The following is a 51,276-nucleotide window of genomic DNA, read 5'->3' as shown; positions in this document are numbered from 1 at the left end:
CAGCACTATAAGGATAATTCAATTGTTTATCCTTTTTTCGCATTCCCATCTCTCAGTCCCGACATGTATCAACAGAGCGCGACGCGAGCGTATCAGAGTGGGGACGTAGCTTTGTCTCCCGAGTGGATTAGCAACCGTAGATTTGCTCCCGCTAATGATCCATTCTCTACCGCAGGCGTACTTCGAGATGTAATACAGGACATTGATCGTCTGGATAGTGACGCTAACGTATATTTGGCGCCGCTTTCGACAAAGGTGCAAGTGCTAGGATTTTCGCTGTATTGGTGGCTTGAGGGCCGGCATAGAGGAAGAGTGAGCGTGCTTCTTCCTGAGTGCATCAGATATTCTAGGGAGACAAGTCTGGGATTGAAGCGCCTTTGGAGTTTCACGATTGAAACGTAGTGCTCAATAATTCAAGCATTCTACGATCGACTATACAATGATTAATAATGAACTCGAACTCGTCGCACTGATTGGAAACGCAGGTACGGCTCAGATAGCTCATGATTTATTCGCGCTATTCGAGCCGAAACTGAAATCTTGGTATTTTATTCGCGCTTCTGACAAAGGCCCGTCGCCGGGCCTCTCAGTGAATAGAACGTTTGGGCATGGCGCTGCGGTGAAAACCTTGTTCGCTTCGGAAAAAGTGATTGTCTTGGACTCCCAAACGCTTGCAGACATGTCGCGGGGCCAAGCGACGTTTCCGATAGACTATTCTATTTCTCTTGATACGCAGGCGCTGAGTTACCTTGAACCTTATCTTTTGGGCAACACTGCAAAATTGCCGAAGGATTTTTCGGAGGTGTTTGCGTTCATTTCGCAACCCAATGTCAATGTTGATCCAATGCCGTACATGCTCGAGAACATGCAGAATGTAACGGACGAAAAAAAGGCGTCAAGAATTTATAAAAAGCTGTACGCATATGAAGTGTTCCGTACGATTGATATTCCTAACTTCGATGCGACGGGGGAAATTAGATCAACTGAACCGAGCAATGTTATAACGACTCGCGCCGAAGTGCTGATGAAGGACATGCGCCGGGATGCAGTCAATAAAAAGGCGGTCAACGTGATAAGGTATCGATTTCGATTGATACATATCATTCTTTTGAAGATCGCCTGCATCCAGCTGTCTAGCGGGGCTTCCGTTATTGAGAAGCTGCATGAACTGCTGACGTTTATGGATCAACGAATATGTACAATCTTTGCGCGCGAAGCTCTTTTAGCTCGCGCATATTTTGAGCGAGGCCAAAAGCTAACTTTCTTCGGAAAAATACATAAAAAGGGAGAAGGCTCAGCCGGTATCGGCGCCGCTGAGGATTTGTTGAATACCTTGCGGGGAATGGCTTGGGATTTACTGCACATTCGCCATCTTGAAGAGGCATTTACAATGAGACCTGAGAAATCTGCTCGCTATTATTTCCCGTCTTTCTTAACGTTCGATAAACGTTTGTCGGAGATAATCGATCTTTGTCCTCTTCGATGTATCGCATACAAGCGGGGATCGGCGCGCCCGATGCCTTTTTTCACTAAGGATTGGGTACGCGAGATGTCCGGCGACCCCGCTGCCGATGCGGAAATAGTTAGGCGATTTTATTCTACGAGCGCCGTCGCGAGTCGCGATAGGAGGCGATCGCGTGCCGATGGGCTGTTTGCGACTCTAGAGGCTGAGTTGGAGAGCGAATTACTCTTGGTTGCAGGCATAGGTGCAGGCACTAGATCCTCGTGAGGTTGATGACTTTGCGTGATAAAGAACTTACGCAATTCTCGGATTCTAGATTTTCGAGAGCACTTCGGTCGATACTAGTTGGGTGAAATAGTCTGACTCGTTCTCCATCCTTCGACGGAAATGCTCATTTCCGAGCTCACAATTCATCTTATAGCGCGCTTTCGTTTTTCCCGAGTAAAAACCCGCCGCCTCTTGAGGCACAACAGTTCCAATGATGCTAAGCGGCATTCCTCTGGGCGCTAGGCGCACTGCTCTTTGAGCATCCGCATCGGACATCGAGAACAACATGCCCCAGTCGCCTACCGTGAAGGCAAAATTTGTTGCATTGACGTTGAGCGCCTTAGACGCTTTCAAAGCCCAATCGTGGATCGGCAGTTGATCGAGGTCGAGCAGTATGCCTTGCTGATCGGAAGTAAGCAGTTGCAGGCCCTCCGACAAGCCGTCGCTCAGATCAACTGCCGACGTAACGGCGCAGGAACCGAAAATGAACTTTGCCTCGTCCCAAGCACATTCCGGATGCGATAGGCACCTTTCGTAACCTGAATTTTTCGTAACGAGTCCAGCCTTCATCAGTAGATAGGCACCCGCGAATCCACCGAGACGCCCAGCTAAAACAATTGAGTCACCAACATTCGCCGATCTCCGGCTAACGACTTTTTTCTTGTTTATTACGCCGATGGCGGTGCCCACAACGTTGGCTTCATTTCCCTCTTTTGTGTCGCCTCCTACAAACGCTACGCCTTTGCTGTCGCATGCTTCGGCAGCGCCGAGAATAATTGAACGAACGCGCTCCGGATCCCAGTCCCCTGGAACGGTGACGGACAACATAAACGCTGTCGGAAGCGCGCCTACCGCCAGAATATCGCTCAGATTCGCGGTCACTGCGAGACGACCCCACGTATCAAAGCCCGCCCAACCCATATACGCAGCTATGGGCCTTGCAGCACGATCAATCTTGAATGCGACTGAAATCTCTGGTAAGCCGATGTCGATGACGCTTGCATCGTTGCCAAATCCATTGATGAAGGTGTCAGCTCGTTTTAGGGACGGGATGAGGCTTCGAAGGAAGCTTTTCTCTCCGATGTCGTTCATTTGCATTCAGCACCTCCGAGAAGCGCTCTCATTTGCATATAGGCGTTGCGTGCTTGGGAGACCGACATTGGCATCGGCGTGTCGGATCGGTCACTTGAGCTGAAGTTTCGCTCCCGGAAGACGTTGATCATTCGATCATTGGGTGCATCTTGAACAAGCAGCGTTACTACTTCGGACGTTGCGGGTCCGGCACGATGTAGCTGTCGGTAGTCTTGAAAATAGGTTGTGAGCGGACCCATTTCGGTTCGGCTCTGCAGGCTGAGAGTGGCGTAGCTGTTGGCGAAGCCTTCTGGGTGGCAGCTTTCTCCGCGAGCGGAAAATTCTTTATGAATGAACGCTTCCCCCAAGCCGTTATGCTCGAAACACTCGTTTATTAGGCTGCCGTACAGCACCTTCGAAGCGAAGGATGCGACATGATCATGAACGTCATCCTTAACCTCCCCTTTTTTCCAAAAATGGAGGCGTATTCGCCGTGGGAAGGTGCCATCAATGTTCGCAACGACGAATTTATAGAAGCCCAGTTGATGAATATATCCATTCGCTCGCTCTGTACTCCCCAGAATTTGATCGCCAAGATAGGCCAGCGTGTTTTCGCAGGTTGCGTATCGCTCAACTACATCGAGGAGCTTTTCGGCGATCAAAGGTGAGTCTTTGGAGTCTGTGAGTACAGAAATTAGCTCTTTCATTGAACACCTATTTTTCGCTCAGTCGATAGTGATGAAAAGCCATTGGCGAAAATCTTGTTTTCTAGGTGCTCGATAACGTCACTATTTCTCTCCCTTGTATGAAGATCATTTTTGAGCTCTGCAACCGTTAACCAGGCGAATCTGTCGCCGGCTATATCAAATTCCTTATGACATATTTTATCGGTTAGCGACTCCGATGTGATCTGTGCAAAATAGAAGTCAAAATAGTAAGTGGTAAACTTGTTGTTTTTATAAGACTGCTTGGAATTAATCATGTCTTCATTCATGGGGGTCAAAAGCAAGTCGGCGGCTTCCGCAGATAATTTTTGACCCAAAGCTTGATGCAATTCTTGATTGGTATTAACGTTACCTGACTGGCTTTTCCCGAAATTAGGAAGTAGCCAACACTCCCAGTTTACAGAGTGCTGGACAAGTACCCGTTTCGCGCCGTCTTGTCCGATGGCCACGAATAGAAAGACGAAGCGACGATCTTGCGTCGTAAGTGACTGAGAAGTTATTCTTCTCAAGAACTCTTCAAATGATGGCTGCCTGAAAATTTTCAAGGTGACAATAGCAGACCAAAGCAGTAAGCAAGAGAACGTGCTTATGACAATAAAATTCCAAAGGGCTTTATCGATTCCCCATTTTGTGTTGATATCGGAAACGAGTAGCGTGAGACCGATGGTTACCAAAACACTGACTTGAGAGAGCAAGATTCCAATTAATGAAGCTCTGTTATCGAAATGCGGACGAAGCATGCCATCTAAGTGGAGGCGGTCGAAGAGTAGCTTTTCAGGCGGAATAGATGGCGGTTGATTCCACCCTACCGACATACTGATCTTTAATTTTAGGAAATTGAATTCCAATTTTATCCTCGTCTAAGACGTCGTTGCATACTGCGCCGCTGATACCCCGAAAAGAAACGCTGGCAGGACAGAAACTCCTCGCGCAGGTCAGGGCGAAGAAGCTCGCCCGACTGCTCTGGCTTGCTGCGCGTATCGTCCGCCCACCCGCTCGCCGACGTCATTGGGTGAAGCGTTCCCGGGGGTTATGAACCCTAGGGGCCCGGTTGCCGCGAGTACGATCACGGTAGATACGTTACAACAATGTGGAGTGTATCGCGACGCCAGCGGCTAGGAGGGCGCAGCGTGGCCGCAAGAGGCTGCGGCGTCGCTCGCTGTTTCGGCGCGTGGACACGAGCGCTGATTGGACGCGCGCGTTATCCCAGTTTCGCTAACAAACTCTCAGGCTTCAGGTGCGTATACCTCTTTAGCATCTGCATGCTTCGATGGCCAGTGATCGAGGCCACTTCCATTGGGTGCAGGCCCTTCTCAAAAAGTCTGGACGCAGCTTCGTGGCGTAGATCGTGCCATCGAAGGGTGCTTAGCTCGGGATCTTCGACGCTCGCCGTCTTGATTACCCGCTTCCAAACGCAGATAACCGCGTTGATGCTACTCCCAAAGACCGGGCCGTTCAGACTCGCAAAACTAACGTTGGGCGGACCATGCCGTGAGCGAGCCAGCCGGACGTCTGCTCCTTCCGCAATTGCGGCGAGTGTTCGGAACACGTTAATAGCTCGGCTGGAAAGCGGTATTACCGCCGGAACGCCCTTATTATCGGCTCCGCGGGCGTCAGGCGGAAACTTGATCATGCGGTTCTCGGCGTTAAGCCATTCCCAGCGTATGCTGAACAAGGCTCCTTGGCGCAAACTCGTCTCGATTGCCAGCTCAAAGGCGGGTGCGGCCCATAGATTGCTGCTGCTGGAGAGCAGTGCGTGGAGCTTTTCAAATTCACCTGGCCGGAGCCGTCGGTCACGCGCTTGGCTTCCTGCTGGCTTTCGAATATTGCCCAAGGGGTTTGACAGGCCCTCCATCCCCCACTCCTTCCGTGCAATTTCGAACAGATGACTGATAATCTGCAATTCAAGCCTGATGGTGTTTTCCGCTCGACCTGCTGAGCGACGGTCGTCGCGGTATTTGGCGAAGTCGGTTCCTCGAAGGCTGGCGAGCGTCCGGTAGGCCAAATCGTGACGAATCCACCGATCGATGCGTCGGTTCTCCTGATACGGATGCCGCTTTTCGGGGACGATGTCGCGTCGGTACCGCTCCAGCGCCTCTCGCAACGTTGTGCGCTCGGATTCGGAACTGTCGAGGTACGCTCTGGAGTCCATTTCCCCTTCGACACGGCGTGCCCACTGTTGCGCTTGCTGCTTTGTGTCGAACGTGTGGTAAACGGGTTTGTACCCGCGCCGACGGATCTCGGCGCGCCAGTAGGCGCCGCGCTGACTGATGTACGCCATCTTCAAGCTCCAGAAAACATTTATGAAATGCTTGGTCTGGATTCTCGGATTCCGGCGGATTTCCGGCAAAGGCAAGTTTTTGACACTTGCCCGCCCGCCCTACAGACGAAAAAAAAGCACCGCGATCGCTCGCAAGTGCTTGATTTCCTACTGCTAAATTCGGTGGTGGGGCGTGACAGATTCGAACTGTCGACCTACGGATTAAGAGTCCGCTGCTCTACCAGCTGAGCTAACGCCCCAAACAGAAGCGAAATTATGCCGAAACTTTCCGAGATTGCCAAGCCCCTTTAGCAGATTTCTTATAAAAATCTGGGCTTGGTACGTCCGGCACGTGCGCTGCCTGCCGTCAGGCACCAGAAAGGCGCGCAGTTCCCCGTCCCGGTATCATGTCGCGGATCACCTGCCGCTCGAAGCCTCGCGCGGCTTTCGACCGGGAACCACCATGGATGACAAAGAGATTAACGAGCTGCTCGACCGCATCCTCGCCCCGTGGGTCCGCGCGCTCACGCTGACCCCGGTCAAGGTCGACGAAGAAAGTGCGACACTGCGCCTGCCGTTCTCCGGCGGACTGCGTCATTCCGGCGGCGTGATCTGCGGACAGGTCTTTATGGCGGCCGCCGACACGGCGATGATCGTCGCGATTTCGGCCGCGCTCGGCGGCTTCAAGCCGATGAGCACCGTCTCGCTCAACATCAGTTTCATGCGCGCGGTCCGCAACGGCGACGTGCTGATCACCGCGCGCGTGCTGCGCATGGGCCGCAATCTGGTGTTCGGCGAAGTCGAGTTATTCGACGATGCCGGCAACATGGCCGTCCATGCCACCACCACCTACGCGCTGTTCGACTGAAACCTGAAACGGGTTCGCAAGCCGCATTAGAGGAAAAAGCCAAGATGTTCGATCAGGTCGTATTCGCCGGCGGCGGCAATCGCTGCTGGTGGCAGGCGGGATTCTGGGACGTGGTGCAGCCGGAGCTGGATATCCGTCCGCGCGTCATCACCAGCATTTCGGCTGGCGCCGCGACCGCGTGCATGCTCTACACGCGTGATTCCGACTGGGTCATGCGTTACTACGAAGACGCGCTGCGCCACAACACCCGCAACGCATACTGGGGCAATCTTCTGCGTGGCGAATCGGTGTTTCCGCATTACCGGATCTACCGGCAGGCGCTGCTCGACATTTACGGTGAGAAGTTCTCCACGCTCGCGAACGCGCCCGAAATCCGCATTGGCGTGTCGCACCTGCCGCGCTGGCTCGGCGCGCGAAGCGCCGTCGCAGCAGGGCTGATTGCGTACAACATCGAGAAATATGTGCGCAAGACGCTGCATCCGACGCTCGGTCAGACGCTCGGCTTCCACCCGGAATTCGTGCGCGCGCAGGATTGTGCGACGGTCGAAGATCTCGCCGATCTGATTCTGCAATCGTCGAGTACGCCGCCGTTCACGCCGGTCTTGCGGCGCAACGGCCGGCCGGTGCTCGACGGCGGAATGGTCGACAACGTGCCGGTCGGCGCGCTCGACGCCGATGCCCCCGGAAACGTGCTGGTGATGGTTACGCGGCTTTATCCCCGGCCGCAAATGTTCGTCGTGCCGCACGGCGTGCAGCAACGGCTCTATGTGCAGCCGTCGCGCAAGGTGCCGATTTCGAGTTGGGACTACACGAGCCCGTCGCAGATGGTGCACGCGTACAACCTCGGCCGCGCCGACGGCGAGGTCTTTCTCGAGCGCGTGCGCGATCTGCTGGAGGCCGGCGCGCACGAGGCGTGCTGAGATGAGTGGCAGCGGCGGCGCGGTACCTGGAAGCGGGAGTGACCTGCAGGCTACGCGCCAACGAGATTGGCGCGCAGCTTAAAGCCAGAATGTACCGCGAGGGATTGACGCCGAAAATTACCGCCGACGCCCGCCTTGCAACGCCTCCGGATTCGCCACGCTGGACGTATCGCCGGCGTCGAAAGCCAGAATGTTCTGGAATGCCGCGGTGAAATACAGCTCGTAGCTCTCGCGCTCCACGTAGCCGATGTGCGGCGTGCAGATCACGTTCTCCATGCGCAGCAGGCTGTAGCCCTGCAGAATCGGCTCGCTTTCGTAGACATCGATCGCGACCATCCCCGGACGGTTATGCGACAGCGCGTTCACCAGCGCGTTTTCGTCGAGCAGTTCGGCCCGGCTCGTGTTCACAAGCAACGCGGTCGGCTTCATCCGCATCAGGTCTTCCTGTTTGACGATGCCGCGCGTGTCGTCATGCAGACGCAGGTGCAACGACAGCACATCGCTTTGCTCGAACAGTGCCTCGCGGCTCTCGGCCACGCCATATCCATCCGCGAGCGCCGCTTCGCGCGAATGCTCGCGGCCCCAGATCAGCACATTCATGCCGAACGCCTTGCCGTATCCGGCCAGCAGCCGGCCGATCTTGCCGTAACCCCAAATCCCCAGTGTCTGGCCGCGCAACACCTGGCCCAGGCCGAAGTTCGGCGGCAGCGCCGACGTCTTCAAACCGGACTGCTGCCAGGCCCCTTGCTTAAGGTTTGCTACGTATTGCGGAATCCGCCGTTGAGCCGCCATGATGAGGGCCCAGGTCAGTTCGGCGGGTGCGATCGGCGAGCCGCTGCCTTCCAGCACGGCGATGCCGCGCTCGGTACAGGCTGCCAGATCGATATGGCTGGAGACTTTGCCGGTTTGGCTGATCATGCGCAAACGCGGCAACTTATCGAGCAGTTGCGAGTTGATGCGGGTACGTTCGCGAATCAGGACTAAGGCGTCGACTTCGGAAAGCCGGCTCGCCAGTTGGCCGAGACCGCGGACCGTGTTGTTGAAAACCTTGACCTCATGGTCGGCCAGCAGTTGAAAGCAGTCGAGCTTGCGGACGGCGTCCTGGTAATCGTCGAGGATGGCAATCTTCATGGTATGTGTCTTGCGGCGCACCATAGCGGTGCGAAACGGAGTGTTATGCTGACTGTCCCACCATGTGACCTAGGTCACATGCCGGTCTGGCTGAATGCCTTACCGTAGAAGCTGCCGCGTAGAACGGCAGCGCCACGGCAAGGCCGATTGACATCGTTTTTAACAGTTTGTTGCGTGTTGAGGCAAGTCGCTTTACAGACGGTTGCAGACGACCGCCTGCAAGGCCGTTCGGACGCCTCCGCGCAACAGGCCGTGTAGCCCACGATGACCTGCACAATTGCGCGTCGGCTGGCAGGAAAGTCGATGCGATGAATTGAACGCCTCTCGCATGCAGCATCGCTGGGCTTGTACCGTTTTTCTATTGCTTTCAAAACGGAGACAAGTCGATGAATCATCCCTCATTCGAAGGACAGCCCACAATCGAGGCGTCCGCAGGGGCGCCCGCCTGGGTCAAGCACCGAAAACTGATCGACTGGGTCCAGCGCGTTGCCGCCGTGACCAAGCCCGCTCGAATCGTCTGGTGCGACGGCTCACAGGAGGAGTACGACCGCCTATGTGCCCAGATGGTCGAAGCCGGCACCCTCAAGCAACTCAATCCCGCCAAACGTCCCAATTCCTATCTGGCATGGTCCGATCCGTCGGACGTGGCGCGTGTCGAAGACCGCACGTTCATCTGCTCTAAGCACCGCGAAGATGCCGGTCCCACCAACAACTGGATCGAACCGGCTGAGATGCGCTCGACGCTCGACGGCCTGTTCGACGGCGCCATGCGCGGCCGCACGATGTACGTGGTGCCTTTCTCGATGGGGCCGCTCGGTTCGCCGATCGCGCACATCGGCGTCGAATTGAGCGATAGCCCCTACGTCGTGACCAACATGCGCATCATGACGCGTATGGGCCGCAAGGTGTACGACGTGCTGGGCGAAGACGGCGAGTTCGTGCCGTGTGTGCATTCGGTCGGCGCGCCGCTCGCGGCGGGCGCGAAAGACGTGCCGTGGCCGTGCAACGACACCAAATACATTGTCCATTTCCCCGAATCGCGCGAAATCTGGAGCTATGGCTCGGGCTACGGTGGCAATGCGCTGCTGGGCAAGAAATGCTTCGCGCTGCGCATCGCGTCCACGATGGGCCGCGACGAAGGCTGGCTCGCCGAACACATGCTGGTTCTTGGTGTGACGTCGCCGGAAGGGCGCAAGCATCACGTCGCGGCGGCGTTTCCGTCGGCTTGCGGCAAGACCAATTTCGCGATGCTGATTCCGCCAGAAGGCCTGAACGGCTGGCAAATCTCCACGATCGGCGACGATATTGCGTGGATCAAACCGGGTACGGACGGCCGTCTGTACGCGATCAACCCTGAGGCGGGGTATTTCGGCGTCGCGCCGGGCACGAGCGAAAAAACCAACTTCAACGCGATGGCCACGCTGAAGGAAAACGTCATCTTCACCAACGTCGCGCTGACGGACGACGGCGACGTCTGGTGGGAGGGCATGACCGACGAGCCGCCCGCGCACCTGATCGACTGGCAGGGCAAGGACTGGACGCCCGCGACCGCGAAGGAGAGCGGGCGTAAGGCTGCGCACCCGAACGCGCGCTTCACGGCGCCGGCTTCGCAATGTCCGTCGATCGATGCCGACTGGGAGAACCCGGCAGGCGTCGCGATCGACGCATTCATTTTCGGCGGCCGCCGTTCCACCACCGTGCCGCTCGTCACTGAAGCGCGCAACTGGGTCGAAGGCGTCTACATGGCGGCGACCATGGGCTCGGAAACGACCGCGGCGGCGGCGGGGCAGCAGGGCGTGGTGCGCCGCGACCCGTTCGCAATGCTGCCGTTCTGCGGCTACAACATGAGCGACTACTTCGGGCACTGGCTGAAAACCGGCGAGCGTCTCGAGAAGCTGAACGCGACGCTGCCGAAGATCTTCTGCGTCAACTGGTTTCGCAAAAGCGCGGACGGCAAGTTCGTCTGGCCGGGCTTTGGCGAGAACATGCGCGTGTTGAGCTGGATGGTCGGACGCATCGAAGGCAAGGCACAAGGTGAAGAACACACGTTCGGCATCTCGCCGCACTATGAAGACATCGACTGGAGCGGTCTGGATTTCAGCCGCGAGCAATTCCAGCAGGTGATTTCCGTCGACGACGCGGCGTGGCGCGACGAACTCGCGCTACATACCCAATTGTTTGACACATTGCAGCAAGGTCTGCCGCCGGCCTTGACGCAGACTAAACTCACGCTCGAAGGAAAACTCGCTGCCTGATTAGGTGAGTATTCACTTCGCATGGAAGCCGCCTTCGGGCGGTTTTTCTTTTCCAGTCCGACCCCGCATTACGATTTTTTCCGATTCCGCAATGCCGGGGCAACCTTTGCATCTGTTCGAACAAAAAAGACAGTGCAAGCTGCAGTGCAGCAGATTGTTGCTCATGTCAGAACAATCGAGGTTCATGCCCCACATTTGGGCGCACAGTGGCACAAATATCGACAATATTTCCGCTTTGGCGGGCAACTTCTGCACGATTTCGCGAGTCGTAGGAGAATTCCAAGTTCGCTTCACTGGTTTTCACTAATTGTCAGGAAGCTGTAACACGGCAGGAGTTGTCCCATGGATCATTTGCAGTCGATGCGAGTTTTCGTCAAAGTGGCGGATCTCGGCAGTTTTGCCCGCGCTGCGAGCGCGATGGATATTTCCAACGCAGTGGCCACCCGTCACGTTGCCGATCTCGAAGGCCGTCTTGGTACGCGGCTGCTTAATCGCACAACCCGCAGCTTGTCCCTGACCGAATCCGGCCAGGTTTATCTTGAGCGCGCGCGCCAGATTCTCGACGAACTGGAAGACGTCGAGCAGATGGTGGTCGCGCGGAATCACGAACCCGTCGGCACGTTGCGAATAGTCGCACCGGTCGTGTTCGGGTTGCATAACCTTGCGCCGGTACTGCAGACGTACGCAGAGCGCTATCCGAAAGTTATTCCCGATGTCACGCTGGTCGACCGTCAAGTTGATCTGGTCGAAGAAGGTTTCGACGTGGGCGTGGTGGTCACACGGCAAATGCGCAGCGCGAGCATTGTCACGCGGCGTTTGACCACCGGTTGCATGACGGTGTGCGCAACGCCCGCGTATCTGGAAAAGCACGGCATACCCACCCGCCCCGAGCATCTGCTCGAGCATCCGTGCCTGAGCTTGCCGTCCGAGTATTGGGGCGACGAGCGTGTATTCACGGGCTCGGAAGGTGAAGTGCGTGTGCGTCCGTCCAACGTGATCGTGGCCAACAACACGGAAATGCTGCGGCAGTTCGCGCTGCTCGGCATGGGCATCGCGATTTTGCCGAGCTATCTGATCGGCCGCGATATGACGCGCGGCAGGCTCGTGCGTTTGCTTGGCGATTTCCGTTTGCCACAGGTCGAGATCAACATTGCGTATCCGAGCCGCCGTCACTTGCCGGCAAAGGTACGTACGTTCATCGATCATCTGGTTGAGCATTTCAGCCAGACGCCGAACAGTCTGCTCGGCGAGCAGTGGATCAAGGACGGCCTTGAGAGGCCTGTCACGTCCGCCGCGCTCGATGCAGCGAGCCACATGCCGCCGGAAGCGTTCGATGGCGCTGAGCCGCTGTCACGGCTGCTGGATAGCGAGTTGTCGCCGGTGCCGAAGACGTTGGCAAAGGCGACGAATCGTCCACGGCCCACCGCGCTGTCGCCCCTGTAACGATTCGGGCGATGGTGTCGGCAGCGCTTGAGATAAGCGCGGTCTGGCTGACAAATAAAAAGGCGCAGTCACTTTCGTGACTGCGCCTTTTTTCTGGCAAGTTCGACGCTGGCCGGAAGCTGAATGCCCTTCCGGCCCACGCGCCCGACTTACGAGCCTGTCTTGCGCGCGACCGTTTTCTTGGCCGGCGCCTTCTTGGCAGCGGCGGTCTTCTTCGCAGCCGCAGTCTTCGTAGCGGGTGCTTTCTTGGCCGCGACCTTCTTGGCGGGCGCCGCCTTCACGGCGACCGGTGCATCTTCGTCGTCATCCGACTCAGGCACTGCCTTGGCGGCTGCCTTAGCTGCCGCGGTCTTCGCAGCCGTCTTGGCGGACGGCTCTTTCTTCTCGAATTCGAAGCCGATCTTGCCGTCGTTCTGCTTGACGAGGAACGCCTTGAAGTTGCGGCCGGTACGCGACGACTTGAAGTTTGTCAGCAGGTCGGTGCGTCCTTCCTCGAGCAATTTCCCCATCTGCTCACGCGCGATTTCCTGCTGCAGAATCACCTTGCCCGAGCGGAAGTCGCAAGTCTTCGGATTCGCGACCGAGTTCTCGCAGACATAGCTCATGCCGTGCTCGAACACGCGGCCCTTGCACTTCGGGCACGCGCCGACCGACTGCTGGTCGGAGAAGTCAGGCGGTTCGCCGTCTTCGCCGCCCGAGTCCTGACCGAAGTCGAATTCGAGCTTGTAGTTCTTGATCTCGTCGTCGAGCGAGAGCTTCAGGATCGCCGAGAACGGGCGCCCCATCTTGCTCCGGAAACCCGAGAGCGGCCCGATCGTCTTGTTCTGCAACAACTCTTCAACTTCCGGGATTTCGAACTGACGTCCGCCCGGAATCTTCGAGATTGAAAACTCGCACTTCGAGCACGCGAAGCGACGGTAGTTTTCCTTCACCTGACCGCCGCAATTCGGACACGGCGTCTGCAACGTCGCGTAATCACCCGGGATCGTATCGGAATCGTACTCTTTCGCGCGCTTGACGATGGTCTGCGTCATGCGGGCGATTTCCTGCATGAACGCGTCGCGCGGCAAGTTGCCCCGCTCCATCTGCGAAAGTTTGTATTCCCACTCGCCGGTCAATTCCGGTGCGGTCAATTCCTTGACGCCGAGGCCGCGCAGCAGCGTCATCAGCTGGAAAGCCTTGGCAGTCGGAATCAGATCGCGGCCTTCGCGGATCAGATACTTTTCGCCCAACAGCCCTTCGATGATGGCGGCGCGCGTGGCTGGCGTGCCGAGCCCCTTGGCCGCCATGGCTTCGCGCAGTTCGTCGTCTTCGACCAGCTTACCCGCGCCTTCCATGGCCGACAGCAAGGTCGCTTCGTTGTAGCGTGCGGGCGGTTTCGTCACCAGTTGCTGGGCGGCGATCTTGTCCGTCTTGACCTTCTCGTCCTTCTGCACCGGCACGAGGTTCGCGTCTTCGCCGCTGATTTCGCGGCCATAGACCTGCAACCAGCCCGGTTCGACCAGCACCTTGCCTTCAGTCTTGAAGTGATGACCGACCACTTCCGTGATCCGCGTCGTCACCCGGTATTCGGCGGCCGGGAAGAACACCGACAGGAAGCGCTTCACGACCAGGTCGTAGAGCTTCTGTTCCGGCTCGGAAAGATTCTTCGGCGCTTGTGCCGTCGGGATGATTGCGAAGTGGTCGCTGATCTTCGAGTTATCGAAGATGCGCTTGTTCGGCTTCACCCAGCCCTTGTCCAACACCTGCTTGGCATACGGGAGATAGTTGTTGCTCTCCTTGAGCATGCCCAGCGTTTCCTTGACCGTATCCATATAGTCTTCCGGCAACGCGCGCGCGTCGGTCCGGGGATAGGTCAGCACCTTGTGCTTTTCGTACAGCGCCTGAGCAAGGCCCAGCGTGTTCTTGGCCGAGAAGCCGAAGCGGCCGTTGGCTTCACGCTGCAAGCTGGTCAGGTCGAACAGCGCCGGCGACAGTTGCGTGGACGGCTTCGATTCTTCCGTCACCGTGCCGATCTGGCCACGGCAGGCAGCGACGATCGTCTCAGCCGCGGGCAGCGCCCACAGACGCGAATCGCGTTTTTCAGGATCGAATTCGTCGCGCTTGAATTTCGGATCGAACCAGCGGCCTTCGTAGAAGCCGCCCGCACAGACGAAGTCTGCCTTCACTTCCCAGTAATCGCGTGGCACGAAACGGCGAATCTTTTCTTCGCGCTCGACGACGATCGATAGCGTCGGCGTCTGCACCCGCCCGACCGTGGTCAGGAAGAAGCCGCCGCCCTTGCTGTTGAACGCGGTCATGGCGCGCGTGCCGTTGATGCCGACCAGCCAGTCCGCTTCCGAGCGGCAGCGTGCCGCATCGGCGAGCGGCTGCATCTCCTCGTCGCTACGCAGACGGGCAAAACCGTCGCGTATCGAACCGGCTGTCATCGACTGAAGCCACAGGCGCTGCACAGGTTGCTTGGCTTTCGCGTGCTGCGCGATCAGGCGGAAAATCAGCTCACCCTCGCGCCCCGCGTCACATGCGTTAATCAGGCGGTCGATGTCTTTACGCTTGAGCAGCTTGGTCAGCACCTTCAGGCGCGACTCGCTCTTGGCGATCGGATTCAGATCGAAATGCGGCGGAATGACGGGCAGGTTGGCGAAACTCCACTTGCCGCGTTTAACTTCATAGTCTTCGGGCGCGGCGATTTCCAGCAAGTGGCCGACTGCCGAGGAAAGGACGTAGTCGTCGCTTTCGTAGTATTCGTCATGCTTGGTAAAACCGCCCAAAGCGCGCGCGATGTCGTTCGCGACGGAAGGCTTTTCGGCGATGATCAGTGCTTTGGACATGACTCGATGTGAGGTTGGTAGATCCGGGTTGATGGCCTTGAGTGCGCTTAATTAGCGCGACCCTCGTTTGCGACCTTTGCGACCCAATAACGACCGCTTTATAGCACACGGCGCAAGAGCGGCGTGTCAAGTGCCATAAAAAGCGCGCCATGATAATTGCGCGCTCAGTATTTGAGCAAGCTGCGGAAAACGCAGCGTGTACCGCTTGCAACGCCCGTGCAGCAAGGTTCGGCGGCGGGTGGCCACATTCATGCGACGGCCAGCGCGGGCCGCAGTTTGGGCGCGCCGCTGACGCCGGGCACAGCCGTCAGATCAGACAACATCCGTTCCACAATCGCCGCCTGTGGCAAAACCGTGCCAAAGAAACGTGTCGTTACCGAGTCTTCGATCAGGATGGTCGGGAAATTCTCGACATCCAGATCGTCGAAGCGGTCCGCATGGGTTTCGATGTCGATCCATGCGAAACAGATCTCCGGATGCTTGTCCGCCAGCCGGTCGAAGGCATCCCGATACTCACGGCAGGTCCCGCACCACTCCGCGCACAGGCAGGCAACGAACAGCGTGTCAGGTTCGTTGACGCGCTCGGCAATCCGGTCTTGGTCGGTGTCGAGGTTCAGCGCGGGCATGGTGGTTCCTTGCGTACTTTTATGAGGTGCTTTGGCGCGAATGTAGCATGGCCGATCCCGAATCGTGGTCAACCCTGGTCAAGGCGGGGTCAGCCGTGGGTCGCTCGCGTGAAGCGGCCGCCGGGCAGCGCGGTCACCTGGCCGGCGAGTTCGAGCTGCAGCAGCGTGGTTTGTAATGCCGCGTCTCCCATCTCGGTGCGGGTGGCAAGAATTTCAAGCGTGGCGGGGGCGTGGCCGAGTGCGTCGAGGAGTTGCAGCGCTTCGGCGCTCATGGCCGGCGGGGCAGTGGGTGAGGCGGCCGCAGTTGCCACGGGCTTGGCGAAGCCCAGTTCCTCCAGCACCTCATCGGGCGTTTCCACCAGCTTGGCGCCCTGCTTGATGATTCGATGACAACCGCGCGATAGCGGCGCGTGGATCGAACCGGGCAACGCAAAGATATCGCGCCCCATTTCATTGGCGAGCCGAGCCGTAATCAGCGAACCCGAGCGCATGGCGGCCTCGACGATCACAACGCCGCTGACGAGGCCCGCGATCAGGCGGTTAACGTTGCGGAAAATTGGCGGCGCGCGCCGGGGTGCCGAGCGGCCACTCCGAAAGGATCGCGCCTTGCGCCGCAATCTGCCGCGCCAGCGCGTGATGCGCGGCCGGATACACGATGTCCGCACCGGTGCCGATGACGGCCACCGTGCCGCCAACGCCCTCCAGTCCGCCGCGATGCGCGGCACCGTCGATACCTAGCGCCAAGCCCGACACGATCGTGACGGCGGCTTGCGAAAGCTCACGCGCGAAGCGCTCCGCGTCTTCAACACCTTGCGGTGTCGCGCTGCGGCTGCCCACCAGAGCGATCGCCCTCGTGTGCACCAGATCCAGCCGGCCCTTTATATATAGTAGCGGCGGCGGATCGGGCATAGTGAGCAGCGTGGGCGGGTAGGCAGGATCGTCGAGTGTCACCACGTGGTTGCCGGGCAGCTCGCGCCATGCAATTACCGCGTCGAGTTGCGTGTCGAAGTCTGGAATGGGCGGCGTCAGCACAGCGCGCGCCGCAGCCTCGCCGGCGATCTCGGTTAGCACCTCGTGCGATTGATTGAAAATCGCTTCCGGCAGTCCAAAAGCGCCCAGCAATAAACGCAGGGCAGCGGGTTTCAGCCCCGGCGCCAGCGAGAGCCGCAGCCAGGCGGCGAGTTCAATATCGGTTGCGGGCAAGGTACGTATTGACAGTCGATCCTCTTACAGGGCCAGCGGGCAGGCGGGCGCCATGCTAAAATTTTCATCATCCGAAATAACTGCAGCGCCGCGCCCACCCGCGCGGGCTCGTCGTTTAGCGCACGTGGCGCGTTGAATCGAACCGGTTCGACAGCCTCTATCCTCTGCGTAACGCGATGCGCCCACAACCTGGCCGAATGGCCAACGCTAGCCTTCCACCGGTCAGCGGCGCCGAAAAAACACACTCAAGATCATGGCTTTACTGAATATTCTTAATTACCCCGACAAGCGGCTGCACAAGATTGCGAAGCCGGTTGAAGTGGTCAACGACCGTATCCGCCGGCTCGTCGCCGACATGGCCGAAACGATGTACGCCGCGCCCGGCGTCGGCCTCGCCGCGACCCAGGTGGACGTGCATGAACGCGTGATCGTGATCGATGTGTCGGAAACACACGACGAACTGCTCGCGCTGATCAACCCGGAAATCATCTGGTCGAGCGAAGAGAAAGAGGTGTCGGAAGAGGGCTGCCTCTCGGTGCCGGGCATTTACGACAACGTCGAGCGCGCCGAGAAAGTGCGCGTGCGGGCGCTGGACGAGAAGGGCGAAACCTTCGAGCTGGATTGCGAAGGCTTGCTCGCGGTTTGTGTTCAGCATGAAATGGATCACCTGATGGGCCGCGTGTTCGTCGAGTACCTGTCGTCGCTGAAGCAGACGCGCATCAAGAGCAAGATGAAGAAGCTCGCCCACGCGATGTAATGCGCGTCCACCTCGCCTACCGCACCCCTTCATGAGTCATTCGTTGCGCGTCATCTTTGCCGGTACGCCGGAGTTCGCCGCGGCCGCGCTGGCCGCAATCCACAGCGCCGGGTTTCCGGTGCCGCTCGTGCTGACCCAGCCCGACCGGCCCGCAGGACGCGGGATGAAATTGCAGGCGAGTCCGGTGAAGCGCTACGCGCAGGAACATGGGCTCGCCGTGGCGCAGCCGCCTTCGCTGCGTCGCGCGGGCAAATATCCGGCCGAAGCCGTCGCCGCGATCGATCAGTTGCACGCTACGCCCCACGACGTGATGGTGGTGGCTGCCTATGGCCTGATCCTGCCGCAGGAAGTGCTCGATATCCCGCCGTTGGGCTGCATCAACATTCACGCGTCGTTGTTGCCGCGCTGGCGCGGCGCCGCGCCGATCCACCGCGCGATCGAGGCGGGAGATGCTGAAACCGGCATCACGCTGATGCAGATGGATGTCGGTCTCGACACCGGCGCAATGCTCTCCGAAGCACGCACGCCGATTTCGAACGACGACACCACGGCCATCCTCCACGATCGTCTCGCAGAAGATGGCGCGAGGCTGATCGTCGAAGCGCTGATCGAACTCGAGCGCAGCGGCAAGCTGGCGGCAACGCCGCAGCCCGCGGACGGCGTGACCTACGCGGAAAAGATCGGCAAGCATGAGGCCGCGCTCGACTGGCGTAAGCCGGCCGCGGTCCTTGCGCGCCAGGTGCGCGCGTTCGACCCATTCCCCGGCGGCGTGGGAACGCTGGAAGACGGCACGTCGATCAAGATCTGGGCAGCGGTTCCGGTCGAGGCTCAAGGCGACAAAGCGCCCGGCACGATCTCCGATGTCTCTCCCGAAGGCGTCGTGGTTGCTTGTGGCGAAGGCGCGCTGCGTCTCACGCAACTGCAGAAACCCGGCGGCAAGCGCTTGCCAGTGCGTGAGTTCCTGGCCGGCGCAACGCTGGCCGCGGGTCAGCGTTTCCAGCTTCCCGAAGCAAAATAACCGTTTTGCGCATACCTTGACCATCGTCCGTTTGGCCGATGGTCAAGCCCCCGCTCCAAAGCCCGCGGCGCGTTAGAATCCTCTATGCAACGGCCCGCGTTTCGAGGATCCCCATGTTTGGCATCACCCAATTCGAGTTTTTCGTCGTCGCAGTCTTTCTGCTGAACGTGACGCCCGGTCCCGATACGGCTTACATCATCGGGCGCAGCGTCGCTCAAGGGCGTGGCGCAGGTCTGATGTCGGCGCTCGGCATCTGCACCGGTTGCTGCGTTCATTCGCTCGCTTGTGCGTTCGGCTTGACGGCATTGCTGGCCGCTTCGGCCACTGCGTTCACGGTCATCAAGTTCGTCGGCGCTATTTATCTGATCTATCTTGGCGTGCGTCTGATTTTCGCCAAGCCGGCGGCAGACCAGGCCGCGGGCGAAGCGCGCGCGGCCGGTGCGCCGAAATCGCTGCGTCAGTTGTTCCTGCAAGGCTTCTGGACCAATGTGCTGAACCCCAAGGTCGTGCTGTTTTTCGTGTCGTTTTTTCCGCAATTCGTCACAACAGGCAGTGACCATAAGGTGCTGGCGTTCCTCACGCTCGGCGTGGTGTTCGTCGTGATGAGCCTGATCTGGAGCTGTTTTATCGCATGGATTGCCGGTAGTGTGACCCGCCGTTTCTCCGGCAAGCCGTTGGTGAAACGATGGCTGGATCGCGGCGTCGGCAGCGCATTCGTCGGCTTGGGCCTCAAGCTCGCCACCGCATCAAGATGATTGAATTTTCCTCACGCGCCCATATCTAACAAAAAGCTTACAATTAGCCGCCGCGATCATGCGGCGCAGATATGAACCCGCGTTAGGGCAAGGAGTTGCAGACATGTTCAATTGGGTCAAAACCGCGATGTTGATGGCCGCGATCACGGCCCTTTTCATCGTGATCGGCGGGATGATCGGCGGATCGCGCGGCATGATGATCGCGCTCGTGATCGCCCTGGGGATGAATTTCTTTTCGTACTGGTTCTCGGACAAGATGGTCCTGCGCATGTACAACGCGCAGGAAGTCGACGAAAACAGTGCGCCGCAGTTCTACCGCATGGTGCGCGAGCTCGCCACGCGCGCCAATCTGCCGATGCCGCGCGTCTATCTGATCGACGAAGACGCGCCGAACGCGTTCGCCACCGGCCGCAATCCGGAGCATGCGGCTGTCGCCGCCACCACCGGCATCTTGCGCGTGCTGTCCGAGCGCGAAATGCGCGGCGTGATGGCGCACGAACTGGCGCACGTGAAGCACCGCGACATCCTGATCTCCACGGTGTCGGCGACCATGGCCGGCGCTATTTCCGCGCTGGCGAACTTCGCGATGTTCTTCGGCAGCCGCGACGAGAACGGCCGCCCGACGAACCCGATCGCGGGCATCGCTGTTGCGTTGCTCGCGCCGATCGCCGGTGCGCTGATTCAGATGGCGATCTCGCGTGCGCGTGAATTCGAAGCGGACCGCGGCGGCGCGCAGATTTCCGGCGACCCGCAGGCGCTCGCCTCGGCGCTCGACAAGATCCATCGCTACGCGAGCGGGATTCCATTCCCCACAGCCGAGCAGCATCCGGCTACCGCGCAGATGATGATCATGAATCCGCTGGCCGGCGGCGGCATCGCGAATCTGTTCTCCACGCACCCGGCCACCGAGGAGCGCATCGCGCGTTTGATGGAGATGGCGCGTACGGGGCGCTTCGAATAACAGGCGTACTGACGGCGTGACGAAAGGCGAGTCTGCGGGCTCGCCTTTTTTGTTCACGCCCCACGCGTTTGCCCCGCGTTGCGGGTCCTTGCCCATTGCTCGTGCCCCGGCTGCAGGGACTACGGCCGTTGGCTCTCATCCGCCCTCGGCGGCCCGCGCCCCGCGCCACGCTACAATGTGTGCTGTTTGCGTCGCGCGTACCGCACGGCCTGCCTTTGCCTCTTTCATGACTCCAAAGCCTTCTTCGCGTTCTGCTTCCCCGTCGGCGCGTCCGCGCGAATCCCGTTTGTCGATGCTGCACCTCGCGCCCGAATCGCTCGGTTTCGTGCTCGACTGCGCGGGCCAGGCCGTGGGTGCCGTGCGCCTCGGCGCGGCTTTGCCAGCCGCGCTGCAATCCGTATTCGTCTCCGCGCCTGAGGGCAGTGTCGCCGCTGCGCGCGGCGCAGTGCAGGACATCGCGTACCGCACCATGCGGCGTCTGGCGACCGTCGAGTGGCTGATCGCGAAGCTGGTGAAGAAGGCGCCGCCGCCGCACGTCGGTCATGTGCTCGCCTGTGCGCTCGCCTTGCTCGTCGACGATGAAGCAAACGCCGCCTACGCGCCGTTCACGGTGGTCGATCAGGCGGTGAGCGCCATCGCCGCGCGTCGTGAATTCGCGTTCGCAAAAGGCCTCGTCAACGCCGTGCTGCGCAATTTCCTGCGCGAGCGCGAGACGCTGTTGAGCGCCGCGCAGGCCGACGAAGTCGCGCGCTGGAACTACCCGATGTGGTGGATCGATGCGGTCAAAGCCGCGTGGCCCGATGCATGGCAAGCGGTGCTCGCTGCCGGCAATACGCAAGGTCCGCTGACGTTGCGCGTGAACGCGCGCCGCTCGACGGTCGATGCCTATCTGCAAGTGCTGCACGACCATCACATCCCCGCGAGCAGAGCCGGCGAGTACGCCGTCAAGCTCGCCACGCCGATGCCGGTCGATCGCATCCCCGGCTTCAACGACGGCGTGGTGTCCGTGCAGGACGCCGGCGCGCAGCTCGCCGCGCAACTGCTCGGCGCGCGTGACGGCATGCGCGTGCTTGACGCGTGCGCGGCGCCTGGCGGTAAAACCGGCCATCTGCTCGAACTCGCCAACCTGCAGTTGGTGGCGCTCGAAAGCGATGCGTCGCGCGCGCGTCGCATCGGTGAAAACTTGCAGCGGCTCAAGCTCGACGCGGAAGTGCGGATCGGCGACGCGGGTGCACCCGCAAAATGGCACGACGACATCGACCAGCTGTTCGATCGCATTCTGGCCGACGTGCCGTGTTCGGCCTCGGGCATCGTACGGCGTCATCCCGATATTCGCTGGTTGCGCCGCGCGTCCGATATCCCCGCGCTGGTCGCCGAGCAGCGTCGCATTCTCGACGCGCTATGGCCGCTCGTGAAACCAGGCGGCGAGTTGCTCTACGTTACGTGTTCGATCTTTCCCGAAGAAGGCGAGTTGCAGGCAAAGTGGTTTGGAGACAAGTACCAGGATGCGGTACGATTGGACGCGCCGGGGCAACTTTTACCCTCAGTTGCCTGCGCGCCCGCCGACACATCGGCCGGGTCCCATGCCGGACACGTCGCTGAAGATAGCGCCGGCTCGAACTCAGACCACGACGGATTTTTCTACGCGCGCTTTCAGAAACGGTGACCATCAAACGCTTCTTCCCGCTTCGGCTCGCTGCCGTGCTCTGGATCGTGCTGGCCATATGGCTTGCCGCACCGGGCGCGGCGTATGCCGATACGATCGCGGTGCAGCGCGCCTCGCTGCAATCGGACAACACCGGCTGGAACCTTGACGCGCGTTTCGACTTCGATCTGAACAGCAATCTCGAAGACGCCGTCAACAAAGGTATTCCGCTGTACTTCACGACGGACTTCGAACTGAGCCGGCCGCGCTGGTACTGGTTCGACGAACAGCCGGTGAGCGTGTCGCAGAGCATCCGCCTGTCGTTCCAGCCGCTCACGCGTGAGTATCGTGTGTCGAGCGTGTCGTCCGGTGGGTTGCAGCTTGGCTTCACGACGCTGAAAGATGCGCTCGCGGTGATCAAGCACATCACGTCGTGGCATGTGATAGACCGCACGCAGGTGCATGTCGGGGAGACGTACAACGCGTCGGTGCGCATGCAACTCGACATCGCGCTGATGCCCAAGCCGTTCCAGATCGACGCGGTGAACAACCGCGACTGGAGCCTTTCGTCGGATTGGAAGCGCTTTACCTTCACGGTGACCGAACGTGCTAAATAGAGTGCGCCGAGCCACCAGCGTCAGCAGCATCGTCGTGCGCGTGCTGGTGACCACGGTCGCCGTGACGGCCGTGCTGCTGCTCGTGCTGCTTGCAGCGGCGAGCGCGAATACCGAATTTTTCGACCGCTATTACCAGTGGCTGTACGCGGCCAACCTTGTGGTCGCTATGATCTTTTTGCTGGTGGTGGCGACGCTCGTCATCATCATCATTGCGCGGCTTAAGAAAGGTAAGTTCGGCACGCGGCTGTTAGCGAAACTCGCGTTCTTCATGGCGTTGGTCGGCGTGGTGCCGGGCGGCATCATTTACGTCGTCTCGTACCAGTTCGTGTCGCGCAGTATCGAGTCGTGGTTCGACGTGAACGTTGAAACCGCGTTGACCTCGGGCCTGAATCTCGGCCGCGGCATGCTCGACGCGTCGCTGTCCGATCTGCAGACCAAGGGCCGCCTGATGTCCGAGCAGCTGGCGAGCGCGGATGCCGCCGGCACGACGCTCACGCTCCTGCGCTTGCGCGATCAGTTCGGCGTGCAGGACGCGACGATCGTCGAGCCCACGCGCAGCATGTCGGGCGCGACGCCGGACATGCACGTGGTCGCGCAGGCGTCTGGGAATTACGCGACGCTCGTGTCGAATGACTTGCCCACGCCGTTGATGATCGATCAGGCGCGTGGCCGCGGCTATGCGGCGATCGAAGGTGAAGTCGACGGCGATCCGAACGCGCATGGCGGCAAGGGCGCGCTGCGGCTGCGCGTCGTGCAGCGCATTCCCGATTCGAACGCGTCGCTGCTGCAGCCCACCGAACGTTTTCTGCAACTCACGCAGCCGGTGTCGCCTACGCTCGCGCGCAATGCCGATGCGGTGCAGCGCGCGTATCGCGAGTATCAGGAGAAGGCGCTGGGCCGCACCGGCTTGCGCAAGATGTACATCGGCACGCTGACGCTGGCGCTGTTCCTTGCCACGTTCATCGCGATGATGTTGGCGCTCGCGCTCGGCAATCAGTTGGCGCGGCCATTGTTCCTGCTCGCGCAGGGCACCAAGGAAGTGACCGAGGGCGACTACACGCCAAAACGCGAAATCAAGTCGCGCGACGAACTGGGCTTCCTCACGCAGTCGTTTAACGCGATGACGCGACAGTTGTCCGAAGCGCGCGCGGCAGTCGAGAACAACCGCATTGCGCTCGAGCATTCGAAGGCCTATCTGGAAAGTATTCTCGCGAACCTGACCGCCGGCGTGTTCGTATTCGACCGGCAGTTCCGCCTCACCACCGCGAACCGCGGCGCTGAGCGCATTTTCCGTCAGCAGTTCCAGGAAGTGCTGGGTTCGGCGCTTGAGCAGATCGGCGTGTTGAGCGAATTCGGCGGGATGGTGCGCAAGGCCTTTGCCGATCGCGAGGCCGCGAGCGGCGACGGTCACGACGATCGCGGCCACTGGCAGCAGCAGTTCTCGGTGCAAGTGCCGGGCGAAACCGAGCCGCTCACCTTGCTCGTGCGCGGCGCGCGTCTGGTGTCCGCCACCGACCGCGATGCGGAAGACATGCAGACTTCCGGCTACGTCGTCGTATTCGACGATATTTCGGACGTGATTTCCGCACAGCGTTCGATCGCCTGGGGTGAAGTGGCGCGGCGTCTCGCGCACGAGATCAAGAACCCGCTCACGCCGATTCAACTGTCCGCCGAGCGTTTGCAGATGAAGCTTGCCGACAAGCTGTCGCCGTCGGATGCCGACGTGCTGAAGCGCGGCGCGACTACCATCGTCAATCAGGTCGCGGCGATGAAGCAGATGGTCGACAATTTCCGCGACTATGCGCGTACGCCGCCGGCGGTGCTCGCGCATCTGCAACTGAACGAACTGGTCAGCGAGGTGCTGACGCTGTACGGTATCGAAGAAGGCAAGGGCGCGATTCAGGTGGAACTCGCGGACTTGCCGGCGATTCGCGGTGACGCGACGCAATTGCGTCAGGTGATTCACAACCTGCTGCAGAATGCGCAGGATGCCGTAGCCGACGTCGAACAGCCGCGTGTGTTGCTCGAGACGAGGACAGTAGAATACGGAGACCCCGACGCGGAAGGCAAAGTACGTGTCGCGGTGCGTCTGACCGTGTCGGATAACGGACCGGGCTTCCCCGCGCGTATCCTCACACGTGCATTCGAACCTTATGTGACGACCAAGGCCAAAGGTACAGGTCTCGGTCTCGCGATGGTCAAGAAGATCGTCGACGAACACGGTGCGCGCATCGACATTCGCAACCGCATGAAAGCGGGCGATGTGATCGAAGGCGCGCAGATTTCGATCCTCTTCCTTCAATTGGCAGACGATGCCGCGGCACCTGGAGCAGGGCTGCGGCCGGCGCATGGCAATGCGTCGCAGGGAACGACAAAAGCAACAGTGCAGACAAGGGCAGCGTAAATGGCAACCATCCTGGTGGTAGATGATGAAATGGGCATCCGGGAATTGCTCTCGGAGATCCTGAGCGACGAGGGGCATGTCGTGGAGGCCGCGGAAAACGCGCAGGAAGCGCGCGAATTCCGCTTGCGCCAGGCGCCGGACCTGGTGCTGCTCGACATCTGGATGCCCGATACCGACGGCGTGACCTTGCTGAAGGAGTGGGCGGCGCAAGGGCAGCTCACCATGCCGGTGATCATGATGTCCGGTCACGCAACCATCGATACGGCGGTCGAAGCGACCAAGATCGGCGCACTCAACTTCCTCGAGAAGCCGATTGCCTTGCAGAAGCTGTTGAAGGCCGTCGAGCAGGGCCTCGCCCGCGGCAATGCGGCAGGTGCGCCGGGCGGCGCGGTCGCCAAGCCGGCGTTGCCGGTCAGCGCTTCGGCTGTGGCATCGGCGGCTGCATTGCCGATGCTGTCGACGGATGGCATCGGCAGCGGCGCGTTGGCCGCGCAAACGGCGTCGATTTCGTTCGACATCCCGTTGCGCGATGCGCGCGACGCGTTCGAGCGCGCTTACTTCGAATATCACCTTGCGCGCGAGAACGGCAGCATGACGCGCGTTGCGGAAAAGACCGGCCTCGAGCGCACGCACTTGTATCGCAAGCTCAAGCAGCTCGGTGTCGATCTCGGCAAGAACAAAGGGGAGTGAACGGCCCCGCAATGCGTGCCGGTGCGGGCCCCGCAGATTTTTTCGAGAAGGGGCTTGCCGTGGTGCTGACCCTTTGATATCATTTCGTTCTTCGTTGGCCCGGTAGCTCAGTTGGTAGAGCAGCGGATTGAAAATCCGCGTGTCGATGGTTCGATTCCGTCCCAGGCCACCAGGATTCAGCCCCAGGAAATCGCAAGATTCCTGGGGCTTTTCCTTTTTGCCGTCTTCATTGATGGCAGGGCGTGCTCGGCGGCATTGGGCATCGCGTGATAAAATCGCGCCAGTTCAAGGACTTGCATGCGAGCGCGCGGTCGGCGTTCCACTGGCGCGTCATCGCTCCAAACACGTCTTTTCGTATCCTGAAGCTGGGCCTTTTGCGCACGATGCGGCAACACGGCAAGGCCGCAACAGGTGCCGAACCCTTCGCCCGACGATTAACGGTATAAGCGCCCAGCGACTCTGCATGCGGAAGGCGCGGCCTATACTGCTTTGGGCCGGCAGCAATGCTGGCACGCGTCGCGCCGCGTTGCTTGCATGGCGCACCTCGCGCAGCGCGACGTGACACTCATCATTCACGGAGTTTCACGGTGACCCGCAAAGACGCTAAACGTAGCGCTCTGGTGCTGTTTTCCGGCGGCCAGGATTCCGCCACGTGCCTCGCCTGGGCGCTCGAACGTTATGAAACGGTTGAGACGCTGGGCTTCGACTACGGCCAGCGGCACCGAGTCGAACTCGAATGCCGCGAAGGGTTTCGCAACGCAGTGACGCGGGCATTTCCGGCTTGGGCCGACCGCCTCGGCGAAGATCACATGATCGATCTCGCCGTGCTCGGCTCGATCAGCGATACCGCGATGACACGCGAAATCGAGATTCATGCCACGGCGAACGGTTTGCCGAATACGTTTGTACCGGGCCGCAATCTGATGTTCATGACGATCGCTGCGGCCATCGCCTATCGGCGCGGATTGCAGGTGTTGGTCGGCGGGATGTGCGAGACGGACTTTTCGGGCTACCCCGATTGCCGCGACGACACGATGAAGGCATTGCAGGTCGCGTTGAACCTCGGTATGGACACGCGCTTCCTGCTCGAAACGCCGCTTATGTGGCTCGACAAGGCCGACACATGGCGTCTCGCGCACGAGCTGGGCGGTGACGAACTGGTCGAACTGGTGCGCGTCGAAACGCACACCTGCTATGTTGGCGAGCGTGCCGAACTGCATTCATGGGGTTTCGGCTGCGGCGAATGCCCGGCGTGCCGTTTGCGCAAGCGGGGTTATGAAGCGTATCTGGCTGGCGAGAAGGTGACCGAGCCGGTTTGACGGTCTCACGATAGTTTTACGCTGGCGCTCCGTGCGAACGGGCGCAGCGCAGGCAATATTTTTCAGGAACTCAAGGCAGAAAGCAGCATGACTTACGCGGTCAAGGAAATCTTCTACACATTGCAGGGCGAGGGCGCGAATGCCGGGCGTCCGGCCGTGTTCTGCCGGTTCGCCGGCTGCAATCTGTGGTCGGGCCGCGAAGAAGATCGTGCGGATGCCGTATGCCGTTTCTGCGATACGGATTTCGTCGGGACTGACGGCGAGAACGGCGGCAAGTACCGCACGGCGGAAGAACTGGTGCAGATGATCGCGTCGCAATGGCCGGAAGGCGAGGGCGAGCGCTTCGTGGTGTGCACGGGCGGTGAACCGATGCTGCAGATCGACCAGCCGTTTGTCGACGCGCTGCATGCTGCCGGTTTCGAAATCGCTATCGAAACCAACGGCTCGCTGCCGGTGCTCGAGACGATCGACTGGATCTGCGTCAGCCCGAAGGCCGACGCGCCGCTCGTCGTCACCAAGGGCAACGAACTGAAGGTCGTGATTCCGCAGGACAACCAGCGTTTGTCCGAGTATGCGAAGCTCGACTTCGAGTATTTCCTCGTCCAGCCGATGGACGGCCCGTCGCGCGACCTCAACACGAAGCTCGCGATCGACTGGTGCAAACGCCATCCGCAATGGCGCCTGTCGATGCAGACCCACAAGTATCTGAACATTCCCTGATTTGCCGTGCTGACGATTACACGAAAACTCGAATTCGACGCGGGCCACCGCATCCCCGATCACCGCAGCCAGTGCCGTAATCTGCACGGCCATCGCTATGTGCTCGAAATCACGCTGCAAGGCGACCTGGTCGACACGGAAGGCGCGCCGGATCGCGGCATGGTGATGGACTTTGCCGACGTGAAGTCGCTCGCGGTCGAGCATCTGGTCGACAAGTGGGACCATGCGTTCCTCGTCTACGAAGGCGATACGCAGGTGCGCGGCTTTCTGGAAACCATGGCCGGGCACAAGACGGTCGTGCTCGATCGTATCCCGACGGTTGAAAATCTCGCCGCCGTTGCGTTCGACATCCTCGCGAACGTCTACGACGCGCATTACGGCGTGAATCTGCGTTTGCACAAGGTGCGTCTGTTCGAGACGCCGAACTGCTGGGCCGACGTAGTCCGCGACTAAACCCCGGGCCGCACGACTCGATCCCGCGGCCCAACCCCCGCGTTATTGTCACGGTATGATCGCTCCGATAACCACACGGAGCGAGACATGCCGGTCACCGCATTGCGTTGCAGCAGGCATCCAGGCCGCCACGGCCCTGGCGGTGGGTTGTTCTGCCACGCCAGTGTGCTCAACCGTGTTTCACGCGATGTATCCCATCGCCAGGGAGCGCGGCCATGAGCACCTTCACGAATCCCCTCAAACAACGTCTGAAAGAAGCCGATCCGCTGTTTGGCCTATGGCTTTCGCTCGGCAGCGATGCTGCAGCCGAGGCGCTCGCGCATGCCGGTTTCGACTGGCTGCTGATCGACATGGAGCATGCGCCGAACGATAGCGGCGACGTCACGTCGCAATTGCGCGCGATTGCCGCCGCGCATTTGCCGAGCGAGCCAGTTGTGCGCGTGCCTGCCAGCGAGCCTTGGCTCATCAAGCGCGTGCTGGACGCCGGTGCCCGCACGCTGATGTTCCCGAATATCGAAACGGCGGAAGAGGCGGCACATGCCGTGCGTCTGACGCAGTATCCGACCGCCGAAGCGCTCGACGGCCGGCGCGGTGTCGCCGGCGCGGTGCGGGCGGCTGCGTACGGCATGCGGCGCGACTACGTGCAGACCGCCAACGCGCAGATCGCGACTATCGTGCAGATCGAGTCGGCGCGCGGCTTGCAGGAGGTGGAGAAGATCGCGGCGACGCCGGGCGTCGATTGCCTGTTCGTCGGACCGGCCGACTTGGCCGCGAGCCTCGGTCACCTCGGCGATTCGAAGCATGCCGACGTGCAGGCGGCGATGGCGCGGATTGTCAGCGCCGCCGACAAGGCCGGTATCGCCACCGGAATTTTTGCTATGGATGCCGCGAGCGCAAAGCAGTCTCGCGATGCCGGTTTTCGTTTTATCGCCCTGGCCGCCGACGTCATGTGGATGTTGCGCGCGACCCGCCAGGCGTTGCAGGAGGTGAGGACATGAAGGGGATGGTGCAGTGCGTCGCGGTGCGTGTGGCGGTAGCAGCGGCGTTGATGGCGAATGTGACGGCGTATGCGCAGGACAGTCGCGTCGCGAAGTCGAACGATCCGGAGACGCAAACCGCAGTCGCCGATTACAACGCCGGCAATCTGGGCGCGGCGCTTGCCGAGTTCCATAAAGCGGCCGAGCGCGGCAGCCGGCTTGCCGAGTTCAACTACGCGATGATGCTGCTCAACGGTGAGGGCACCCCAGCCAATGTCGACGAAGGCAAGAAGTGGCTGCGCAAAGCCGCCGACGCCAACATGTCGCACGCGCAGTACGTGTACGGCAAGATGTACGACGATGGCGAGTTCGTGGGACGTGATCCGGTCGAGGCGCATCGGTGGTTCCTGAGGGCCGCGCAGCAGGGGCACGTGCAGGCGGAACTCGCGCTGGCCAACCAGTTCCTCGATGGCCGCGGCACGGCGCGTGATAACAAGCAGGCTTTCGTCTGGTACAAGAAGGCGGCGCAAGGCGGCGACATGACGGCGCAGTACGTGACCGGCTCGTTCTACGAGCGCGGTGGCGACGGCGTGGACAAGAACCTGAACGTGGCGCGCGCGTACTACGCGGCAGCGGCGGTACAGGGCGATCCGGCGGCGAAACTCAAGTATCAGCAACTGAGCGCGCAATTGCGGGACCAGAAGGAAGTGAAGCCGCAGTAAATGACACCGCAGTCAATGAAAAAGGGGCGCTCCTGACGGTGCACCCCTTTTGTTCACCCGGCCTGCTTTCTGCGGCCTGCTTTGACCTAGCGTTATTCGGCTTCGCGTCCGTCGGCTCCCCTGCTTTCGGCTCCGCGGTCTGGGCCCTGAGCCCTGCGCCGCGCTAACTCTGCATCAATCGCTTCTGCCGCGCGACGTTCATGATGAGGCCGATCGCAACCCCCAACGTCGTCAGTGCGGTGCCGCCGTAACTCATGAATGGCAGCGGCACGCCCACCACCGGCAAGATCCCGCTCACCATGCCGATATTGACGAACGCGTAGGTGAAGAACGCCATCGTCAGCGATCCGGCCAGCAGCCGCCCAAACAGCGTCGCGCCATTCGCCGCGATAAACAGCCCGCGCGCGATCAGCAGCATATAAAGCGTGAGCAGCACGATCCCGCCCGCCAGCCCGAACTCCTCGGAAAAGACCGCGAAGATGAAGTCGGTGTGCTTCTCAGGGATGAACTCCAGATGGGCCTGGGTACCCTTGAGCCAGCCCTTGCCGAGCGGGCCGCCCGAGCCGATTGCAATCACGGCCTGAATCGTGTGGAAACCCTTGCCGAGCGGATCTGACGTCGGATCGAGCAGCGTACAGATACGGTGCTTCTGATAATCGTGCATCAGCGGCCACTGCACTTCCGGCTGACAGATCTTGTCCTGGAACACCGCGATCGAAGCGACCGCGATTACACCCGCAATCAGCACCGGCACGATCAGCTTGAAACTGAGCCCCGCGAAATAAATCACGAAGAAGCCGGCCGCGAATACCAGCACCGCGGTGCCAAGGTCAGGCTGCTTGGCGATCAACCCGACCGGAACAATCAGAATCAGAAAGCCGACCAGAAAGTCGTACCAGCGCATGACGCCTTCGCGGCGCTGGTAGTACCAGGCGAGCATCAGCGGTGTGGCGATCTTCAGAATCTCGGACGGCTGGATCACCACGCCGACATTGATCCAGCGCTTCGCCCCCTTACGCGTGAGGCCGAACATCGCCACGGCAACCAGTAACGCGATCCCGAATGTATAGAGCGGGACCGCGAAGCGCATCAGCGTGGTGGATGGCACATTGGCCAGTGCCCACATCAGCACGAACGTCAGCATGATGTTGCGCAACTGGTCTTCCACCCGGCCGGGCATGTCCAGCGTCGCGCTGTATAGCGTGACGATGCCGACGCACAGCAGCAGAAACACGATCAGGGCGAGCGGCCGGTCGAAGCCCAGGAACATCCGCTTGATGCGGTCGAGCCAGGCGCGCTTGTCGAATTGCATGCCTTTCTCCTTAGTCGTCGATGCCGCCGGAAACCGGCTGGCGTGGCGACGTAGGCTGAATGCTGTCATCCCGCGACGGAGCGGCGGCGGTCGGTGCCGGCTCGCTGCTCGGGCGGGGTTTGTGCGGGACGCCGGATTTACGCGGCGCCGGGTTCTTTGCGGTGGCCGACGCGGATGCGGCGACGGCCGCCGACGCGCCGGAAGCGGAAGCAGCAGTTGCAGCCGTAGGTGCCGATGCAGCGGCCGCAGCGGATGCAGCCGCAGCAGCCGCCTCTGCCGCCGAAGCCGCGCCCGGCATCGGCAGTGCCGTGAAGCCCGCCGCGACCTTGACCGGCTGCGCCGTGTCTTGTGGCGCCGGTGCGCCACCCACTTCAGGCGCGGACGCATCCTGGGTCGCCGAGGCCGCTGCCGCGACAGCCGCTGCTTCAGCGCCGGGCTTGTTCTTCCCGACCAGGTAGTAGTCGAGCACACGCCGCGCGATCGGGCCGGCCGCTTCCGCGCCCCAGCCGCCGTTTTCGACGATCAGTGCAACCGCGATCTTGGGCTGTTCGGCAGGCGCGAACGCGATGAACAGTGCGTGGTCGCGCAGATGTTCGGCGATCGCGTGGCCTTTGTAGTTCGCGCCTTGCAACGAATACACCTGGGCCGTGCCGGTCTTGGCGGCCGCTTGATACTGTGCCCCAATGAACACCTTCGACGCCGTACCATTGGTCACGACGCCTTCCATCGCGCGCTTGATGATGTCGATGTCCGATTGCTTCACGGCGATCCTGTCGCTCGGATCGCGCACGACCGGACGCGTCTCTTTCGTGATCGGGTTTTCGATGTCGCGCACGAGGTGCGGCTTCATCACGATACCGTTGTTGGCGAGCGTGGCGGTGGCGTGGGCGAGTTGAAGAATGGTGAACGAGTTGTAGCCCTGGCCGATGCCCAGACTGATCGTTTCGCCTTCATACCAGCGCTGCTGCTCGGGCTTGCGGTACGCCTTACGCTTCCAGTCCGTCGACGGCAGGATGCCGCGCGCCTCGCCTGAAATGTCGATGCCGGTGATCTGGCCGAAGCCCCACGGCTTCATGAAACCGGCGATCGCGTTGACGCCGAGATCGTGCGCGAGCATGTAGAAATACGTGTCGTTCGAGACTACGATCGCGCGGTTCATGTCGATCCAGCCCTGGCCGGAGCGCACGTCGTTGCGGAAGGTGTGGCCGCCGAAGGTGTACGAGCCCGGATCCTGGAAGCCCCAGCCCGGCGTGCGCTTATGCAGCGTCAGCGCGGCGAGCGCCATGAACGGCTTATAGGTCGAGCCCGGCGGATAGGTGCCGTGCAGCGGACGATTCAGGAGCGGATGGTCGGGCGAGTTGTTGAGCTCGTCCCAGGTCTGCTGATCGATGCCGTCGACAAACGAATTCGGATCGAAGCTCGGCGCCGACACGAACGCGAGCACGTCGCCGGTTGCCGGTTCGATCGCGACCAGTGCGCCGCGGCGGCCCGCGAAGGCCTGCTCGGCGACCTGCTGCAGGCCGATGTCGATCGACAGTTCGAGGTTATTGCCAGGCGTTGCCTGGGTGCGCGACAGCGTGCGCACGGGCCGGCCGCCCGCAGTCACTTCGACTTCCTCAAAACCGGTCTGGCCGTGCAGTTCCGTCTCGTAGCTCTGCTCGACGCCGATCTTGCCGATGTAGTCGGTGCCCTTGTAGTTGTTGGCGTCGAGGCGCGGATCGTAGTGGTCCGGATCGCTGTCGTTCTGATCGCTGGCGTCGTCGATGCGGTCCTGATCGCGCTGCGAAATCCGGCCGATATAGCCGATCACGTGCGCTGCGGTCGGTCCGAGCGGGTACTGGCGGAACAGGCGCGCGCGCACCTCCACGCCCGGGAAGCGGAAGCGTTGTGCGGTGAAGCGCGCGACTTCGTCGTCGGTGAGGCGGGTGCGGATCGGCAGGCTCTCGAAGTTTTTCGAGTCTTCCTGCAGCTTCTTGAAGCGGCGCCGGTCGCGTGCGTCGATCGAAATCACGGTCGACAGATTGTCGATCACGTTTTCGAGCGTGTCGTTCAGCTTCGACGGCGTGATTTCGAGCGTGTATGCCGAGTAGTTCTTGGCCAGCACCACGCCGTTACGGTCGGTGATGATGCCGCGGTTCGGCACGATCGGTGCGACCGAGATGCGGTTTTCATCGGCTTGCAGCGAGTACTTGCTGTAGTGCCAGACCTGCAGGACCAGGAAGCGGAAGCCGATCAGCCCGAAGCAGACGAACACGAACACGCCCGCCGCCGCGACGCGCAGGCGGAACTTCGAGAGCTGTTGCTGAGTGTCCTTGAATTCGGTCATGCGATTCTGCAAAAGGCCGCGTGACGGCCATCATGAGTGTGCGCCCAAACCGGCCGGAGCCGGGAGGCATGAACAGCGATGCGCATCGAGCGGGCCAAGTGGCTGGGTTCCATCGGAACGGCCGGCGGGCTCGAAGCGTGTTTAAATCGGCCGCGTGTCGTCCGGATCAGCCGGGCGGCGCTGTGGCATCAGCAGCAGCACGCTGGCGACTGGCCACAGGGCGGCTTCGACGAAGCCGTCGATCAGGTAACCCCAGCCCGGAAACGCCGCGCCCGTCAGCAAACGGATCACGAACGGCACCAGTTGCGCGACGACCAGCAGTGGCATGACAGCAAAAGTCTGCACACCTAGCGACATCCACAGCACCCGGCGATGGATCGTAATCGCGCCATACGACAACAACGTATACGCCAGCGCGTGCTCACCGAGCAGGCTGGCGTTGTGCACGTCCATCAGCAAACCAAGGAAGAACGCGATGCCCATGCCGACCTTGCGCGGCTGGTGTACGTTCCAGAACAGCAGCACGAGCGCCACGAAGTCCGGCACGCCGGCAAGGCGCCCCCACGGCATCAGGTTCAGCAGGAACGCCGCGGCGAGACTAAACGCGATGAAGTAGGGATTGACCGGCTGCAGGATGTATTGCGGACGGTTCATGGCTGGGCCCCCGGCGTGGCTTGCGGTTTCGCGCCCTTGTCAGCGGCCGGTTTCTTCTCGGCGGTGGTCTTCTTCTCCGCCGCGGCGGCCTTGGCCGGCGCTTTCTCGACGGGCTTGGCGGCGGGCTTTTCAGCAGGCTTCGCGGGGGATTTATCCGGCGCAGGCTTGCTGTCCGTGGGTTTGCCGCCCTTCTTCGCTTTCGCGTCCTTGGCGGTCGTGGCCGCGTCGGGCTCTTCCGCCGGACGCGGCGGCACATTGTTCAGATAGTGCAGCACCAGTAGCTGACGCGCGCCACGCACGGGAGCCACCGGCAAGCAGATCACGCGCGCGAACGCCGTATCGGCCTGTTTGTCGACCCGCACGACCTTGGCGACCGGCAGCCCCGGCGGATACACGCCGTCGAGTCCGCTGGTGACGAGTTCGTCGCCGGTTTGCACGTCGGCGCTGATCGGCACGAAGCGCAGATCGAGCGTGTCGCCCTTCGGCGTGCCGTAAATCACACTGCGCAAGCCGGTGCGCACGATCTGCACGGGCACCGCCTGGTCCTTGTCGGTGAGCAGCGTCACTTCGGCTTGCAGCGGAAATACGCGCGTGACCTGACCGATCACGCCATCTTCATTGACGACCGGCGAGCCGTCCTGGACGCCCTGCTGCGCGCCCCGGCCGATCACGACCTTTTGCGTGAATGGATCGCGCGTGTCGTACTGGATTTCAGCAGGAAGCGATTGCGTGGTCGAGCGCTGCGAGAGTTGCAGCAGCGCGCGCAAATGGGCGTTTTCGGCGGCCAGTTCGGCGGCCGTATTGGCTTGCTGCGAGAGCTGAAGATCTTTGGTGCGCAGCTTGTCGTTCTCCTGGCGCAACGTAGCGCTGGTCACGGCCAGGTCGGCAGCGCCCATGAAGATGTCGCGCGGCACGAGGGCGGCGCGTTGCAACGGATAAAGACCCGCGCCGAGCACGCCGCGAACGATTTCGAGCGTTTTGAAGCGTGCATCGGAGATCAGCAGGGCGAGCGCCAGCACGACGAAAAACATCAGCCGTGCGAGGGCGGACGGGCCTTGCTTGAACAGGGGCGGCGGACTGTATTCCATGGTCGGCGCCGGGGGCGTGAGCGGTTGGGTGAGACGGCGGCGCGCGAGAGACGCGCGTTCAGCGCGCGGAGGCTGGCAGGCCCAGCCAACGGCAAACCGGCCCGCAAGGGGCCGATTGCCTGATCCGCGCTACTGACATGGAGACGGGCTCGCTTACTCGTACGAGAAGATGCTGCCCAGCTTGTCCATGCGTTCGAGCGCCATGCCCGAGCCGCGCACAACGCAGGTCAGCGGGTCTTCGGCGACGAGCACCGGCAGTCCGGTTTCTTCGGCGAGCAGGCGGTCGAGATCGCGCAGCAGTGCGCCACCGCCCGTAAGCATCATGCCGCGCTCGGCGATGTCTGCGCCCAGTTCCGGCGGCGTTTGTTCGAGCGCGATCTTCACCGACGACACGATCTGGTTCAGCGGATCGGTGAGGGCTTCGAGGATTTCGTTGCTGGAGATCGTGAAGCTGCGCGGAATGCCTTCCGACAGATTGCGCCCCTTCACTTCCATTTCCTTGACTTCGGAACCCGGGAACGCGGAGCCGATTTCTTTCTTGATGGCTTCGGCCGTTTGTTCGCCGATCAGCATGCCGTAGTTGCGGCGGATGTAGTTGACGATGGCTTCGTCGAACTTGTCGCCGCCTACGCGCACCGAACCCTTGTACACGATGCCGCCGAGCGAGATCACGCCGACTTCGGTCGTGCCGCCGCCGATGTCGACGACCATCGAACCGGTTGCTTCCGACACCGGCAGGCCTGCGCCGATTGCCGCTGCCATGGGTTCTTCAATGAGGTACACCTGCGAAGCGCCCGCACCGTGTGCGGCTTCCTTGATGGCACGACGCTCGACCTGGGTCGAGCCGCACGGCACGCAGATGATGATGCGCGGCGACGGCGAGAACATACGCGATTCGTGAGCAGTTTTGATGAACTGCTTGATCATCTGTTCGGTAACGGTGAAGTCGGCGATCACGCCGTCTTTCATCGGGCGGATCGCCTCGATGTTGCCCGGCACCTTACCAAGCATCTGCTTGGCTTCCTTGCCGACTGCCTGAATGGTTTTCTTACCGTTGGGGCCGCCTTCCTGGCGGATCGAGACCACCGACGGTTCGTCAAGAACGATACCCTTGCCACGCATGTAAATGAGCGTGTTGGCAGTGCCAAGGTCAATCGCCAGGTCGTTGGAGAAGTAGCTGCGCAGAAAACCGAACATTCAAAATCCTGTCTCGCTTGGGGCCGGCCCTCGCAACGGTTGCGCAGGGCGGCAGCGGAAAAAATAACAGCTTCAACCGGGCGGACGCGGCGCCACAGGAACTTGAAGCTGCGAGGGAGTCTACCGGAGGCCGGTGCAAGGCCAAGTCAGAAAAATCCGAACTATCTTTGGGAATTGTTCAGAAAGGCCTTGGTAAGTCGGTCCGGGTTTGGGTCGAACGCGTAATGATACCTTATAATTTTGGATGTTTTGAAGGAAACGGACGGCACTTTTTGCCGCCGCTGGCCCCTTTTTCGAGGTCTTCCTCCAGTGTCGTAACCCGCTGTCGCAGCATCGTTTTTCCCACGCTGCGGCGGTCCACCACATTTTCCGGTGACTGCATGGCTCTGACCCTGACCGATGTTAAACGCATCGCGCACCTCGCGCGGCTCGAACTGGCTGACGCCGACGCTGAGCACACGCTTGCCCAGCTCAATGATTTCTTCGGCCTCGTCGAGCAGATGCAGGCGGTCGATACCACCGGCATCGCCCCGCTGGCCCACCCGATCGAGCAGATCGAAGACGTCGCGCTGCGCCTGCGCGACGACGCGGTGACCGAAACGGTCGACCGTGAAGCTTTCCAGCGCCCGGCGCCGGCTGTGCAAGACGGCCTGTACCTCGTGCCGAAGGTGATCGAGTAAGACCCGCGAATCAAGCCCAGGATAAAACGCAATGCATGAAAAAAGCTTGACCGAACTGCGCGCCGCACTGGCGGCCAAGGAATGCTCCGCCGTCGAACTGGCGCAGCTCTATCTGAAGCGGATCGACGCGGCCAATAGCCTGAACGCCTTCATTCAGGTCGACGCCGACCTGACGCTCGCGCAGGCGAAAGCAGCCGACGCGCTGCTTCACACCGGCCACGCCGGCCCGCTGGTCGGCCTGCCGATCGCGCACAAGGACGTGTTCGTCACCAAGGGCTGGCGCTCCACGGCCGGCTCGAAGATGCTGTCGAACTACGAAAGTCCGTTCGACGCAACCGTGGTCGCGCGTCTGCAGAACGCCGGCATGGTCTGCGTGGGCAAGACCAACATGGACGAGTTCGCGATGGGCTCGTCCAACGAGAATTCGTACTTTGGTCCCGTGCAGAATCCGTGGGATCGTAAGGCTGTGCCCGGTGGTTCGTCGGGTGGCTCGGCTGCGGCTGTGGCGGCGCGTCTCGCGCCCGCTGCCACCGGCACCGATACCGGCGGCTCGATCCGTCAGCCGGCCTCGTTCTCCGGCATCACCGGCATCAAGCCGACGTACGGCCGCGTCTCGCGTTACGGAATGATCGCGTTCGCGTCGTCGCTGGATCAGGGCGGCCCGATGGCCCAGACCGCTGCAGATTGCGCCACGCTGCTCAACGCCATGGCCGGTTTCGACGAGCGCGATTCGACCAGCCTCACGCGCGACGACGAAGACTTCACGCGCTACATCGGCAAGACGTGGAAAGAAGACGGCGCGGACAAACCGCTCGCCGGGCTGCGCATCGGCCTGCCGAAAGAGTATTTCGGCGAAGGTTTGGCTGACGACGTGCGCGCCTCGATCGACGCCGCCTTGAAGCAATATGAAGCTTTGGGTGCGACGCTGGTGGAAGTCTCGCTGCCGAAAACCGAACTGTCGATCCCGGTGTACTACGTGATCGCGCCGGCTGAAGCCTCGTCGAACCTTTCGCGTTTCGACGGTGTGCGCTTCGGCCATCGCGCCGCGGAGTATCGCGATCTGCTCGACATGTACAAGAAGTCGCGTGCCGAAGGCTTTGGTCCGGAAGTGAAGCGCCGCATTCTGGTGGGCGCCTACGTGCTGTCGCATGGCTATTACGACGCGTACTACCTGCAAGCGCAGAAGATCCGCCGCATCATCGCGCAGGACTTCCAGGAAGCGTTCAAGCAATGCGACGTGATCATGGGACCGGTCGCGCCGTCGGTGGCGTGGGACCTCGGCGCAAAGGGCGACGATCCGGTGCAGATGTACCTGGCCGACATCTACACATTGTCGGTGAGCCTCGCCGGCTTGCCGGGCATGAGCGTGCCGTGTGGTTTCGGTGCGGGCGCGAACGCGCAGCGTCCGGTGGGTCTGCAGATCATCGGCAACTATTTCAATGAAGCCCGGATGCTGCAAGTGGCCGACGCGTTCCAGCGCGCGACCGACTGGCACCGTCAAGCACCGGCAGGAGTGTGAGCACCATGGCCAAGCAATGGGAAGTCGTGATCGGTCTGGAGACCCACGCGCAACTGTCGACCCAATCGAAGATTTTCTCGGGCACCGCCACGCAATTCGGTGCTGCACCGAACACGCAGGCCAGCCCCGTTGATCTGGCATTGCCGGGCACGCTGCCGGTGATGAACCGCGGCGCCGTGGAGCGTGCGATTCAGCTCGGCCTCGCGATCGGCTCGACGATCGCGCCGCGCAGCATCTTCGCGCGTAAGAATTATTTCTACCCCGACCTGCCGAAGGGCTATCAGATCAGCCAGTACGAAATCCCCGTCGTGCAGGGCGGCCAGGTGACGATTCAGGTCCCGGCTAACGAAAAGGCGGGCAAGGAAGCGTACGAGAAGGTCGTCAACCTGACGCGTGCCCACCTCGAAGAAGACGCGGGCAAGTCGCTGCACGAAGATTTCGCGGGCATGACCGGCATCGATTTGAATCGCGCCGGCACGCCGCTGCTCGAAATCGTTACCGAGCCGGAAATGCGCAGCGCGGCTGAAGCGGTCGCGTATGCCAAGACGCTGCACACGCTGGTCACGTGGCTCGGCATCTGCGACGGCAACATGCAGGAAGGCTCGTTCCGTTGTGATGCGAACGTGTCGGTGCGCCCGGTCGGTCAGGCGGAATTCGGCACGCGTGCCGAGATCAAGAACCTGAACTCGTTCCGTTTTCTCGAAGAAGCAATCCAGTACGAAGTGCGCCGTCAGATCGAATTGATCGAAGACGGCGGCACGGTGGTGCAGGAAACGCGTCTGTACGATCCGGACAAGCGCGAGACGCGTTCGATGCGCAGCAAGGAAGACGCGCATGATTACCGCTATTTCCCCGATCCCGATCTGATGCCGCTCGTGATCGACGCGGCGTGGGTCGAGCGTGTGAAGAGCGAAATGCCGGAACTGCCGGTGGCGATTCAACAACGCTTCGTCACGCAATACGGTCTGACACCGTACGACGCCAATGTGCTGACGTCGAGCAAGGCCATGGCTGCGTACTACGAAGCGGTCGTCCTCAAGGTCGGCCCGGCGAACGCGAAGGTCGCGGCTAACTGGCTGATGGGCGAAGTGTCGTCGCAACTGAATCGCGAAGGTCTGGACTTTGCCGATAGCCCGGTTTCGTCCGCGCAACTCGCGCTGCTGCTGCAACGTATCGCCGACGGCACGATCTCCAACAAGATCGCCAAGGAAATTTTCCTCGCGATCTGGGAAGAGAAGGCCACCGACGAAGGCTCTGCCGATCGCATCATCGAAGCGAAGGGTTTGAAGCAGATTTCGGACACCGGCGCGCTGGAAGCGATCATTGACGAAGTGCTCGCCGCGAATCCGAAGTCGGTTGAGGAATTCCGCGCCGGCAAGGAAAAGGCGTTTAACGCGCTGATCGGCCAGGCGATGAAAGCGACCAAGGGCAAGGCCAATCCGGCGCAGGTGAACGAACTGCTGAAGAAGAAGCTGTCCTGAGTTGAAGCTCAGTTGAAAACCCCAGGGCTGAAGCGCGAGCTTCAACCGTCACGGGCTGTTGCCGGAAACGAAAGTGGGGCAACGGCCCGTTTCATTTTGTGGGCCCGCTTTTATTTACCGCTGAACGCAGATCACGGAGTGTGAATGGCGAAGCAACCCGAACTCGACGACTTCCGCGTACCGTATTTCGACGAAGGCAAGAAGAACAGCAAATTCTCGCTCGACGCTTTCGACCCGGCCGCGAAACCTTTTTCGACCGGTTCGAAAGAGTCCGACCGGGCGCGCCTGTCGGAGATCGGCGCGCAGCTTGACTCCTTGCAGGAACGCCTGCACGCGCAGCAGACACGCCGCGTGTTGCTGGTGCTGCAAGGCATGGACACGAGTGGCAAAGACGGCACGATCCGCGCGGTGTTTCATGAGGTCGACCCGCTCGGTTTGCGCATCGTGCCGTTCAAGGCGCCGACGCCCGTCGAACTGGCACACGATTTTCTCTGGCGCGTGCATGCCCAGGCGCCCGCTGCCGGTGAGCTGACCGTCTTCAACCGCAGTCACTACGAAGATGTGCTGGTGCCGACCGTGCTCGGCAATCTGGATGCCGAAGCATTCGAGCGCCGCTGCGGCCACATTCGCCAGTTCGAAAAACTGCTGGCCGATAGTGGTACGGCCATCATCAAGTGCATGCTGCACATTTCGAAAGATGAGCAACGGGCGCGTCTGCAGGCCCGCATCGACGATCCGAGCAAGCACTGGAAATTCGACGTCTCCGATCTCGAAGCCCGCAAGCAGTGGGACAAGTATCAGGCGGCGTATTGCGACGCGCTGGCCGCGACGTCGACCGACTACGCGCCGTGGTACGTGGTTCCGGCCGATTCGAAGACCCATCGCAATGTGATGGTCGCCGAATTGTTGCGACGTACGTTCGAGGCGCTGAAGCTCGAATATCCGCCTGCCAAGGAATCGCTGAAGGGCTTCAAGGTCGAATGACCGTATGCTTTTTGCCCTTTGATCTAACAACGAATCGAACATAAGAGGAACGACATGTTGCGTGTGATTACCGCCAACCTGAACGGCATCCGCTCCGCGGCGAAGAAGGGCTTTTTCGACTGGTTCGGCGAACAGAAAGCCGACGTGCTGTGCGTGCAGGAAATCAAATGCTCGCAAGACGATATGACGCCCGAATTCATGGCGCCGCACGATTACACCGGCTATTTCCAGCATGCGGTGAAGAAGGGCTATAGTGGCGCGGGCGTGTACACGCGCCACGAACCAGACGAAGTCATTATCGGTTTCGGCAGCGAGGAATTCGATCCGGAAGGCCGCTATGTCGAGCTGCGCTTCGGCAAATTGTCGGTGATCTCGGTGTATGTGCCGTCTGGGTCGAGCGGGGAAGATCGCCAGCAGGCCAAGTTCCGGTTCATGGACGAGTTCATGCCGCATCTCGCGGAGCTGGCCCAGGAGCGCGAAGTGATCGTATGCGGCGACGTGAACATCGTCCACAAAGAGATCGACATCAAGAACTGGAAGAGCAACCAGAAGAATTCAGGCTGCCTGCCGGAAGAGCGCGAGTGGCTCACCAAGCTGTTTGACGAAGTCGGTTACGTCGACGTGTTTCGCACGCTCGATCAGCGGCCGGAACAGTACACGTGGTGGAGCAATCGTGGCCAGGCGTATGCGAAGAACGTGGGGTGGCGGATCGATTATCAGATCGCGACGCAGGGCATTGCCAGCAAGGCGAAGCGCACCGACGTGTTCCGCGATATCAAGTTCAGCGACCATGCGCCGTTGACGGTCGATTACGACCACAAGGTCAAGAAATAAGGTCGGCCCGAGCCGCAACGGAACCGCTTGAACCGCAGGCGAGGCCAGGCCGCAACACAAGCCGCACGCCGCTGCGGCCCGGGCAACTTACTCGCTGACCGCTTTGCGGCGCGGGCGGCCCATGCCGGCGTAGTCCGGCAGCGCATCGACGCTCTTGCCGATTGCCTTCGCATAGAGCGGCAGCATATCCGGCAAGCGCTTGATGATGTCCTGGCGCCGCGCCGGCGTGTACGGGTGCACGTAGATGAAACCCTGGTCGCGATTGCTGCGCGTCGCCGTGGCCAGCTTGTCCCATAGCGTGACCGCTGCGCGCGGATCGAAGCCGGCGCGCGAAGCGATATCGCTGCCGATCACGTCGGCCTCGGTTTCGTCGGTGGGCTCGTACTTCATTTCCAGCAAGCGCGACCCGATGCCGAGCGGCGCCGCGCCCAGATCGGCGAGCCCGAATAGCTGCGGGATCGTGCCGGATGAGTCGAGCTGGCTGGCCTGCAGTTCGCCGAGCCGCTCGCGCGCATGCTCGCGCAGCGCGTGCGCGATTTCGTGACCGATCAGCATGCCGAGTTCGTTGTCGTTCAGACGCACGCGGTCGAGCAGGCCGCTATACACGACAATCTTGCCGCCCGGCAGGCAGTACATGCGGATATCGGGCGAGCGCACCACCGCCACATCCCATTTCCAGTTCTTGGCCCGTTCGTTCCACTTCAGCGAATAGGGGATCAGCTTGTCGACGATCGATTGCACCCGCGTGACGTGGGCGTCGGTGTCGCCGTACAGACTGTTCGCGTGCTGGGCGCCGTACACGATCTCGTTGAACTCCTGGGCGGCTTGCGCCTCGAGCATCGGCGACGGGATCAGGTTGCGAAACACGAGGTAGCCGCCGTAGCGCAACTGTGTGTTCGGCGCACTGTAAGTCGGCGGAGTGGCAGTGTTGGCGGCTGCGGCGGGCGTTGACGTTGCGGCGGGCGCTTTTGCGGCCGTAGCCGGCGTCGAGGTGGCGGCAGGCGTTTTGGCCGTTACCGGCGCGGGTGGCGGCTGTGTTGAAGCGGGCGGCGTGGCGGCTGCAGGTGCGCTGCCGGCGTTCGTGGCACTGGTCGCCGCGCCCGCCGCGGGTGTCGCGCTTTCGGGGCCTGCCGTGTTCGGTGCCGATTTTGCCGCAGGCGTCGGCGCCGCTGCCGGAGCCGGCGTCGTGATGGTCTGCGCTGCTGCACTGGAGCCGACCGCGGGCATCGCTGTCGCGTAGGCGCTCAACGGTGCCGCCAACGTCAGGCTCGCGCAACCGAGCGCCAATACCTTACGCAGCACCGCGCTGCCGGCCTTGGGCGAAGACATCACGAAGGTATCCGAAACCGGGTGCGCCACGCGCTTTGACTGACGCGTCGTCACGACCGGGTTCTCCAGGGCGCGATGCGCAGCAGAAGCAGCATGCCGGGCAGCCCCAGCGCGGTACACACAATGAAGTAGTCGAACCAGCCGATCTGTGCGACCACATAGCCGCTTGCCGCTGATGCCAACGTGCGCGGCACGGAAGCCAGGCTTGTGAAAAGTGCGAATTGCGTAGCGGTGTAACGCGGATCAGTGGTGCTGGCGATATAGGCGACGAAGGCAGACATCGTCAGGCCGGTCGCAAAGGTTTCAAGGCCGTAGACGAGCGCGAGCGCCACCGAGCGCGGATCGAGTTGGACGGTCCAGTCGATGCCGAACACCGACAGCAGTTTCGTCGTACCCTGGCTTAGCCCAACCGCGATGTCATAGACGACAGCCAATCCAGGCGAGGCTGGGCCAATATGCGCGAGCCACGCGAAGCCGAGCGTCGACACCATCTGCAGGATGCCGAAAATCCACAGCCCACGGCCGATGCCGATACGCATCAGCCAGATCCCGCCGACGATCCCGCCCGCGAGACTCGCGCCGAACGCGGTGGTCTTGGCGATCACACCGATTTGCGTGCGCGAGAAACCGATGTCGAGAAAGAATGACGTCGATAGCGTGGTGGCCATCGTGTCGCCGAGTTTGTACAGGAAGATGAACGCCAGCACAAAGAGCGCGCCGCGCCAACCGTCGCGCTGGATAAATTCGCGGAACGGCAGCACGATCGCATCGCGCAGGTTTTTCGGCGGCGCGCCGTGTATCTCAGGCTCGCGCACCACCAGCGTCATGATCATGCCCGGCACCATGAATGCGGCGGTGACGATGAAAACGGTGGTCCACGGCAAATGGTCGGACAGAATCAGCGCCAGCGAACCCGGCACCAGCGCGGCGATCTTGTACGCGTTGACATGCACGGCATTGCCGAGACCTTGTTGCGTGTCGCTCAGCAACTCGCGCCGGTAGGCATCGATCGCGATGTCCTGGCTCGCGCCGAATAACGCGACCAGTGCCGTCAAGGCCGCCACCGTCCAGATCGCGTCGCGCGGCGACACGAAACCGAGCGTGGCAATCGCGCCGGCGACCAGAATCTGCGTGACCAGCATCCAGCCGCGCCGTCTGCCCGGACGCCAGCCCGGCAAACGCGGCACGTAGCGGTCCATCAGCGGCGCCCAGATGAATTTCCAGGTGTACGGGAACTGAATCAGCGCAAAGAGGCCGATTTCCTTCAGATTGACGCCTTCGGAGCGTAACCACGCCTGCACCAGATAGACGAGCGTGAACAGCGGCAGTCCCGACGTAAAACCGAGAAAGACGCAGATCAGCATGCGCGTATTCAGAAACGCGCGCCAGCCGGGATGTTCTTCGTGTGCGGTAAGTGCAGGCGCCTCGTGCGGCGGGTTCGACATGTGGATAAGTGGTGTTAGCTTTTCTTGACGCGATAGACCGCAAGACTACCACGCCAGTTCACCCCCCATCGCACCACCTGGCCATCGTGAAGCACCACGCGGTCGAGAATCTCGATGCCGACTTCCGGCGCGAGCGCCTCGAAATCCTCGATTGTCAGCACCCGCACGTTCGGCGTGTTGTGCCACTGGTAGGGCAGCGACTTCGACACCGGCATGCGGCCTTGCAGGACCGAAAGCCGGTGCGCCCAGTAGCCGAAATTCGGGAACGAGACAATGCATTCCTTGCCCACGCGCACCGTCTCGCGCAGGATCGCGGCGGTCTGATGGATGGTTTGCAGCGTCTGCGACAGAATCGCGAAATCAAAGCTGCCGTCTTCGAACAGGCGCAGGCCGTCTTCCAGATTCTGCTGGATCACGTTGACGCCGTTTTGGGTCGACGCCAATACGCCGGCGTCGTTGATTTCGATGCCGTAACCCTGCACGTCCAGTTCTTCGCTCAGGAGTGACAGCAGCGAGCCGTCGCCGCAGCCCAGATCGAGCACGGTGGCGCGCGGTTCGACCCAGCGGGCGATCGCGCGGAAGTCCGGGCGCAGCGCCAGGTAATCGAGTGCTCGCTGGTTCATGCGTTCACCTCGTTCGCAATACGTTCGTAATAGGCGCGCATCAGGTTGTGATAGCGCGCGTCGTCGAGCAGGAAGGCGTCGTGGCCGTGCGGCGCGTCGATCTCCGCGTAGGTCACCGTGCGCTTGTGGTCGAGCAACGCCTTTACCAGTTCGCGCGAGCGGGCCGGCGCGAAACGCCAGTCGGTCGAAAAACTGGCGATCAGGAATTTCGCCGTGGTGTGCGCGACGGCGGCGGTCAGATCGCCGTCGAAGGCTTTGGCAGGGTCGAAATAGTCGAGCGCACGGGTGATCAGCAGGTAGGTGTTCGCGTCGAAGTAATCGGCGAATTTGTCACCCTGGTAGCGCAGGTACGATTCAACTTCGAATTCGACGTCGAAGTTGAAGTTGTACGCGTCCACCGCGCCTTCCGCGCGCCGCAACGAACGGCCGAATTTCTCAGCCATGTCGTCGTCCGACAGATACGTGATGTGGCCGATCATCCGCGCGACGCGCAAGCCGCGCTTCGGCTTCACGTTGTGCGCGTAGTAGTTGCCGCCGTGAAAGTCGGGGTCCGACAGGATCGCCGAGCGAGCCACCTCGTTGAACGCGATGTTCTGCGCGGACAGTTTCGGTGTGGACGCAACCACGATGCAATGGCCCACGCGTTCCGGATACATCATGCTCCATGCGAGCGCCTGCATGCCGCCGAGGCTGCCGCCCATCACCGCTGCGAAGCGCGTGATGCCGAATTCATCGGCGACGCGCGCCTGCGCGTTCACCCAGTCTTCGACCGTCACGACAGGAAAGGTCGCGCCGTAGGGATTGCCGGTAGCCGGATCGATGCTCATCGGCCCGGTCGAGCCAAAGCATGAGCCCAGGTTGTTCACGCCGATCACGAAGAACTTGTCGGTGTCGAGGGGTTTGCCCGGGCCGACCATGTTGTCCCACCAGCCGATGTCCTTCGGATTGTCGGCGTACACGCCCGCTACGTGGTGCGACGCGTTGAGCGCGTGACACACCAGCACGGCATTGCTGCGCGCGGCGTTGAGCGTGCCGTAGGTCTCGACCATCAGGTCGTAACCGGCCAGCGAGCTGCCGTTCTGCAGCAGCAGCGGCTCGCTGAAATGCATTTTTTGGGGAGCGACGATACCGATCGATTCCATTCATTCCGCCATTTAACAAATACAGGGCGGCTAGATGGCGTCGGCGAGGCACGGAGGAAAAACGGTGTGCGCGGCTGACGACCTCTTTAGCCGCATTTATAGTGAACCGCGGGAAACATTCCCGGCAGTTCGCGCGCCCGCAATCGAGTCAGCAAATCGGCGCGTGATATTACGTGTTCAGGTGTTCAAGGTGCTCCGGACAGCGGTCTCAGGTGGTTCGGAGAGCCACAGTCAGGCGCAAAGTATAGCGGAAAATTTCGTGCGGCAGCGTCGCGGGCGCCGTTGTGGGCTCGCGTGCTGCGCGGACTACTGAAGAATCAGCAGCAGTTGTGCGTCGGCGTGTTCGGCGGGCGGCCGCGCAAAGCCGCTACGCACATACCGATGCCAGCGGCCGATGATGTAGCTCAGCAGCAGGCTCGCGCGGATCGCGGGATCGTAGCCGGCGGGCAGCGGGGCAGCAGGCGCATTGGCGCTTTGGCTTGTGTTTTCAGCCGCGCCTGCATTGGCCTCCATCTGGGCGAGCCGCAAACACTGCTTCAACGACGCCTCGACCCGCTCCAGCATCTGATTGACACGTTCGGTCAGCCGTTCATGCTCGCCGACCAGCGCCTCGCAGGTCAGCACGCGCGTCATGCCGGGATTCTTCGCGGGGAAGTTGAGCAGCATCAACGCGATCGCGCGGGCTTGCAGCACGCCGTTGCTTTCTTTGTTGGCGATCTGGTTGATCAGGCCGAAGATGGTCTGCTCGATGAACTCGATGAGTCCTTCGAACATTTGCGCCTTGCTGGCGAAATGGCGGTACAGCGCGGCTTCCGAGACGCTGAGCCGGGCGGCGAGTGCCGCCGTGGTGATCTTTTCGCTCTTTGGCGCCTCCAGCATCGCGGCAAGCGTCTGCAGGATGTGCACGCGGCGCTCGCCCGGCTTCAGGCGTGGCGCCCGCGAGGCGGCCGACGGGGTGGGTTCGTGTTCGGCTACGGCTTCATCAGGCTTGTCGATCGGCTGCATGGCTGCGTCCCGTCTGCTATCCCTTCAATCGAACCGAGCGGGTGCCCAGTCGTAACGATTTTAACGAACGAATGCAGCGATCGACATAGTGCGGCCGGCCGGTGCCTGGCAGACGTGTCGGTACGCCGTCCGCGTGTGGCTTGCGCGGCAAATGGCCAGTGATCCACACGGTGCGGATACCGAGCCGCCGGTAGTTCTTCAGATGCGAGCGCGTGTCTTCGACAAGGATCACGTCTTTGAGCGAGACATGCGCGTCGCGCATCGCCCGGCGCAGCATCGAATGATCAGGTTTGGCGCGCCAGTTGTGGCGATCGCGCATATGTTCGATCGCAATCACCTGTTCAAACAGGCGCTCGATGCGCAGTTCCTGGAGCACCGCGCGCGCATAGTCCTCCGGCGCGTTGGTCAGCACGATCTTGCGACCGGGTAGCGACGCGACAAGGCGCGCGACACCGCGTTCGTGACGGATCATCGAGCCGAGATCGGGGAACGTGTGGACGACTTTCAGGAAGTCGTTCGGGTCGAGCGGATGGTGGCGCGCCAGACCGAGCAGCGTTGCGCCGTAGCGTTGCGTGTAGCCGGTGCGCAGACGGTTGGCTTCGTCGAGATCGACGCCCAGCGCGTCGATGATGTACTGCGTCATGCCCTGATTGATCGCCGGGAAGATCGCGTGCGAGGCGTGATGCAGCGTGTTGTCGAGATCGAACAGCCAGACCGGACTGCCGCCTGCGATGTGCGGACGACGGCGTCGGGAAGTGGGGGTGCGCATGATGGAGGACGCCGTTCAGGCGCAGGCATTCGCTTCACGCGGTGAACACGGACGACGGTTCGTGATGCGGAAGGCGATAAAAGAGTGGAGAGCGTGTTTACGCCAGAGGGTGGCGCGTTGTGTGCCGCTGGGCGCAGCGGCAGCGCAACTGCACGGCACACATGACACGCCGGGAAAGCGTGCCGTGTGTGCCGGGTTTGAGGCAGGAATCAATGCGAACGGATCATCGTGCCGAACGGCTGTTCGGTGAGAATTTCCAGCAGCACCGAGTGCTCGATGCGGCCGTCGATGATGTGTACCGAACGCACGCCGCTCTTTGCGGCATCCAGCGCCGACGAGATTTTCGGCAGCATGCCGCCGGAGATCGTGCCGTCTGCGAACAGGCCGTCGATTTCGCGCGCCGACAGATCGGTCAGCAGATTGCCTTCCTTATCCATCACGCCCGGGATGTTGGTCATGATCACGAGCTTTTCGGCGTTCAGCACGACCGCCAGTTTGCCCGCGACCAGATCCGCGTTGATGTTGTACGACAGACCGTCTTCGCCAAAGCCGATCGGCGAGATCACTGGAATGAACGCGTCGTCCTGCAACGCTTTCACGACCGCGGGATTAATCGCCTCGACTTCGCCCACCTGGCCGATATCGACGTACTGGCCCGGATTGTCGCGATCCGGCATCTGCATCTTGCGCGCGTGGATCAGGCCGCCGTCTTTACCGGTCAGACCGACGGCGTGACCGCCGAAATGGTTGATCAGCGTGACGATGTCCTGCTGCACTTCGCCGCCGAGCACCCATTCGACGACTTCCATCGTCTCTTCGTCGGTGACGCGCATGCCCTGGATGAACGTGCCCTGCTTGCCGATTTTCTTCAGCGCCTGGTCGATTTGCGGACCACCGCCGTGCACGATGACCGGATTGATGCCGACCAGTTTCAGCAGAATGACGTCGCGCGCGAAGCCTTGCTTGAGTCGCTCCTCGGTCATGGCGTTGCCGCCGTATTTGATGACCACGGTCTTACCGTGATACTGGCGAATGTAAGGCAGCGCCTCGGCCAGAATTTCAGCCTTCAGGGTGGGCGCGATCTGCGAAAGGTCAGGGATCTCGGACATGGCGGCAGGCTCAGGCACGGAACAGTTAAAACAGGGCGAATTGTACAGGACTGGCGCGCTGCAACAGGGATTTCGATACCGGCGCCGGTGACGGGTGGTGCGGGCTTTGCGCACTGCGCAATGGAGGGCCGGAAGCGGTGACCGACGATCAAGCTTACCGCCGTTCAGATCGGCCTGTGAACTGGCCGAACGGCCGACTCACAGCGGCGCGCCAGTCGTGGCATCATTTCCCGATCCAGGCTGAAGCGAGATCATCCGGGCCGTTATGAAATTGTCAGCTTCCCACGCCGAAAGCAGTGCGCTGTGCCCGCGCTGCGGTCTTGCATTCGATTGCGCCATGCATAAGGTGCCGTTCGACTGCTGGTGCCGTGAGATGCCGGCGCTGCCGGCAGACCGGCTCGATCCGTCCGGCCGCTGCCTGTGTCCCGAATGTCTCGCAGCGGAGATCGCGCGAGCCGTGCAACCGGCGCCGGGAGCCGGTTCACCTTGAACGCAGCGCGGCTTTGGTGGCCGAGTTGCCAACCTATGCCGCGTGGTGCCGGGCCGCAAGCGAGTTCAGGTCACGTGCGACAGTTTCCAGCGCCGGATCCCATTGGCCGAACTGTGGCTGGCGGTAGAGCGTCGCGTTCGGGTACCACGGACTGTCGGGCCGGTCGAGCAGCCAGACCCAATGCGGGTTGACGTCGAGCAGCACCCATGTGCGCTGGCCGAGTGCCCCGCTCAGATGCGCCACGGACGTGCAAACCGTAATGACGAGATCGAGTGCGCCGACAAACGCGGCTGTGTCGTCGAAGTTGGCGAATTCCGCGGTGTAGTCCGACATGGGCAGGCCCGCTATCCGGGCCGCTGCGACGTCTGCCCCGGCACCCGGTTGCAACGAATAGAACGCCACGTCGTGCAGGCCGCCGAAATGTTCCGCATAGCGCTCCCAACCCACTCGCCTGAAAGGATTGCGCTGATGGCCAGGGCTGCCGGTCCATGTCAGTCCAACCTTCAGCCTCGTTTCGCCGGCAAGCCTCTTTCGCCACGACTCGCCGGTTGCCGCGTCCGCTCGCAAATACGGCCTCGCTGCGGGGATCGTTTCTTCACGCGTGTCGAAGATCAAAGGCAAGCTGAGTAACGGAATTTCGTAGTCGAACGGTGATAAAGAGTCGATGCCACCGCCGGCCGAATAATCGTCCACATGCTCGCCGAGGCTACGCGCGAGCAGCGCGCCCATTTGTGGAAATGAATTCCAGATGAGGCGGCCGCCCTCGCGTTGAACACGCTCGGCCAGCAGCGGGATATAGCGGCTGAGTTGCAGGACATCGCCCATGCCCTGTTCTCCCCACACCAGCAGCGTTTTGCCGGCAAGCGTTTCGCCTTGCCAGGTCGGTGCGGGGAACGCGGGGCGGTTGCCGCCTAATTCAAAAGAGCCATCCCAGCGCGCTTCGTGGGCTTGCCAGCCGTGTGCGTAATCGCCGCGCATGAGCTGCAGCATGCTGAGATTGCAGCGCATGGTCGCGTCGTTGGGCGCTAACGCACAGGCCGTTCTTTCGGCGTGCTCCGCTTCGTCCCAGCGTTGCGCTTCACGCAGCGCCAGCGCATAGTTGTTATGCGCCAGCGAGCTATGCGGCGCGCATTACACGGCGCGTGCGCCGGCTTCGAGCGCGCGGGGCAGATTCAAATTGACGCGGCAT

43 protein-coding genes, 2 tRNA genes and 2 pseudogenes are annotated in these 51,276 nt (G+C 61.3%); 25 read left to right on the top strand and 22 right to left on the bottom strand.

Going from position 1 to position 51,276, the window contains the following annotated elements:
• The first annotated feature begins 439 nt into the window (after nt 1-439).
• Nucleotides 440-1,729, top strand: coding sequence for a hypothetical protein (locus tag PQQ96_RS29340; RefSeq protein ID WP_408299100.1), 1,290 nt, complete (start codon nt 440-442; stop codon nt 1,727-1,729).
• 45 nt (nt 1,730-1,774) lie between these two features.
• Here the strand turns inward: PQQ96_RS29340 and PQQ96_RS29335 are convergent, their stop codons facing one another.
• The 5 genes from PQQ96_RS29335 to PQQ96_RS29315 all read right to left on the bottom strand — a co-directional run bounded on the left by PQQ96_RS29335 (nt 1,775) and on the right by PQQ96_RS29315 (nt 6,045).
• The gene (locus PQQ96_RS29335) at nt 1,775-2,827 is read right to left on the bottom strand and encodes a thiamine-phosphate kinase (RefSeq protein ID WP_408299098.1); all 1,053 of its coding nucleotides are present in this window, start codon (nt 2,825-2,827) and stop codon (nt 1,775-1,777) included.
• Entirely contained in the window at nt 2,818-3,507 is a 690-nt protein-coding gene (locus PQQ96_RS29330; RefSeq protein ID WP_408299096.1) for a BTB/POZ domain-containing protein, read from the bottom strand. Before PQQ96_RS29330 ends, PQQ96_RS29335 begins: the two co-directional genes overlap by 10 nt.
• Nucleotides 3,504-4,373 carry a hypothetical protein gene (locus PQQ96_RS29325; protein ID WP_408299094.1) on the bottom strand — a complete coding sequence of 290 codons (870 nt, stop codon included), beginning with the start codon at nt 4,371-4,373 and terminating at the stop codon, nt 3,504-3,506. Before PQQ96_RS29325 ends, PQQ96_RS29330 begins: the two co-directional genes overlap by 4 nt.
• Before the next feature lie 353 nt (nt 4,374-4,726).
• Nucleotides 4,727-5,806 carry a tyrosine-type recombinase/integrase gene (locus tag PQQ96_RS29320; RefSeq protein WP_408299092.1) on the bottom strand — a complete coding sequence of 360 codons (1,080 nt, stop codon included), beginning with the start codon at nt 5,804-5,806 and terminating at the stop codon, nt 4,727-4,729.
• A 163-nt stretch (nt 5,807-5,969) separates the two neighbouring features.
• Nucleotides 5,970-6,045, bottom strand: a tRNA-Lys gene (locus PQQ96_RS29315).
• Between the two features lie 203 nt (nt 6,046-6,248).
• On the opposite strand from PQQ96_RS29315, the gene PQQ96_RS29310 reads away from it, so the two are divergent.
• Together PQQ96_RS29310 and PQQ96_RS29305 are read left to right on the top strand one after the other, a co-directional pair.
• A complete protein-coding gene (locus PQQ96_RS29310) occupies nt 6,249-6,653 on the top strand; it encodes a PaaI family thioesterase (protein WP_408299104.1) in 405 nt (134 codons plus the stop codon).
• Between the two features lie 44 nt (nt 6,654-6,697).
• Nucleotides 6,698-7,573 (top strand): patatin-like phospholipase family protein, encoded by an 876-nt coding sequence (locus PQQ96_RS29305; RefSeq protein WP_408299090.1) that lies wholly within the window; start codon nt 6,698-6,700, stop codon nt 7,571-7,573.
• Between the two features lie 117 nt (nt 7,574-7,690).
• Here PQQ96_RS29305 and PQQ96_RS29300 read toward each other — a convergent pair whose 3' ends face one another.
• Nucleotides 7,691-8,704, bottom strand: coding sequence for a D-2-hydroxyacid dehydrogenase family protein (locus tag PQQ96_RS29300; protein ID WP_172310357.1), 1,014 nt, complete (start codon nt 8,702-8,704; stop codon nt 7,691-7,693).
• A 386-nt stretch (nt 8,705-9,090) separates the two neighbouring features.
• Between PQQ96_RS29300 and PQQ96_RS29295 the strand changes: the two genes are divergently transcribed.
• Both PQQ96_RS29295 and gvmR read left to right on the top strand, forming a co-directional pair.
• A complete protein-coding gene (locus PQQ96_RS29295) occupies nt 9,091-10,959 on the top strand; it encodes a phosphoenolpyruvate carboxykinase (GTP) (RefSeq protein ID WP_408299088.1) in 1,869 nt (622 codons plus the stop codon).
• 342 nt (nt 10,960-11,301) lie between these two features.
• On the top strand, nt 11,302-12,402 hold the full coding sequence (gvmR, locus tag PQQ96_RS29290) for a transcriptional regulator GvmR (protein ID WP_408299086.1): 1,101 nt from the start codon (nt 11,302-11,304) through the stop codon (nt 12,400-12,402).
• Between the two features lie 149 nt (nt 12,403-12,551).
• On the opposite strand, the gene PQQ96_RS29285 is transcribed toward gvmR, so the two are convergent.
• The 3 genes and pseudogenes from PQQ96_RS29285 to dprA form a co-directional block, all read right to left on the bottom strand.
• Entirely contained in the window at nt 12,552-15,233 is a 2,682-nt protein-coding gene (locus PQQ96_RS29285; protein ID WP_408299084.1) for a DNA topoisomerase III, read from the bottom strand.
• Nucleotides 15,234-15,481: 248 nt separating this feature from the next.
• Nucleotides 15,482-15,859, bottom strand: a complete 378-nt coding sequence (locus tag PQQ96_RS29280) for a thioredoxin family protein (RefSeq protein WP_097390883.1) — start codon at nt 15,857-15,859, stop codon at nt 15,482-15,484.
• An 89-nt stretch (nt 15,860-15,948) separates the two neighbouring features.
• Nucleotides 15,949-17,071, bottom strand: a pseudogene (gene dprA, locus PQQ96_RS29275) (DNA-processing protein DprA).
• A 244-nt stretch (nt 17,072-17,315) separates the two neighbouring features.
• Between dprA and def the strand changes: the two are divergent.
• The 14 genes from def (at nt 17,316) to PQQ96_RS29205 (ending at nt 30,100) form a co-directional block, all read left to right on the top strand.
• Nucleotides 17,316-17,819 (top strand): peptide deformylase, encoded by a 504-nt coding sequence (gene def / locus PQQ96_RS29270; RefSeq protein WP_408299082.1) that lies wholly within the window; start codon nt 17,316-17,318, stop codon nt 17,817-17,819.
• A gap of 31 nt (nt 17,820-17,850) precedes the next feature.
• Nucleotides 17,851-18,837: a methionyl-tRNA formyltransferase gene (gene fmt / locus PQQ96_RS29265; protein WP_408299080.1), complete on the top strand. Its 987-nt coding sequence runs from the start codon at nt 17,851-17,853 to the stop codon at nt 18,835-18,837.
• Between the two features lie 113 nt (nt 18,838-18,950).
• A complete protein-coding gene (locus tag PQQ96_RS29260; protein ID WP_408299078.1) occupies nt 18,951-19,592 on the top strand; it encodes a LysE family translocator in 642 nt (213 codons plus the stop codon).
• Nucleotides 19,593-19,695: 103 nt separating this feature from the next.
• Nucleotides 19,696-20,553: a zinc metalloprotease HtpX gene (htpX, locus tag PQQ96_RS29255; RefSeq protein ID WP_408299076.1), complete on the top strand. Its 858-nt coding sequence runs from the start codon at nt 19,696-19,698 to the stop codon at nt 20,551-20,553.
• A gap of 226 nt (nt 20,554-20,779) precedes the next feature.
• Nucleotides 20,780-22,219, top strand: a complete 1,440-nt coding sequence (gene rsmB / locus PQQ96_RS29250) for a 16S rRNA (cytosine(967)-C(5))-methyltransferase RsmB (RefSeq protein WP_408299074.1) — start codon at nt 20,780-20,782, stop codon at nt 22,217-22,219.
• On the top strand, nt 22,216-22,815 hold the full coding sequence (locus PQQ96_RS29245) for a DUF4390 domain-containing protein (protein ID WP_408299072.1): 600 nt from the start codon (nt 22,216-22,218) through the stop codon (nt 22,813-22,815). Before rsmB ends, PQQ96_RS29245 begins: the two co-directional genes overlap by 4 nt.
• Nucleotides 22,805-25,219 carry a sensor histidine kinase gene (locus PQQ96_RS29240; protein ID WP_408299070.1) on the top strand — a complete coding sequence of 805 codons (2,415 nt, stop codon included), beginning with the start codon at nt 22,805-22,807 and terminating at the stop codon, nt 25,217-25,219. The genes PQQ96_RS29245 and PQQ96_RS29240 overlap by 11 nt, the downstream gene beginning before the upstream one ends.
• Nucleotides 25,220-25,909 (top strand): response regulator transcription factor EsaR, encoded by a 690-nt coding sequence (esaR, locus tag PQQ96_RS29235; protein WP_074285750.1) that lies wholly within the window; start codon nt 25,220-25,222, stop codon nt 25,907-25,909.
• Between the two features lie 96 nt (nt 25,910-26,005).
• A tRNA-Phe gene (locus tag PQQ96_RS29230) sits at nt 26,006-26,081 on the top strand.
• 415 nt (nt 26,082-26,496) lie between these two features.
• The gene (queC, locus tag PQQ96_RS29225) at nt 26,497-27,228 is read left to right on the top strand and encodes a 7-cyano-7-deazaguanine synthase QueC (RefSeq protein WP_408299068.1); all 732 of its coding nucleotides are present in this window, start codon (nt 26,497-26,499) and stop codon (nt 27,226-27,228) included.
• An 87-nt stretch (nt 27,229-27,315) separates the two neighbouring features.
• Entirely contained in the window at nt 27,316-27,948 is a 633-nt protein-coding gene (gene queE, locus PQQ96_RS29220) for a 7-carboxy-7-deazaguanine synthase (protein ID WP_054037112.1), read from the top strand.
• 9 nt (nt 27,949-27,957) lie between these two features.
• Nucleotides 27,958-28,401 (top strand): 6-carboxytetrahydropterin synthase QueD, encoded by a 444-nt coding sequence (queD, locus tag PQQ96_RS29215; protein WP_093634683.1) that lies wholly within the window; start codon nt 27,958-27,960, stop codon nt 28,399-28,401.
• Between the two features lie 215 nt (nt 28,402-28,616).
• On the top strand, nt 28,617-29,399 hold the full coding sequence (locus PQQ96_RS29210) for an HpcH/HpaI aldolase family protein (protein WP_408299066.1): 783 nt from the start codon (nt 28,617-28,619) through the stop codon (nt 29,397-29,399).
• Nucleotides 29,396-30,100 carry a tetratricopeptide repeat protein gene (locus PQQ96_RS29205; protein WP_408299064.1) on the top strand — a complete coding sequence of 235 codons (705 nt, stop codon included), beginning with the start codon at nt 29,396-29,398 and terminating at the stop codon, nt 30,098-30,100. Before PQQ96_RS29210 ends, PQQ96_RS29205 begins: the two co-directional genes overlap by 4 nt.
• Nucleotides 30,101-30,263: 163 nt before the next feature.
• On the opposite strand, the gene rodA is transcribed toward PQQ96_RS29205, so the two are convergent.
• The 5 genes from rodA to PQQ96_RS29180 form a co-directional block, all read right to left on the bottom strand.
• Nucleotides 30,264-31,412 carry a rod shape-determining protein RodA gene (gene rodA, locus PQQ96_RS29200; RefSeq protein ID WP_408299062.1) on the bottom strand — a complete coding sequence of 383 codons (1,149 nt, stop codon included), beginning with the start codon at nt 31,410-31,412 and terminating at the stop codon, nt 30,264-30,266.
• Nucleotides 31,413-31,422: 10 nt separating this feature from the next.
• The gene (gene mrdA, locus PQQ96_RS29195) at nt 31,423-33,738 is read right to left on the bottom strand and encodes a penicillin-binding protein 2 (RefSeq protein ID WP_408299060.1); all 2,316 of its coding nucleotides are present in this window, start codon (nt 33,736-33,738) and stop codon (nt 31,423-31,425) included.
• Between the two features lie 141 nt (nt 33,739-33,879).
• Nucleotides 33,880-34,392, bottom strand: coding sequence for a rod shape-determining protein MreD (gene mreD, locus PQQ96_RS29190; protein ID WP_063494468.1), 513 nt, complete (start codon nt 34,390-34,392; stop codon nt 33,880-33,882).
• Nucleotides 34,389-35,480 (bottom strand): rod shape-determining protein MreC, encoded by a 1,092-nt coding sequence (gene mreC, locus PQQ96_RS29185; protein WP_408299058.1) that lies wholly within the window; start codon nt 35,478-35,480, stop codon nt 34,389-34,391. Before mreC ends, mreD begins: the two co-directional genes overlap by 4 nt.
• Before the next feature lie 153 nt (nt 35,481-35,633).
• On the bottom strand, nt 35,634-36,677 hold the full coding sequence (locus tag PQQ96_RS29180; RefSeq protein WP_004189550.1) for a rod shape-determining protein: 1,044 nt from the start codon (nt 36,675-36,677) through the stop codon (nt 35,634-35,636).
• Between the two features lie 380 nt (nt 36,678-37,057).
• Between PQQ96_RS29180 and gatC the strand changes: the two genes are divergently transcribed.
• From gatC to PQQ96_RS29155, 5 genes are all read left to right on the top strand, one after another.
• Complete coding sequence (gene gatC / locus PQQ96_RS29175) at nt 37,058-37,357, top strand: Asp-tRNA(Asn)/Glu-tRNA(Gln) amidotransferase subunit GatC (RefSeq protein WP_063494470.1); 300 nt, start codon at nt 37,058-37,060, stop codon at nt 37,355-37,357.
• A gap of 31 nt (nt 37,358-37,388) precedes the next feature.
• Nucleotides 37,389-38,876: an Asp-tRNA(Asn)/Glu-tRNA(Gln) amidotransferase subunit GatA gene (gene gatA, locus PQQ96_RS29170; RefSeq protein WP_408299055.1), complete on the top strand. Its 1,488-nt coding sequence runs from the start codon at nt 37,389-37,391 to the stop codon at nt 38,874-38,876.
• 5 nt (nt 38,877-38,881) lie between these two features.
• Nucleotides 38,882-40,357: an Asp-tRNA(Asn)/Glu-tRNA(Gln) amidotransferase subunit GatB gene (gene gatB, locus PQQ96_RS29165; protein WP_408299053.1), complete on the top strand. Its 1,476-nt coding sequence runs from the start codon at nt 38,882-38,884 to the stop codon at nt 40,355-40,357.
• A 144-nt stretch (nt 40,358-40,501) separates the two neighbouring features.
• Nucleotides 40,502-41,341 carry a PPK2 family polyphosphate kinase gene (locus tag PQQ96_RS29160; protein ID WP_408299051.1) on the top strand — a complete coding sequence of 280 codons (840 nt, stop codon included), beginning with the start codon at nt 40,502-40,504 and terminating at the stop codon, nt 41,339-41,341.
• Between the two features lie 54 nt (nt 41,342-41,395).
• Complete coding sequence (locus PQQ96_RS29155) at nt 41,396-42,175, top strand: exodeoxyribonuclease III (RefSeq protein ID WP_408299050.1); 780 nt, start codon at nt 41,396-41,398, stop codon at nt 42,173-42,175.
• Nucleotides 42,176-42,262: 87 nt separating this feature from the next.
• Here PQQ96_RS29155 and PQQ96_RS29150 read toward each other — a convergent pair whose 3' ends face one another.
• The 7 genes from PQQ96_RS29150 to argB form a co-directional block, all read right to left on the bottom strand.
• Nucleotides 42,263-43,504, bottom strand: a complete 1,242-nt coding sequence (locus PQQ96_RS29150; RefSeq protein ID WP_408299102.1) for a M48 family metallopeptidase — start codon at nt 43,502-43,504, stop codon at nt 42,263-42,265.
• Nucleotides 43,505-43,554: 50 nt separating this feature from the next.
• Entirely contained in the window at nt 43,555-44,949 is a 1,395-nt protein-coding gene (locus PQQ96_RS29145) for an AmpG family muropeptide MFS transporter (RefSeq protein ID WP_408299049.1), read from the bottom strand.
• Nucleotides 44,950-44,963: 14 nt separating this feature from the next.
• Nucleotides 44,964-45,572 (bottom strand): methionine biosynthesis protein MetW, encoded by a 609-nt coding sequence (gene metW / locus PQQ96_RS29140; protein ID WP_408299047.1) that lies wholly within the window; start codon nt 45,570-45,572, stop codon nt 44,964-44,966.
• Nucleotides 45,569-46,714 (bottom strand): homoserine O-succinyltransferase MetX, encoded by a 1,146-nt coding sequence (gene metX, locus PQQ96_RS29135; protein ID WP_408299045.1) that lies wholly within the window; start codon nt 46,712-46,714, stop codon nt 45,569-45,571. The genes metW and metX overlap by 4 nt, the downstream gene beginning before the upstream one ends.
• A gap of 306 nt (nt 46,715-47,020) precedes the next feature.
• Nucleotides 47,021-47,719 carry a nucleoid occlusion factor SlmA gene (slmA, locus tag PQQ96_RS29130; RefSeq protein ID WP_408299043.1) on the bottom strand — a complete coding sequence of 233 codons (699 nt, stop codon included), beginning with the start codon at nt 47,717-47,719 and terminating at the stop codon, nt 47,021-47,023.
• 16 nt (nt 47,720-47,735) lie between these two features.
• The gene (locus PQQ96_RS29125; RefSeq protein WP_408299042.1) at nt 47,736-48,488 is read right to left on the bottom strand and encodes a pyrimidine 5'-nucleotidase; all 753 of its coding nucleotides are present in this window, start codon (nt 48,486-48,488) and stop codon (nt 47,736-47,738) included.
• Nucleotides 48,489-48,697: 209 nt separating this feature from the next.
• Nucleotides 48,698-49,597, bottom strand: coding sequence for an acetylglutamate kinase (argB, locus tag PQQ96_RS29120; protein ID WP_063494482.1), 900 nt, complete (start codon nt 49,595-49,597; stop codon nt 48,698-48,700).
• A gap of 265 nt (nt 49,598-49,862) precedes the next feature.
• Between argB and PQQ96_RS29115 the strand changes: the two genes are divergently transcribed.
• Entirely contained in the window at nt 49,863-50,087 is a 225-nt protein-coding gene (locus PQQ96_RS29115; RefSeq protein WP_408299040.1) for a cysteine-rich CWC family protein, read from the top strand.
• A gap of 33 nt (nt 50,088-50,120) precedes the next feature.
• Here the strand turns inward: PQQ96_RS29115 and PQQ96_RS29110 are convergent.
• Nucleotides 50,121-51,276: pseudogene (locus PQQ96_RS29110) on the bottom strand (hypothetical protein); the annotation flags it as partial.

Source organism: Paraburkholderia sediminicola (assembly GCF_046027825.1).
Taxonomy (GTDB): Bacteria; Pseudomonadota; Gammaproteobacteria; order Burkholderiales; family Burkholderiaceae; genus Paraburkholderia; species Paraburkholderia sediminicola_D.
Note: the sequence above shows the minus strand (reverse complement) of the source record. Positions and strands in the feature narration are given on the sequence as shown.

Excerpts from the sequence above, each read along its gene's own strand:
- PQQ96_RS29340 (WP_408299100.1), top strand. The coding sequence starts at position 440 with ATGATTAATAATGAACTCGAACTCGTCGCACTGATTGGAAACGCAGGT.
- PQQ96_RS29335 (WP_408299098.1), bottom strand. The coding sequence starts at position 2,827 with ATGCAAATGAACGACATCGGAGAGAAAAGCTTCCTTCGAAGCCTCATC.
- PQQ96_RS29330 (WP_408299096.1), bottom strand. The coding sequence starts at position 3,507 with ATGAAAGAGCTAATTTCTGTACTCACAGACTCCAAAGACTCACCTTTG.
- PQQ96_RS29320 (WP_408299092.1), bottom strand. The coding sequence starts at position 5,806 with ATGGCGTACATCAGTCAGCGCGGCGCCTACTGGCGCGCCGAGATCCGT.
- PQQ96_RS29310 (WP_408299104.1), top strand. The coding sequence starts at position 6,249 with ATGGATGACAAAGAGATTAACGAGCTGCTCGACCGCATCCTCGCCCCG.
- PQQ96_RS29305 (WP_408299090.1), top strand. The coding sequence starts at position 6,698 with ATGTTCGATCAGGTCGTATTCGCCGGCGGCGGCAATCGCTGCTGGTGG.
- PQQ96_RS29300 (WP_172310357.1), bottom strand. The coding sequence starts at position 8,704 with ATGAAGATTGCCATCCTCGACGATTACCAGGACGCCGTCCGCAAGCTC.
- PQQ96_RS29295 (WP_408299088.1), top strand. The coding sequence starts at position 9,091 with ATGAATCATCCCTCATTCGAAGGACAGCCCACAATCGAGGCGTCCGCA.
- gvmR (WP_408299086.1), top strand. The coding sequence starts at position 11,302 with ATGGATCATTTGCAGTCGATGCGAGTTTTCGTCAAAGTGGCGGATCTC.
- PQQ96_RS29285 (WP_408299084.1), bottom strand. The coding sequence starts at position 15,233 with ATGTCCAAAGCACTGATCATCGCCGAAAAGCCTTCCGTCGCGAACGAC.
- PQQ96_RS29280 (WP_097390883.1), bottom strand. The coding sequence starts at position 15,859 with ATGCCCGCGCTGAACCTCGACACCGACCAAGACCGGATTGCCGAGCGC.
- def (WP_408299082.1), top strand. The coding sequence starts at position 17,316 with ATGGCTTTACTGAATATTCTTAATTACCCCGACAAGCGGCTGCACAAG.
- fmt (WP_408299080.1), top strand. The coding sequence starts at position 17,851 with ATGAGTCATTCGTTGCGCGTCATCTTTGCCGGTACGCCGGAGTTCGCC.
- PQQ96_RS29260 (WP_408299078.1), top strand. The coding sequence starts at position 18,951 with ATGTTTGGCATCACCCAATTCGAGTTTTTCGTCGTCGCAGTCTTTCTG.
- htpX (WP_408299076.1), top strand. The coding sequence starts at position 19,696 with ATGTTCAATTGGGTCAAAACCGCGATGTTGATGGCCGCGATCACGGCC.
- rsmB (WP_408299074.1), top strand. The coding sequence starts at position 20,780 with ATGACTCCAAAGCCTTCTTCGCGTTCTGCTTCCCCGTCGGCGCGTCCG.
- esaR (WP_074285750.1), top strand. The coding sequence starts at position 25,220 with ATGGCAACCATCCTGGTGGTAGATGATGAAATGGGCATCCGGGAATTG.
- queE (WP_054037112.1), top strand. The coding sequence starts at position 27,316 with ATGACTTACGCGGTCAAGGAAATCTTCTACACATTGCAGGGCGAGGGC.
- PQQ96_RS29210 (WP_408299066.1), top strand. The coding sequence starts at position 28,617 with ATGAGCACCTTCACGAATCCCCTCAAACAACGTCTGAAAGAAGCCGAT.
- PQQ96_RS29205 (WP_408299064.1), top strand. The coding sequence starts at position 29,396 with ATGAAGGGGATGGTGCAGTGCGTCGCGGTGCGTGTGGCGGTAGCAGCG.
- rodA (WP_408299062.1), bottom strand. The coding sequence starts at position 31,412 with ATGCAATTCGACAAGCGCGCCTGGCTCGACCGCATCAAGCGGATGTTC.
- mrdA (WP_408299060.1), bottom strand. The coding sequence starts at position 33,738 with ATGACCGAATTCAAGGACACTCAGCAACAGCTCTCGAAGTTCCGCCTG.
- mreD (WP_063494468.1), bottom strand. The coding sequence starts at position 34,392 with ATGAACCGTCCGCAATACATCCTGCAGCCGGTCAATCCCTACTTCATC.
- mreC (WP_408299058.1), bottom strand. The coding sequence starts at position 35,480 with ATGGAATACAGTCCGCCGCCCCTGTTCAAGCAAGGCCCGTCCGCCCTC.
- PQQ96_RS29180 (WP_004189550.1), bottom strand. The coding sequence starts at position 36,677 with ATGTTCGGTTTTCTGCGCAGCTACTTCTCCAACGACCTGGCGATTGAC.
- gatC (WP_063494470.1), top strand. The coding sequence starts at position 37,058 with ATGGCTCTGACCCTGACCGATGTTAAACGCATCGCGCACCTCGCGCGG.
- gatA (WP_408299055.1), top strand. The coding sequence starts at position 37,389 with ATGCATGAAAAAAGCTTGACCGAACTGCGCGCCGCACTGGCGGCCAAG.
- gatB (WP_408299053.1), top strand. The coding sequence starts at position 38,882 with ATGGCCAAGCAATGGGAAGTCGTGATCGGTCTGGAGACCCACGCGCAA.
- PQQ96_RS29160 (WP_408299051.1), top strand. The coding sequence starts at position 40,502 with ATGGCGAAGCAACCCGAACTCGACGACTTCCGCGTACCGTATTTCGAC.
- PQQ96_RS29155 (WP_408299050.1), top strand. The coding sequence starts at position 41,396 with ATGTTGCGTGTGATTACCGCCAACCTGAACGGCATCCGCTCCGCGGCG.
- PQQ96_RS29150 (WP_408299102.1), bottom strand. The coding sequence starts at position 43,504 with ATGTCTTCGCCCAAGGCCGGCAGCGCGGTGCTGCGTAAGGTATTGGCG.
- PQQ96_RS29145 (WP_408299049.1), bottom strand. The coding sequence starts at position 44,949 with ATGTCGAACCCGCCGCACGAGGCGCCTGCACTTACCGCACACGAAGAA.
- metW (WP_408299047.1), bottom strand. The coding sequence starts at position 45,572 with ATGAACCAGCGAGCACTCGATTACCTGGCGCTGCGCCCGGACTTCCGC.
- metX (WP_408299045.1), bottom strand. The coding sequence starts at position 46,714 with ATGGAATCGATCGGTATCGTCGCTCCCCAAAAAATGCATTTCAGCGAG.
- slmA (WP_408299043.1), bottom strand. The coding sequence starts at position 47,719 with ATGCAGCCGATCGACAAGCCTGATGAAGCCGTAGCCGAACACGAACCC.
- PQQ96_RS29125 (WP_408299042.1), bottom strand. The coding sequence starts at position 48,488 with ATGCGCACCCCCACTTCCCGACGCCGTCGTCCGCACATCGCAGGCGGC.
- argB (WP_063494482.1), bottom strand. The coding sequence starts at position 49,597 with ATGTCCGAGATCCCTGACCTTTCGCAGATCGCGCCCACCCTGAAGGCT.
- PQQ96_RS29115 (WP_408299040.1), top strand. The coding sequence starts at position 49,863 with ATGAAATTGTCAGCTTCCCACGCCGAAAGCAGTGCGCTGTGCCCGCGC.